Raw genomic sequence first — 42,154 nt, 5'->3', positions numbered from 1 at the left:
AGGGCCCGACGCCGAGGGCGACGCAATCAATACAGCCGAGGGCTACGCCGTTCCGTACGCCGTCGCGTCGAGGATTTCCACGGTCATGGCGCGGCCGTTGGGGAGGTTGTAGGTGGCCTTCTCGCCGACCTTCTTGCCGTTGATGGCGGCGCCGAGGGGCGACTTGGGCGAGTAGACGTCGATGGGGGCGCCGACCTCCTCGCGGGAGGCGAGCAGGAAGGTGACCTCCTCGTCGTCGCCCTCGAAGGAGATCGTGACGGTCATACCGGGGCCGACGACGCCATCGGTGCGCGGAGCTTCCCCGACGCGCGCGTTCTCCAGGATGCTCTGGAGTTGGAGGATCCGGCCCTCGATCTTGCCCTGTTCTTCCTTGGCCGCGTGGTAGCCGCCGTTCTCGCGCAGGTCGCCCTCCTCCCGCGCCGCCTCGATCTTCTGAGCGATCTCGATGCGGCCCGGGCCCGACAGGTGCTCCAGCTCAGCCTTGAGCCGGTCGTACGCCTCCTGCGTCAGCCAGGTGACGTTGTCAGCGCGGGTCTCGGTCACGGGTACTCCTCATCCACATGGTGCGATCCTCACCCGCCCACGCGGGTGGGTGTCACATCGACATGAAGTGCGGCCGGGTGAAACCTCTAGCCTATCCGGTGTGTGCGGGTAAAGGTTCCCTGAACTCGGCGTCCGCAATCCGCCAAACGTGGCTCGTCGTTCCCCCGGCGCATGGGCGGTTTCGGGTGGTCCAGCCCGGTCATGCCTTGCTCATGCCTTGCGGCAGTCATGGATCCGGGCGCCGGTGGCACGCCGCGGTGTCGTCAGCGTCTCTGTCTCCTTGACGCTGGACTTCCCTGCCGGGACGGAGACCTCCTTCTTCGCGAGGATCGCGAAGTCGGTGTCGTAGGCGTCCACCGTGCAGCGCACGTCGTCGCCCTTGGCCTTGGCCACCGTGAAGGTGATCTTCACCGAGGTGTCGGTGATGTCGTAGGCGATCGTCTGCGGGACGATCCCGGGGGTCTGTCCCGTGTGCGCGGCGAGGATCCCCATCCCGACCGCCATCAGCGCCGACAGCAGCCCGACGACCACCAGCCCGAACCGGCCGCCCCGCCGGGTCCCGGCGGGCGCCGCTGTTTTCGACACGCTCGTCGTCATGGCGGGGAATCTCCGTGCGGTGGGCGGACGTTGTCAGGGACAATTCTCGTCTGTGCCGGCGCGTGCCTCGAACCGGGGGCCGCAAAGTAAGTCCCGAGAGGAAGAACCGTGTCCGAGGTCATCGACGGTACGACGCTCGACCGGCAGTGCGGTGGCGATGGGCCGCTGCGGCTCATGGCGGTGCACGCCCATCCCGACGACGAGTCCAGCAAGGGCGCCGCCACGATGGCCAGGTACGTCGCGGAAGGCGTCGAGGTCCTCGTCGTCACCTGCACGGGCGGGGAGCGCGGCGACATCCTGAACCCGGCGATGGACCGCCCGGAGATCAAGGCGGACATCGGCAAGGTCCGCGAGGCGGAGATGGCGCGGGCCCGCGAGATCCTCGGCGTCGAGCAGCGCTGGCTCGGCTTCGTCGACTCCGGCTTCCCGGAGGGCGACCCGCCGCCGCCGCTGCCGGAGGGCTGCTTCGCGCTGGAGCCGCGGGAGACCGCGGCCGAGCCGCTGGTGCGCGCCGTCCGCGACTTCCGTCCGCATGTGATGCTCACCTACGACGAGAACGGCGGGTACCCCCACCCCGACCACGTGAAGTGCCACGAGGTGTCGGTCGAGGCGTTCGAGGCCGCGGGCGACCCGGAGCGCTACCCGGGCACGGGCGAGCCCTGGCAGCCGCTCAAGCTCTACTACCACATGACCTTCAACAAGGGACGCATCCTTGCCCTGCACGCCGCCATGGAGAAGGCCGGCCTGGAGTCGCCCTACGCCGACTGGCTGAAGCGCTTGGAGGAGGAAAAGCGCCCCAAGTGGGAGGTGACCACACGCGTCCCGTGCGCCGACCACTTCGAGACCAGGGACCGCGCCCTGCTCGCCCATGCCACCCAGATCGATCCCGACGGCTTCTGGTTCGTCGTCCCGATGGACGTCCAGCGCGAGGCATGGCCGACCGAGGACTACCATTTGGCCAGGTCCCTCGTCGATACCGAGGTGCCGGAGGACGACTTGTTCGCCGGTATCCGGGAGAAGGTGTGTCTGTGATGTCTCCGCTCATCGCCTTGCCGCTGAACGATGACACGGTCAGTCCCGGCTTCCTCGGTTTCGGGGTCTTCCTCGCCCTGCTGGCCGCGACGGTCTTCCTGATCCGCTCGATGAGCAAGCAGATGAAGAAGATCCAGGCGCCTCGCGAGGAGGACCTCAGGCAGCAGGAATGGGAACGCGCCCAGGCGAAGAAGAGCGGCGCGGCCACCGGGCCCGACGGCGACGACGCCTGACCGCCGGCCGGGCGCGGGCCCCGTGCCCGGCCGGTTCGATCCGGCCGCGTCCGGGGAGGACCCCGACGTGCGCGCGAACTTCGAGGACGCCTACCGGGAGCTCGACCCGGCGGCGGCCCGGCTGCTCCGGCTGCTGAGCCTGCCGCCCGGTGACGAGTTCGGGCCCGCGGCGGCCGGCGCCCTCGCGGGCGTCCCCGGGACCGAGGCCCGCGAACTGCTGGAGACGCTGACGGCACGCGGGCTCGTCACGGCGTCCGGCGACCGGTTCCGGCTCCCCGAAGCGGTGCGCGGCCACGCGCGGCGGCAGGCCGACCGTGCGGAGACCGAGGCGGAGCGGAACGCCGCGCTGCACCGCCTCCTCGACCACGCCCTCGCCTCCGCGACCGCGGGCGGCGAACCCCGGGGCCTGGCTCTGCTGGACCGCGAACGCTGGTCGGAGGCGGCCGAGGTGCTGGAGGAACGCCTCCGCGACACCGAAGCCGGCGGTGACCCGTACGAGATCCTGCCGGCCCGCCACGATCTCGCCCGCGCCCTGGTCAAGACGGACGAACTGGAGCGCGCCATCGAACTCCTCGGCCCGCTCCCGGGTGAGTTCGCCGCCCTCCCCGAACCGGACCAGCACAACCGCGCCCGCGCCCTGACCACCCTGGGCGAGGCGTACCTGCGCGCACACCGCCCCGTCGCGGCCGTCAACTTCTTCGGGCAGGCCCTGGAGATCCACCGGAAACGGGGCGCCGCCGGCGACCAGGCCGCCATGTTCGTCCGCATGGCCGACGCCGCCCGGCAGCGCGCCGACCGCGCCGCCGAATACGCCGCCCTGCTCCGCGCGATGGACCTGTGCGGCCCACCGCCCCCCGGCACGTGACCACTACACCTTGCGGTGGTCCCAGCTGACGATGCGGTCGGGTTCCATGACGATGAGGACGCGCTTGGCGAGAGCCTGCTCGATGCCCTCGGCGATGACCGGGTCGACGGGTTCGCCGATCTCGGGGACGGGGAGGCCCGCCATGCGGGAGCCGACGACCATGCCGACCTTGCTGCGGGGGCCGGGGTCCTCGACGATGAGGCCGCGGCCGTAGAGGGCGACGCCGCGCAGTTCGTTGTACTCGACGCCGTCCTCCACCAGGCAGGTCATGGTGGGGTTGCGGCGCAGGTTCACCACCTTCTGCGACGACTTGTAGGTGGTGAAGGCGATCTTGCCGTCGAGCAGCGCGTAGAACATCGCGACGAGGTGCGGTTCGCCGTCCTTGCCGATGGTGGCGACCTGGACCTTGAAGTTGTCGGCGAGATAGGACGCCACCTCGTCCGGCGTCATCTTGATCTTGTCGCGCTTGCTCCCGGCCAACGGGCTCTCCCTTGTTCGCCTGTATCGCGCACAGAATAACCAAGCGCTTGCCCGCCGCCTCACCCGACACCATGGAGGGATGTCGGTTCGCGAACTCGTTGTCCTCGGCTCCGCCAGCGCGGTGCCCACCAAGGCCCGCAACCACAACGGGTACCTGCTGCGCTGGGACGGCCACGGGGTGCTGTTCGACCCCGGCGAGGGGACGCAGCGGCAGATGGCGCACGCGGGGGTGTCGGCGAACGACGTGACGTGGATCTGCGTGACGCACTTCCACGGCGACCACTGCCTCGGCGTGCCCGGCATCGTCCAGCGCATCGCGCGTGACGGCGTCGAGCATCCGGTGGACGCGGCGTTCCCGGCGAGCGGCCGGCGGTACTGGGAGCGGCTGCGGCACGCGGCCGTCTTCCGGGACACCGGCGTGATCCGCGAGCGGCCCGTGTCCGGCGAGCGGATGCCGCTCGACACCGGCGACGCCCCGTTCCGGCTGGTCGCGCGGAGGCTGTCGCATCCGGTCGAGGCGTACGGGTACCGGCTGGAGGAGCCCGGCGGCCGGACGATGCTGCCCGCCGAACTCGCCGCCCGGGGCGTCCGGGGGCCGATGGTCCGGCGCCTCCAGGAGGAGGGCCGGGTGACCGCGCGGAACGGCCGCACGGTCACGCTTGAGGAGTGCAGCGTCCCCCGGCCCGGGCAGAAGGTCGCGTTCGTCATGGACACCCGGCTCTGCGACGGCGTCCGCGAACTGGCCGACGGGGTGGACATGCTCGTCATCGAGTCGACGTTCCTGCACGAGGACGCCGCGCTGGCCACCGAGTACGGCCATCTCACGGCGGCGCAGGCGGGCGCGGTCGCGGCTGAGGCGGGCGTCCGGCACCTGGTCCTCACGCACTTTTCCGAGCGGTACCGCGCCGAGGACGAGCACCGCTTCCTGGACGAGGCGTCCGCCGTGTTCAGGGGCCGCCTGTCCCTGGTCCACGACCTTGATCGGATTCCGCTGCCGCCGCGCCGCGCCGGCCGGGGAAGTGCAGCGGCGGCCCGATCGGGCAGGATCGGGACATGAACCGGCTCAAGGACGCGACCAGCCCGTACCTGCTCCAGCACGCCGGCAACCCGGTGGACTGGTGGGAGTGGAGTGACGAGGCGTTCGCCGAGGCCCGGCGGAGGGACGTCCCCGTCCTCCTTTCTGTTGGATATGCCGCTTGCCACTGGTGCCACGTGATGGCTCATCAGTGCTTCGAGGACGATGAGACCGCGCACGTCATGAACGAGCGGTTCGTGAACATCAAGGTGGACAGGGAAGAGCGGCCGGACATCGACGCCGTCTACATGGAGGCGACCCAGGCCATGACGGGCCAGGGCGGGTGGCCGATGACGGTGTTCATGACGCCGGAGGGGCTCCCGTTCTACTGCGGGACGTACTTCCCGCGAGCGCAGTTCCGGGCGCTGCTGCAGGCCGTGCACAAGGCGTGGACGGAGCAGCGCGACGAGGTGGTGGGGCAGGGGCGGCAGGTCGTCGCGGCGCTCACCTCGCGCGGGTCCGGCCTGGTCGGGACGCAGGTGCCCGGGGAGGAGGCGCTCGCGCACGCGGTGAAGGTGCTCGCCGGGTCCTACGACGCGGTGCGCGGCGGGTTCGGGGGCGCGCCCAAGTTCCCGCCGTCGATGGTGCTGGAGTTCCTGCTGCGGCACCACGCGCGGACGGGGAGCGAGGAGTCGCTCGCGATGGCGTCCCACACCCTGGAGGCGATGGCCAGGGGCGGGATGTACGACCAGATCGGCGGCGGGTTCGCGCGGTACTCGGTGGACGCGCAGTGGGTCGTCCCCCACTTCGAGAAGATGCTCTACGACAATGCGCTTCTGGCGCGGGTCTACGCGCACTGGTGGCGGCTCACCGGGACGCCGTTCGCCCGGCGCGTCGCACTGGAGACGTGCGACTGGATGCTGCGCGACCTGCGGACGGACGAGGGCGGTCTCGCCTCGGCCCTGGACGCCGACAGCGAGGGCGTCGAGGGCAAGTACTACGTGTGGACGCCGGAGCAACTGCGCGAGGTGCTCGGCGAGGAGGACGGCGCGTTCGCGGAGGGCCTCTTCGAGGTGACGGGGACGTTCGAGCACGGGACGTCCGTCCTGCAACTCCTGGGCGACCCGGCGGACACCGAACGGTACGAGCGCGTGCGGACGGCCCTGCTGTCGGCGCGTGCGCACAGGGTTCCGCCCGCGCGGGACGACAAGGTGGTGGCGGCGTGGAACGGGCTCGCCATCGCCGCGCTGGCCGAGTGCGGCGCCCTGTTCGACCGGCCCGACCTCGTCCGGGCGGCCGAGGAGGTGGCGCGGCTGCTGCTGGACGTGCACGAGCGTGACGGGCGGCTGACGCGGACGTCCAGGAACGGGACGGCGGGCGAGAACGCGGGCGTCCTGGAGGACTACGCCGACGTGGCCGAGGGCCTGATCGCCCTGCACGGGGTCACCGGCGACCCGCATCATGTGCGGATGGCCGGCGCGCTGCTGAACACCGTCCTCGAACGGTTCGCCGACGGCGGCGGCGGGTTCTACGACACGGCCGACGATGCGGAGCGGCTGTTCCGGCGCCCGCAGGACCCGACCGACAACGCGACGCCGTCCGGGCAGTTCGCGGCGGCGGGGGCGCTGCTGTCGTTCGCCGCCCTCACCGGCTCGGACTGGCATCGGCTGGCGGCCGAGGGGGCGCTCGCCCTGGCCGGGACGCTCGCCGACAGGCACGCGCGGTTCGCGGGCTGGGGGCTGGCGGTGGCGGAGGCGCACGCGGCGGGCCCGGTGGAGGTCGCGGTGATCGGTGATCCCGGCGACGAGCGCACCGGGGCGCTGCACCGGACGGCCCTCATGGCGGTCGTGCCGGGCGCGGTGGTGAGCGTCGGCGGCCCGGACGCGGAGGGCGTCCCGCTGCTGGAGGGACGCGGCCTGGTGAACGGCGCCCCCGCCGCGTACGTGTGCCGGGGGTTCGTGTGCCGGCTGCCGGTGACGACCCCTGCCGAACTGGCCCGCGAACTGCGGCGGCAATTGGACTGATGGTCCACTTTGTGACAACGTGACCTTGATCTCGTTCCCGTCTGGTGTTACCAATGAGTAGACGAGGCGGAACTGACCCGATGGGGTGCGGCGGACGAGGGTGCCGGATGGCGTGCCGGGTATCTGGACGGTGGCCGGCCATCTGAGTCATAGTCGAGTCCGGGGCACGGTCGGGAACCCGTGCAGGGCGACCTTTCGAGGAGTGTGGCAGTGGGAAAGCCGAACCGCCGGGTCCTACCGACGATCATCGGCGTTTCAGTGCTCACCACCCTCGCCGCCAACGGCGCCGTCCTCCTCGCGCATGGCGGCACCCCGGCGGACGGCCGGCCGGACGAGAAGCGCGCCCAGTACGTGGCCGCGTCCGGCAGCACCGGCCTGTCGCCGTCGGCGGTCGCGCCGCTCGGCAAGCGCCTCTCCCCGCACGTGCTGGTGGCGGCGCCGTCCACGCTGCCGGCGGACGTCGTCCAGAAGGTCCGCGGCGCCAGGGGCGTGCAGGGCGTCGAGATCGTGGACGCCGTGCAGGGCATGGTCGCGGGCAAGCGGGTCGGGTTGATGGGCGTGAACCCGTCCACGTTCCGCAACTACACCCCGAAGCCGACCGCCAAGTCGGACGCGCTCTGGCGCAACATCGCGTCCGGTGACGTCGCGATCTCCTTCACGATGGGCAGCGACGGCGGCGTCGCGCTCGGCAGCCAGGTGCCGGCCGGCGGCCGGCGGCACCAGTCGCAGCTGCGCGTCGGCGCGTACGCGACGATGGGCATCGGCGACGTCGACGCGGTGATCTCGCACGCCACCGCGCAGGCCCTCGGGATGCCGAGCGGCAACGCGATGCTGATCAGCGTCCCGAAGACGAAGCCGAAGGCGTTCATCAAGAGGCTGCGCAAGGTGCTGCCGAAGAACGTCAAGGCCGTCGCGGTGAACCCGGAGATCGACTTCCCGAAGACCGGGGACGTGCCGGCCGCCGGCGGCCGGGTGATGACGGCCAGGCAGGTGCGGACGGTGATCCGCGCGGCCTACACGCGGCTCGGCTGGCCGTACGTGTGGGGCGGCGAGTCCGAGGCCGAGGGCGGCTACGACTGCTCCGGCCTGATGCAGTACGCGTTCGGCAGGGCGGGCATCCGGCTGCCGCGCGTCGCCGCCGACCAGGCCCGCGCCGGCTGGGTCATTCCCTACAGCAAGGCCGAGCCGGGCGACATGCTCATCTGGGCCAACGACCCGACCGCCCCCGGCTACATCTCGCACATCGCCCTCTACCTGGGCGGCGGCAAGATGATCGCCGCGCCGCGCCGGGGCACGGTGGTGCAGGTCCAGGACGTCTACACCCGCAACATGCGCGGCGCCGTCCGCGTCAGCCCGGGGACCGCCGCCCGGGTCGCCGCCGCCATCGGCGGCTGACCGGCGCAGGCGGGCTTCCAGGGGGCACCCCCGGAAGTTCAGAGCGGGCAGCCGCGGCTGAGGAACTCCAGGTTGTGGTCGAGGAGGTCCGGGAGCTCCTCGTAGGTGACCTTGCCTTCCATCACCCGGTACATCGTGGCCTGCATGACGCCGAGGACGGCCCAGCTGAACGCCTCGACGTCCGGGTCGTCGGGCGCGCGGCCCGTCCGGTGCCCGATGACGTCGCTCAGCATCGTGAACGTGCCCTCGCGCATCGCCTCGAACACGTGGGCGCGCACGGCGGGAATGTTCGCGATGAGCCGCATCCGGGCCTTGACGACCTCCAGGTCGGACTCGAACACCTGGGGGAGGAGCTCGCGGAGCATGGTGCGGATCGCCTCGATCGGCGGCAGCTCGCGCGGCAGGCCGCGGGCGATCTCCGCCATGATCGGATCGTACTCGTCGGTGACCACGACGTCTTCCTTGGTGGGGAAGTAGCGGAAGAACGTGCTCGGCGAGATCTCCGCCGCCGCCGCGATCTGCTCCACCGTCGTCTCGTCGTACCCCTGCTCGGCGAAGAGCCGGAGGGCGTGGTCCTGGATCGCCCTCCGGGTCCTCAGCTTCTTGCGCTCCCGCAGCGGCAGCCGGGAGAGCTGCTCCTCCAGCCGGTCGATCGCATGCTCAGGGGACGGCGTTCTCATGAGCCGATTCTCCGACATCGGCGGCGGGGACCGCATCCCCGCGCCCCTGGCCGGGCATGAACAGCCACAGCAGGACGGCCACGGCGAGGGTGGCGGCCCCGCACGCGGCGAACACCGCGTCCATGCCGTGGACGTAGGCGGTGCGCGCGGACGCGAGCAGCCCGTCGTCGTGCAGCCGCCCGGCGACCTGGGCCGCGCCGCCGATGGAGCCGCGGGCCACGTCGGCCGCCGCGGTGGGCAGGTGCCCGGTGGAGACGCGGTCGCGGTAGACGGCGGCGAGGAGGCTGCCGAGGCCCGCGACGCCGAGCGTGCCGCCGGTCTGGCGGAGGGTCTGGACGAGCCCGGAGCCGCGTCCGGCCTCCTCGGGCGGGAGGGCGGCGAGCACGGCGTCCATCGCGGGGATGAGGGTGAGGCCGGCGCCGATCCCGATGACGACCAGCCATGGGGCGGTGGCGCCGTAGCCGTCGCCGGTGCCGGTGGACGCGGCCCAGCCGAGGCCGGCGGCGAGGACCAGCAGGCCCACCACGATGATCGGCTTGTGCCCGGCGCGGGCCGCGACCCGGTCGGTGGCGATCGCGCCCGCCAGCAGGCCGGCCAGCATGGGGGTGATCCTCAGCCCGGTGCCGAGGACGTCGCTGCCCTGGACGGCCTCCAGGTACTGCGGCAGGACGAACAGGAGCCCGCCCAGCACGAGGTTGGCGGCGACGGCGGCGATGACCGCCCACACGAACCCGCGGTTCTGGAACAGCCGCATGTTCAGCATCGGTTCCCCGGTCCGCCGCTCCGCGAGCACGAACCCGGTGAGCAGGAGCACGGCGAGGGCGAACGAGCCGAGTACGAGGGGGTCGGTCCAGCCGCGCACGGGTGCCTCGATCACCCCGTAGACGAGCGCGACGAGCCCGCCCATCGACAGAAGCGAGCCGGCCAGGTCGACGCGCGGGGCCGCGGGGTCCTTGGTCTCGGGCAGCAGGAGCGCGACCGCGCCGCCGCCGACCACCACGAACGGGACGTTGACCAGGAAGATCGAGCCCCACCAGAAGTGCTCCAGCAGCCAGCCGCCGAGCAGCGGGCCGAGCGGCAGCCCGAGCGCGGTGGCGGCCGACCAGATCGCCACGGCCCTGGTCCGCTCCTCCGGCGGGAAGATCGCCGGCAGCATCGACATGGACAGCGGCAGCACGATCGCCGCACCGAGCCCCATGAACGCGCGGGCGGCGATGACCTCGCCGGTGCCGCCCGCCAGCGCCCCGGCGAGCGAGGCGGCCCCGAAGATCCCGAGGCCGGCCAGCAGCAGCCGCTTGCGGCCGAGCCGGTCGCCGAGCAGCCCCGCGGGGAGCAGGACGGCCGCGAAGACGAGCAGGTAGGAGTCGACGATCCACTGCAGTTCGCTGGTGCCGGCGTGCAGGTCCTCCGACAGCGTGGTCAGCGCCACGTTGAGGATCGTCATGTCGAATCCGAGTGCCAGCATGCTGAGCGCCAGCGCGCCGAGCCCGAGCCAGCGGCGCGCGTGTCCCACCGACAAGGTATTCACCTCCAAATGAATCTGGCTATGAAATGAGAGTAACTCTCAAAAGGTTGTGAATGTCAATCCCGATGGGAGGGTGGCGCCACGACAGAGGAACGTTGTAATTTTGATTACATGAATACCGAAGCGGCGGAGGAGCTGCGCGGCTGGTTCGCCGGGCGGCTGCCCGGTGGGTGGTTCGAGGGCGCACCCGAGGTCGTCCTCGACCGCGAGGAGGTCAGCGTCATCGGCCGGCTGCCCGTGCCGCAGGCCGCCACGGGGGTGTCCGGTGCCGAACGGGCCGGGTTGATCGCCGGGCACGTCCAGCGCTTCCGCGAGGAGACCCGGGAGCGGCGCGTCGCCATCGCCCGCGAGGCCGAGCACCGCTTCGGGCACAAGGTCTCCTGGGGCGTCGAGTGCGGCGGCGAGCGGGAGATGTTCACCCAGCTGTCGGTGCCCGTCATGACCCGGCTGCGGCAGCCCGAGCGCCGCGTCCTGGACACGCTCGTGGACGCCGGCGTCGCGCGCAGCCGTAGCGACGCGCTCGCCTGGTGCGTCCGGCTGGTCGGCAAGAACACCGACGAGTGGCTGTCGGAACTGCGCACCGCCCTGCAGCATGTGGAACGCGCCCGCGCCGCCGGCCCCAGGGCCTGACCCCCCTTCACGACCAGGATCGACGCAGGCCTATGCGGGCCAAACGCCCCCTTTCGAACCGGCTCCCGCACTACCCTGGCTGCACCGCGACCGGCGGGAGAAGTGTCGCCGCCAGGCCATAATTGAGCGTCCTCCCGCCAGGGCCAGGTCGCTCGAAGGGAAGCCCATATGGGGGTTCGGCGTACGGGAAGGCCGCGTAGGGCGATGCCCCGCGGCGGGCGGAGCGAGGGCGCGCGCCGCCGTCCAGCCGAGGGCGGGCGGCTGGTGTCCGCCATCCGCCGCAGCGGTCCGTACGCGGCCGTACGCGACGTCGTCTACCGGCTGTACGAGCGCCGCGTCGAGGCCGACCTGCCGACCGACATCACCCCCCGGCATGTCGGCGTCATCCTGGACGGGAACCGGCGCTGGGCCAGGTCGATGGGGCTCGCCGACGTCAACTCCGGGCACCAGCGCGGCGCGGCGAAGATCTCCGAGCTGCTGCAGTGGAGCGCGGAGGCGGGCGTCGAGGTCGTCACGCTCTGGCTGCTGTCCACCGACAACCTGAACCGTCCCGCCGCCGAGCTGGATCCGCTGCTGGAGATCATCGAGAACACCGTCCGCAAGCTCGCCGCCGACGGCTGGCACGTCAAGCCCGTCGGCGCCCTCGACCTCCTGCCCGATAAGACCGCGCGCGTCCTGAAAGACGCGGCTGAGACCACATCCGGCGCTCCCGGCCTGATTGTGAACGTCGCGGTCGGGTATGGAGGTAGGCGTGAGATCGCTGATGCGGTGCGCTCACTGCTCATCGAGCAGGCGAGCCGTGGCACCAGCATCGAGGAACTCGCCGAGTCCCTCGACGTGGAGCACATCGCGGAGCATCTCTACACGCGCGGCCAGCCGGACCCGGACCTGGTCATCCGCACCTCGGGGGAGCAGCGTCTCTCCGGCTTCATGCTCTGGCAGAGCGCCCACTCGGAGTTCTACTTCTGCGAGGTCCACTGGCCGGACTTCCGCAAGGTGGACTTCCTCCGGGCCATGCGCTCCTACGCCGCGCGGCACCGGCGCTACGGCACCTGACCGTCCCCTGCGGACCACCGCCCCCTGGGCGGCTCTCTTCTGGGGGGACGATCCCCCAGGCTCCCCGCGGAAGGGCGTTCGGGACCTGGGCGCCACCGATAGGTTCCCCATAGTCAGGGAGATCGAGTGGCCACATCCTCCGCGCGCCGTCCCGGCACGTCCGGGAGCATGTCCGGGACGCCCGTTCCGGCCCGGCGCACGTACGTCCTCGACACCAGCGTCCTGCTCGCCGACCCGGGGGCGCTGACCCGGTTCGCCGAGCACGAGGTCGTACTCCCCATCGTCGTCATCTCCGAGCTGGAGGCCAAGCGGCACCACCCCGAGCTCGGGTACTTCGCCCGGCAGGCGCTGCGCACCCTGGACGACCTGCGGCTGCGGAACGGGCGGCTGGACGAGCCCGTGTCGGTCGAGGGGCCGAACGGGGACCAGGGCGGCACGCTCCGCGTCGAGCTGAACCACTCCGACCCGAGCGTCCTGCCGGCCGGGTTCCGGCTCGGTGACAACGACACCCGGATCCTGTCGGTGGCCGGCTGGCTGGCGCACGAGGGACGGGACGTCGTGCTCGTCTCCAAGGACCTGCCGATGCGGGTGAAGGCGTCCGCGGTGGGGCTCGCCGCCGAGGAGTACCGGGCGGAAATGGCCGTCGTGGAGTCCGGCTGGACCGGCATGCGCGAGCTGGAGGTGCCGGCCGGGGCCGTCGAGGAGCTGTACGAGTCGGGAAGCGCCGATCTGGAGGAGGCCAGGGACCTGCCCTGCCACACCGGGCTGCGGCTGCTGTCGGAGCGCGGCTCCGCGCTCGGCCGGACGCGGCCGGACAAGTCGGTGCGGCTGGTGCGCGGCGACCGCGAGGTGTTCGGGCTGCGCGGCCGGTCCGCGGAGCAGCGGATCGCGCTCGACCTGCTGATGGACGAGGACGTCGGCATCGTCTCGCTCGGCGGGCGGGCCGGCACGGGCAAGTCGGCGCTCGCGCTGTGCGCGGGGCTGGAGGCCGTCCTGGAGCGGCGCCGGCACCGCAAGGTCGTGGTGTTCCGCCCGCTGTACGCGGTCGGCGGCCAGGAGCTCGGCTACCTGCCCGGCTCGGAGAACGAGAAGATGTCGCCGTGGGCCCAGGCGGTCTACGACACGCTGTCGGCGGTGACGACGCCGGAGGTCATCGAGGAGGTCCTGGAACGCGGCATGCTGGAGGTCCTGCCGCTGACGCACATCCGGGGCCGGTCGCTGCACGACGCGTTCGTGATCGTGGACGAGGCGCAGTCGCTGGAGCGCGGCGTGCTGCTGACCGTCCTGTCGCGGATCGGCGCCGGGTCGCGGGTCGTGCTGACCCACGACGTGGCGCAGCGCGACAACCTGCGGGTGGGACGGCACGACGGCGTCGCGGCCGTGGTGGAACGGTTGAAAGGCCACCCGCTGTTCGCGCATGTGACGCTGACCAGGTCGGAACGCTCGCCGATCGCCGAACTGGTGACCGACATGCTCGGTGACGTGGGCGTGTAAGGCGACGGGCGGAGCATGCGAAACCCCGGCCGGGACCTGGCGGAACCGGCCGGGGTTTCGTGTCTCAGAACACGGGTGTTGTTCCCTACGGAATGTGATCATCAAACCTCGTAGCGTGGACTTGTGATTAAGGTCACATGAACGCGGCGAGTGGCGAAGAAGCCCAGCCTGGTCGGGGGTTTCGCCGGTCTTCCGGGGAGTTGACAACGGCCCCACCCGCCGCAATCATCCCGTTTCGGTTGCGAAGCAGCCCTCGGGCTCCGGCATTGTGTCTGCTCGTAAGCACCCCCGAGCGGTGCCAGGCCGGAGCGCGGCCCCCTGACGACGCGCGCCGGACACGGCGCCGGCCCGGGCCCGGAGCCGCCCGGCCTGCCGGCGGACCGCCGGGCCGGGGGTGGAAACAGCTCGTGCGCGTGTCCATGCGCGTGCGACCGTCGGAAGGACCGCCTTGTACGGAGACCGCCCCGGGTCCCCTAGGCGAGACGATCGACAGAACTTCGACCCCCCGGCCCCCGCCGTCGACGCGATGGCCGCCTTCGAGCCGCCGTCCCCGGCGCAGGCACCCGCGCCGCACGGGCAGGCCCCGCACGAGGACGACGTGCGGGTCGCCGGCACCGACCGCACCCAGGTGGGCGCCCCCGCCGGTGACACGCTCGGCTTCGGTGCCGTCCCGCCCGAGCCGCCGCACACCGGCGTCTCCGCCGGGGGGCCGCGCGATGAGATCGCGTCGGACCGGCGCGGGCCGCGCGCCCGCCAGGGCGGTTCCGGCAAGCGGGGCGGCACGCGGATCGCCGCGGTCGCCGCGGGCGCGGCCATCGTGCTCGGCGGCGGCGGCGCCGTCGCCGGGTTCGTGCTGACCGGCGGGTCCGGCGACGAGGGAACGACCGTCAAGCCGACCAAGCAGCTGGCGGAGGCGGCCGTGCCGAAGGCCGACCCCAGGGTTCTGGAGCAGCAGCGGCGCGAGCTGGCCCTCAAGCGCGCCTCCCGCGCGACCCGCGAGGACGACGGCAAGGGCCCGTCCCTGCGTCCCAAGGGCGCGCCGATCCCGACCAAGAAGCCGGAAAAGAAGAAGACCCCCACCGGCGGCGGTGGCGGCGGCGGCACGGTCAGCGACCCCGTCCCGGCGGGCGAGGCGCAGAAGATCGCGAAGGAGCTGATGCCGAGCTACGGGTTCACCGGCGACGGCCAGTTCGGCTGCCTGGTGAAGCTCTGGAACAAGGAGAGCGGCTGGAACACCCACGCCGCCAACCCGTCGTCCGGCGCGTACGGCATCCCGCAGGCCCTGCCCGGCTCCAAGATGTCGACGGCCGGCCCCGACTGGCAGAACAACGCCACCACGCAGATCAAGTGGGGCCTCGGCTACATCAAGAGCCGCTACGGCACGCCCTGCGGCGCCTGGTCGCACTCCGAGTCGGTGGGCTGGTACTGAGCCCGGCGCGTCCCGGCGTCCGGAGCGGGCGCCGGGACGCGCGCGGCCGTCAGCCGCGGGACGAACCGGTCATCCCCAGCACGTCGAGCGCCGCGTCGAGCTGCTCGACGGTCAGCCTCCCGTCGTCCACGTAACCGCGTTCGAGCACGACCTCGCGGATCGTCCTGCGTTCCCTGAGCGCCTGCTTGGCGACCTTCGCCGCCTCCTCATAGCCGATGTAGCGGTTCAGCGGCGTGACGATCGACGGCGAGGACTCGGCGTACTCGCGCATTCTGTCCACGTCGGCCTCGATGCCGTCCACGCAGCGGTCCGCGAGCAGCCGTGACACGTGCGCCAGCAGGGAGATCGACTCCAGTACGTTGCGGGCCAGCATCGGCAGCATCACGTTCAGCTCGAAACTGCCGGACGCGCCGCCGAACGCGACCGCCGCGTCGTTCCCGATGACCTGCGCGGCGACCTGCGTGACCGCCTCGGGGATCACCGGGTTCACCTTCCCCGGCATGATCGACGAGCCGGGCTGCAGGTCGGGCAGCCGGATCTCGGCGAGCCCGGCACGCGGGCCGGACCCCATCCAGCGCAGATCATTCGCGATCTTGTAGAGGCTCACCGCGATGGTGCGGAGCGCGCCGGACGCCTCGACCAGGCCGTCCCTCGCCCCCTGCGCCTCGAAGTGGTCGCGGGCCTCGGTCAGCGGCAGCCCGGTGACCCGTGCGATCTCCGCGATGACGCGGGCGGCGAAACCCTCCGGGGTGTTGATCCCGGTGCCGACCGCCGTCCCGCCGAGCGGCAGTTCCGCGAGCCGCGGCAGCACGGCCTCCAGCCGCTCCACGCCGTGCCCGACCTGCGCCGCGTACCCGCCGAACTCCTGGCCGAGCGTCACCGGCGTCGCGTCCATCAGGTGGGTGCGGCCCGCCTTCACCACGGCCGCGAACTCGGCGGCCTTGCGCGCGAGCGCCGCCTCCAGATGCCGCAGCGCGGGGATCAGCTCGTTCAGGACGGCCCCGGTCGCCGCGATATGGATGGAGGACGGGAACACGTCGTTGGACGACTGAGAGGCGTTCACGTGGTCGTTCGGGTGGACCGGACGGCCGAGCCGCTCCTGCGCCAGCGTCGCCACGACCTCGTTGGCGTTCATGTTGGACGACGTCCCGGACCCGGTCTGGAACACGTCGATGGGGAACTCGGCGTCCCACCGCCCGTCCGCGACCTCCCGGGCCGCCTCGGTGATCGCGGCGGCGAGGTCGGAGCCGAGCACGCCGAGTTCGGCGTTGACGACCGCCGCCGCGGCCTTGATCTGGCCGAGCGCGGCGATGTGCGCGGCCTCCAGCGTCCGTCCCGAGATCGGGAAGTTCTCCACCGCCCGCTGCGTCTGCGCGCGCCACTTGGCCGCCACCGGCACCCGGACCTCGCCCATGGAGTCGCGCTCGACCCGGAACTCCTGCTCGGACATGGAAGCCTCCCGCCTGGATCTTCGGCCGTCCTTCATGGCAGCCCGTCGGGCGGCTCCCGCATTCCCCGGGGTGGGCACTCTCACTCCTTGCCGGGGCTCATCCCTTGTTCAGCGTGTAGGTCTGCCGCTCGCCCGGCCTGCCGGGCGGTTTCTGCTGCCCGTTCACCCACACGTCGCAGGCGGACGTGTCGTAGATCACCGCGTTGAGGCGGGGCTGGTCGTACTGCCGCGCGTCGCCCATGTGCAGCGTCTCGTCGCTGAGCACGGTCATCGCGTCGCCCGGCACCGACACGAAGATCTTGCACGTGTCGGTGCGGGCCCGGACGACCAGGGTGCTGGTCGCGACGCCGGGCGGGGTGGCGGCCTGGGCGGAGCCCGGCGGGCTGGACGCCGTGGCCGTGGGGGACGGGCCGGGCTTCTCCCGCATCATGCCGACGATGAGCGCGGTGGCGCCGATCCCGCAGGACGCGGCGGTCGCGGCGACCAGCCCGATCACGATCATCAGCCGGTAGCGGGGGGTCGGCGGGCGGCGGCCGGACCGCGGCCCGGTGAGCGCCCGTTCGAGCCGGTCGACCGCACGGGCGTGGCTGAGCCGCCGGGTCGGGTTCTTCTCCAGCAGCCCGGTGATCACGGGCGCGAGCGCGCCCGCGTTCTGCGGGGGCGGGATCGACTCGTTCGCCAGCGCGGACAGCGTCGCCATCACGTTCTCGCGCTCGAACGGAGGACGTCCCTCCAGCGCGGCGTACAGCGTCGCGCCGAGCGACCACAGGTCGGACCGGGGGGTGGCCTTCTCGCCGGCGGCGACCTCGGGCGCCACGTACGCGGGCGAGCCCATGAAGTGGCCCGTCTTGGTCAGGCTCGCCGAACCCGAGGAGAACGCGAGGCCGAAGTCGGTGAGCACGACCCGGTCGCCGTCCAGCAGCACGTTGCTGGGCTTGAGGTCGCGGTGGACGATCCCGGCCTTGTGCGCGGTGTTGAGGGCGTCCAGCAGCGCGCGGCCGATGTGGGCGACGCGTTCGGGCGGCAGCGGACCCGAACGTTCGATGAGCTGTTCGAGGCTGGGCGCCTCGATCATTTCCATCACGATCCAGGGGCGGCCCTGCTCGATGACCACGTCGTACACCTCGACGATGGAGTGCGTGCGCAGCTGTGCGGGCGCGCGCGCCTCCCGCAGGGTACGGCGGTAGAAGACCACCCGGTCGTCCTCGGCGAGGTTCTCGGGGAGCCGCAGCTCCTTGATCGCCACGGCGCGATCGAGGAGCTCGTCATGCCCTCTCCAGACGGTACCGTTGGCACCCTGACCTATTTCCGAGACCAGCCGGTAGCGCGTCGCGAGAACGAGGCGCTCTGACTGAGACATGGCGGAAAAGATACCGGAGTGGCCGGGCGGTCATTGGGGAGACCTCAGCAGGAACCGAGTTTTCGGCTCAATACTGTGACCTACCGATGAGAAACCGCAGGGAGCGGGCGGCCGACGCCCCCTGCGCCAGGGCCGCCGGACGCCTGCTCCCGCCGAGGGTCAGCGCCTGCCGATGGACAGGACGGGGCCGGTGGTGTCGGCGAAGAAGTCCCCGCCCTTGTCGTCCACCACGATGAACGCGGGAAAGTCCTCGACCTCGATCTTCCAGACGGCCTCCATCCCCAGTTCGGGATATTCCAGGACCTCCACCTTCTTGATGCAGTCCTGGGCGAGGCGGGCGGCGGGGCCGCCGATCGAGCCGAGGTAGAACCCGCCGTGCTCCTTGCAGGCGTCGGTGACCTGCTTCGAGCGGTTGCCCTTCGCCAGCATGACGAGCGAGCCGCCGGCGGCCTGGAACTGCTCGACGTAGGAGTCCATCCGCCCGGCCGTGGTCGGGCCGAACGAGCCGGACGCGTACCCCTCCGGGGTCTTCGCCGGGCCCGCGTAGTAGACGGCGTGGTCGCGCATGTACCGGGGCATCGGCTCGCCCGCGTCCAGCCGCTCCTTGATCTTGGCGTGCGCGATGTCGCGGGCCACGACGAGCGGGCCGGTCAGCGACAGCCGCGTCTTCACCGGGTACTTGGTCAGCTCGGCGCGGATCTCGTCCATCGGGCGGTTGAGGTCGACCCGGACGACCTCGTCGTTCAGGTGCTCGTCGGTCGTGTCGGGCAGGTACCGCGCCGGGTCGGTCTCCAGCCGCTCCAGGAACACGCCCTCCGCGGTGATCTTGGCGAGGGCCTGCCGGTCGGCGCTGCACGACACCGCGATCGCCACCGGGCAGGACGCGCCGTGCCGCGGCAGCCGGATCACCCGCACGTCGTGGCAGAAGTACTTGCCGCCGAACTGCGCGCCGATGCCGAGCTTCTGCGTCAGCTCGAACACCTGGCGCTCCAGCTCCAGGTCGCGGAAGCCGTGCCCGAGCGGCGAACCCTCGGTCGGCATCGTGTCGAGGTAGTGGGCGGAGGCGTACTTGGCGGTCTTCAGCGCGTACTCGGCCGACGTCCCGCCCACCACGATCGCCAGGTGGTAGGGCGGGCACGCGGCGGTGCCGAGCGAGCGGATCTTCTCCTCCAGGAAGGACATCATCCGCTTCGGGTTCAGGACGGCCTTGGTCTCCTGGTACAGGAACGACTTGTTCGCGCTGCCGCCGCCCTTGGCCATGAACAGGAACTTGTAGGCGTCCCCTGGCGCGGCGTACAGCTCGATCTGCGCGGGCAGGTTGTTGCCGGTGTTCTTCTCGTCCCACATGGTGACCGGGGCCATCTGCGAGTAGCGCAGGTTCAGCTTCGTGTACGCGTCGTACACGCCGCGCGAGATGTGCTCCTCGTCCCTGCCGTCGGTGAGGACGTGCTGGCCGCGCTTGCCCATCACGATCGCGGTGCCGGTGTCCTGGCACATCGGCAGGACGCCGCCGGACGCGATGCCCGCGTTCTTCAGCAGGTCCAGGGCCACGAAGCGGTCGTTCGGGGATGCTTCGGGGTCGTCCAGGATGCGGCGGAGCTGAGCCAGGTGCGCGGGACGCAGCAGGTGCGCGACGTCGTGCATCGCGGTCTCGGTGAGCAGCCGCAGGGCCTCCGGCTCGACCCGCAGGAACGTCCGCCCGCCCGCTTCGAACGTGGACACGCCGTCGGAGGTCAGCAGCCGGTAGTCGGTCTCGTCCGGGCCGAGCGGGAGCAGGTCGGTGTAGGAGAATTCAGGCATCTCAGGCAGATCCTCGCGCGATTCCGATGGGGGCCGCCTCACAGGGTACGGGCTCGCCGTCCGGCCGCTCACCGGGTGGTGCGGCGGGCGTCCGGAGCCCGGCGACGACGCCCGCCGCGACCAGCGCCGCGCCCGCGAGATCGGCCGGTCCGGGGCGGTCGACGCCGAGCACGACCGTCGCGATCACCGCGCTGACCGGGATCAGGCCCGCGAACAGTCCCGCGCGGTCGGCGCCGAGCCGCCCGATGGCGTCGTACCAGAGCAGGAACGCGATCGTGGTGACGACCACCGACAGGTAGGCGAAACCCGCCAGTTCGGCGGCGGTCGGGGTGCGGAGCACCCCCGTGCCGTCCACGGCGACGCCGGCGGCCAGCAGCATGGGGGCGGCCAGCGCGGCGGAGTACGCGGAGACCCGCAGCGGGCCCAGCCCGGGCAGCAGCGGGACGGCCAGCAGTGAGAAGCACACCTCCCCGGCGAGCGCGCCGAGCGAGAACAGCAGACCGCGCACGCCGCCGTCGCCGAGCCCGTTGGCCAGCGCCGCGCCGGCCGCGACCACGCACGCGGACAGCACCGTCGCCGGGGCCGGGCGGCGTCCCTCCAGCAGCGGACCGGCCAGCGCGAGGACGATCGGGGCCGTCGCGATCACCGTGCCGATCGTGGCGGGGCTCGTGTCCCGGGTCGCCTCGACGACGCAGATGTTGAACGCGACCAGGCCCGTCGCCGCCAGCGCCGCCAGCAGGAGCCAGTCCCGGAGCGAGGCGTGCCGCGCCGGCCCGCCGCGCAGGCGGACCGCGGCCAGCAGGATGACCGCGGCGACCGCGTACCGGACCGCCTGGCCGCCGAGGACGGGATAGCCGGAGATGGCCGCCGACACGGCGGCCAGCGAGCCGACCAGGAACATCGCGGACCCGGCACCGGCCGTCCCGCGCCTGTGGGAAGCGTTCATGGACGGAACGCTAGGAGCCCATTGGTTTGCTCAACAGGGCCAATCAGTGTGCCAGATCATGGACCAAAGCGGTTCCCGTGACGCTCGCGCCACCTCCTGACGCTGAGTGTCATGTGACCGACCTTCACCTTCCCCTCGACCGGTCCACCGGCCGGCTGGCGGCACAGATCGCCGCCGGTTTCCGCGCGGCCGTCCGCTCGGGCCGGCTGACCGCCGGGACCCGGCTGCCATCGAGCCGCGATCTGGCCCGCGATCTTGACGTCTCCCGCGGCGTCGTCGTCACCGCCTACGAGCAGCTCACCGCCGAGGGCTTCCTGGTCGCCCGGCGCGGCGACGGTACCCGCGTCGCGCCGCTGGCCCGTCCCGACGAGGGGGCCGCGCCGCGTCCCGACGCGCCGCCGCGGCCGAGGGACCCAGAACCCCCGCCGCCCTACGACCTGACACCCGGCCGGCCCGACCTGTCGGCCTTCCCCCGGGAACGCTGGATCACCGCCGCCCGCGCCGCGCTGCGCACACTCGCGCACGACGCGCTCACCTACCCCGACCCCGCCGGCGTCCCGGAGCTGCGCGCCGAACTGGCCGGCTACCTCGGCCGGGTCCGCGCCGCGCACGCCGACCCCGACCGGGTCGTGATCATGAACGGGGTGGCGCACGGGCTGTCCGCGCTGCTGGCGCTGCTGCGCGCCGGCCGGCACACGGCGCTCGCGGTCGAGGACCCCACCAGCGTCCGGCAGTTGCCGATGCTGGCGTCCGCGGGCGTGCGGATCGTCCGGGTCCCGGTGGACGGCGAGGGCCTGGACGTCGCGGCGCTCGCCCGGTCCGAGGCGTGCGCCGTGCTGGTCACGCCCGCGCACCAGTACCCGACCGGCGTCGTGCTGTCCCCGGCCCGCCGCGCCGCGCTGATCGCCTGGGCGCGGGAGGTGGACGGCCTGATCCTGGAGGACGACTACGACGCGGAGTTCCGCTACGACCGCGACCCCGTCGGCTGCCTGCAGGGCGTCGACCCGGACCGGGTCGTCCTGCTCGGCTCGGTGAGCAAGTCCCTCGCCCCCGCGCTCCGCCTCGGCTGGGCCGTCGCGCCGCCGTCCATCGCCCGGCGGCTGCGCGAGCACCGCGCCAACAGCGACCTGGGCGCGCCCGTCCTGGAGCAGTACGCGCTGACCGAGTTCCTCCGCGGCGGCGGGTACGACCGGCACCTGCGCACGATGCGGCGCCGGTACCGGGGCCGGCGGGACGCCCTCGCCGAGGCGCTGGAGGCCCACCTGCCCGACGCGACGGTTCGCGGCGTGTCGGCGGGCATCCACCTCTATGTGGAACTGCCGGCCGGATGTGACGAGGACGAGGTCGTGGCCCGTGCCGCGCAGGAGGGGGTCGCGGTCACCGGCGCCCGGACCATGTGGTCGGCCGAACGCGCCGGTGACGCCCCGCCCGCGCTCGTCCTCGGCTACGCCGGGTTGTCGGAGACCCGCCTGGTCAAGGCCGCGGAACTACTGGGCCGCGCGGTTACCCACGGTGCTGAGGGGTAAGACCGACATCCCCCGGTGTAGGAGGTATGTATGAGTCTGGATGAGGCCGCGCGGCAGCTGAAGATGGCCGGCCACGACGCGCAGGTGGCCTTCGACTGCATCGGCCTGGGCGACCTCGAAAGGGCACAGGAGCACGCGGTCACCCTGCGGGCGGCGGCCGACGCCGCCGAGGTCGCGCTCAGCCGCGCGTTGGAGGACCTGACGCCGGAGCAGGCCCAGGCCGAAGGCGAGAAGGCCATCCGTTCCCTCGAAGACGCCTGACCGGCTTCAGGGCGCCCCCGGACGCGCCGACGCGGCCGGGGGCCGGCACGGTCAGGCCATGGGGCGTTCCATGGCGGGGGCGTCCGGGCGGGCGCCCGCCACGGGGGCCGGGGCGAACCCCTTCGCGGTGATGAAGACGATCAGGATCAGGACCGTCGGGACGGTGAACGCGATGCGCAGGCCGTGGCCGGCGCTGAGCGGGGCGATGGCGCCGACGACGGCGGCGCCCAGGACGAACCCGACATAGTTGAAGATGTTCACGCGGGACACCGCCACGCCGAGGCCCGTGGGGTCGACGCGTCCGGCGGCGGAGAAGGACACCGGGGCGATCACGCTGAGACCGAGCCCGGCCAGCGCGAACGCGGCGATGGCGAAGGGCGCGGACGGCGCCGCGACGACTCCGACCATGCCGGCGATGCCGACCAGGCCGCCGAGCCGCACGACGCGCACGGCGCCGGAGCGCCGGACGGCGAAGTCCGCGACGCCCCGGCTGATCACCATCGTGATCTGGTAGGCGACGTAGCCGAGCGGCGCCACCCAGTCGCTCGCGGAGAGCTCGTCGTCCAGGTACTTGGCGCCGTAGCTGGAGATGGCCGCGTCGGCGAGGTAGGCGACGGCCATCGCGGTGCCGACGATGAGGATCGGACGCCACGGGACGCTGCGCCCGGCGGCCTTCAGCTCCTCGGCGGTCGGCCCGTCGCCCTCCTCCGCGCGGCGGTACAGGCGGGGGCCGGTGGTGAGGGACGCGGCGATCCCCACGGCCGCGGCGATCGCGAACCCGGTGAACAGCGACAGGTCGAGCCGGTTGGTCAGGGCCGCCCAGAGCCCGCCGAGGATGCCCGCGACGCTCCACACCGCGTAGAAGCCGGTGATCAGGCTGATCCCGTACCGGCGCTCGACGGCGACCGCCTGGGCGTTCATCGACGCGTCCACCGCGCCGACGAACAGGCCGAACAGCGCGACCGCCGTGTACAGCGCGACGTCTTCCGCGATCGCCGGGGGCCTGGGGAGCGTCCCCCCGAACGACAGGTCGCCGGTGAGGCCGATCAGCGCGATCGTGACGGCCACCGCCGGCTGCGACACCCGCAGCACCGGACCGCTGCCGAGCCGCTGGAACAGGGCGCCGGACACGACGCTGCCCACCCCGGCGACCAGCGGCACCATCAGCAGCACCAGTGAGAGCGTCGCGTCGCTCAGATGATGCGCCTTCTGTATCTGCGGTACCTGTGTCACCAGCGAGGCGAAGCAGAGCCCCTGGACGGCGAACGCGGTGTACGCGGAGATCCGGGCCTGCCGGTCCCGTGCGGTGATGCCCTGGCTCATGGGCCCGACCCCTCTGCGCTACGCAATGTGAAGAAGATTCGCGTCAGCGTAGGGACAGGGGGACCGGTCGGTCAATCGTCCCGGGGCGGTCAGTCGATGAGACGCCTGCGCATACCGCGGACGGCGATGAGCCACATCAGCGCGGCGAACGCGACCAGGCCCGCCAGATGGCCGAGGTCGGCCAGCGGGCGCAGGCCGAACACCGCGTCCCGGACCAGCTCCACGCAGTGGTAGAGCGGGTTCAGGTACGAGACGTTCCGGGCCCAGTCCGGCAGCGCCCCGACCGGGAAGAACGTCCCGGCGATCAGGAACAGCGGCGTCACCACACCGGTGATCACATAGTCGAACGAGTTGATCGACGGCACCACCGAGGACGTCCACATCCCGAAGAGGCCGAAGCCGAGCGCGGTGAAGAACGTCACGAACGGCACCAGCAGCATCCCGAACGAGGGGTCGAGGCCGAAGAACAGCGCCACAACGATCGGCGTGCACGAGTACACCGCCGATTTGGCCGCGATCCACAGCGCCTCGGCCGTCACCAGTTCGTGGACGTCCACGGGCGCCGCCAGCATCCCGTCGTAGGTGTGCTGGAACACGCGCCTGATGTAGCCGTTGAACATGCCCGGGAACACCGAGGTGAACAGGGCCGCCGTCCCGACGACGCCGGTCGCGACGAAGTCCAGGTACCGGTAGTGGCCGATCATCGCGACCATCGAGCCGAACCCGTAGCCGAACGCGAGCAGGAAGAACGTCGGCTCCACGATCGAGGCGAACGACTGCGACTTCCAGTACCTCTTGTAGAGGGCCAGCTCGTGCCGCCAGACGCCGCGCACCGGCGCCATCTCGAAGCGGCGCAGGCGCGGCGCCCGCTCCGCAGGGACGGCCTCCGCCCGAACGGTCATTCCACACGCTCCCCGGTCAGCACCACGAACACGTCCTCCAGGCTGGCGGCGCGGCGCACGCCGCCGGGGCCCAGCTCGTCCTCCAGCGACGGGGGGATCGTCTCCGCCTTCAGCACCGACACCGACGGGCCGGTGCGGCGCGTCGGGAGCCCCGCCGCCTTCGCCAGCCGCTCCACCTCCGTCAGCCGGTCGGGCGGCCCGTGGTGCTCGACGACCCGGGCGCCCGCGTACTCGGCGACGAGGTCCGCCGGCGAGCCGCGGGCGATGACCCTGCCGTGCGACATGAGCGCGCACTCGTCCGCCAGCCGCTCGGCCTCCTCGATGTAGTGCGTGGACATCAGCACCGTCGTGCCCCCGGCCCGCAGCCCGTCGATCAGCCCCCACAACTCCGCCCGCACCTGCGGGTCGAGGCCCACGGTCGGCTCGTCCAGCAGGACGAGCGCGGGCCGGTGCACCAGCCCACGCGCGATCAGCAGCCGGCGCCGCATGCCGCCGGACAGGTCGTCCACCTTCGTCCGCTGCCGCTCGGTCAGGTGCGCGATCGCCAGCGCGTCGTCCACCGCCTTGCGCCGTGCCTTGCGCGGCACCCGGTACAGGTACGCGAACACCTCCAGGTTCTCGCGCGCGGTCAGCTCTTCGTCGAGGTTGTCCTGCTGCGGGACGACGCCCATCGCGGCTCGCGCGCGTTTGGACTCCCTCGGGACGCTGAAACCGAGGACGTGAATGCTGCCCTCGTCGGCGATCGCCTGCGCGGTCAGCATCTTCATCGTCGTCGACTTCCCGGCGCCGTTCGGGCCCAGCAGCCCCAGGCAGACCCCGGCCGGGACTTCGAGGTTCAGCCCGTCCACGGCGGTGAAGCCGCCGAACCGCTTCACCACGCCGCGAAGGCTGATCGCCGCCGCGCCCGCCGCGTCCTGGACATCGGTGATCCGGGCCCGTTGCAAGGTCATGACCTCACACTAGGAAACCCGGGGAGCGAATCCCCAACGGTTTTCCGGCGGGCCCGTCCTGACCTCGGGCTACTCTCTAGACGTGGACGTCCCCCATCGCCCCGCCGCCGAGAAGGTCACCCGCGTGCGCGACCTGCGCGCCTCCGACGCCGACCGGGAACGCGTCGTCGCCGTGCTCGGCGAGGCGCTCGCCGATGGGCGGCTCACCATGGAGGAGCACTCCGAGCGCACCGCCCGCGCCTACGCCGCCCGCACCCTGGGCGAGCTCACCGGCCTCACCGGCGACCTCAGCCCCGAGGAGGCGCAGCCCATCCTGGTGGACGACCGGCCGGTCTCGGTCTTCTTCGGCCGCACCCGCCGGGAGGGACGCTGGGTCGTCCCGGTGAAGCTGCAACTCCTCGCCCTGTTCGGAACGGTCGAACTGGACCTGCGCGAGGCCGTGCTGCAGCGTCGGCACATCGTGGTCGACTCGCTGGTGCTCGGCGGCCGGATCCGGCTCCTCGTCCCCGAGGGCGTCCGCGTGCACGTCACCGGCCGCACCATCCTCAGCACCCGCGACCTGCGGGCCCGTCCCGTCCAGGACGGGCCCACGGTCGAGGTCGGCGGCATGATGATCTTCGGCTCGGTGCGCGCCCGGGCGCCGAAGCGGTCGCTGCGCACCCGCGTCCGGAACCGGCTCGGCCGCGGCGGCTAGACCGCCGTGTCGAAGTTGATCGCGCTGTAGGCGCGGAGCTTGCTCAGCTGGTGCTCGCTGGAGATCGTCCGGATCGTCCCGCTGCGCGAGCGCATGACCAGCGAGTGCGTGACCGCGGTCCCCTTGCTGTAGCGGACGCCGTCCACCAGTTCCCCGTCGGTGATCCCGGTGGCGGCGAAGAACACGTCGTCGGACGTGACCAGGTCGTCGGTCGTCAGCACCCGGCCCAGATCGTGACCGGCGTCGAGCGCCTTGCGCTTCTCCTCGGCGTCCTGCGGCCACAGCCGGCCCTGGATCACCCCGCCCATCGCCTTGATCGCGCACGCCGCGATGATGCCCTCCGGGGTGCCGCCGATGCCGAGCAGCAGGTCGACGCCGGTGCCCGGCCGGGACGCCATGATCGCGCCGGCGACGTCGCCGTCCATGATGAACTTGATCCGCGCGCCCGCCTCCCGGACCTCCTTGACGATGCCCTCGTGCCGCGGACGGTCCAGGATGCACACGGTCACGTCGTGCGGCGAGGAGCCCTTCGCGCGGGCGATCGCGCGGATGTTGTCGGCGATCGGACGCTCGATGTCGACGGCGTCGGCCGCCTCCGGGCCGGTCACCAGCTTCTCCATGTAGAACACCGCGGACGGGTCGAACATCGACCCGCGCGGCGCCACCGACAGCACCGCGATCGCGTTGTTCATGCCGAGCGCGGTCAGCCGCGTCCCGTCCACCGGGTCGACCGCGACGTCGCACTCGGCCCCCGACCCGTCCCCGACCTCCTCGCCGTTGAACAGCATCGGCGCATGGTCCTTCTCGCCCTCGCCGATCACGACGACGCCCCGCATGGACACCGTGTTGATCAGCTGGCGCATGGCGTTCACGGCGGCCCCGTCGGCGCCGTTCTTGTCCCCCCGGCCGACCCAGCGGGCCGCGGCCATCGCGGCGGCCTCGGTCACCCGGACCAGCTCCATCGCGAGGTTGCGGTCCGGTGCGGCCGGCTCGGTGGTGAGCGGCGAGGAAACGGCGGTCTCATCGGACATGACGGGGCGGCCCCTTCGTTCGGTGGTGCCTAGAATTCTCCGTGGACCGGACTGCGGGCCACAAATTGGACCAGACCAGCCGCGGCACGGATCGTACCGGCACCCGTGGTACCAGTCCCGCGCGGCACCGGGATTTGACGGTCACGCGGACAAGGGATCGTTTCCCCATGGGAGAGGGCGTAATCTCAGGCGTCATGAGCAGCGACATCGACGTCTCCTCCGACGAGGTGGCACCGAACGGGGGCGCGCGGTCCGCCGAACCCCCCGCGCGGACCTCCGACCGCGGTGCCGCCACGCGCGGCGCCCTGCTGGCCGCCGCCCGGGACGTCTTCTGTGAGGCCGGGTTCGCCCAGGCCGCGGTGACCGACATCGTCGCCAAGGCGGGTGCCAGCGTCGGCAGCCTCTACCACCACTTCAACGGCAAGGCGGACCTGTACCTGACGCTGTTCGAGGACTTCCAGGGCCGGCAGCAGGAACGCACCCGGGAGGCGATCAACGCCGTCCGGGAGGCGGGCGAGACCGACCCCATGCGGCAGTTCATCGCCGGCGCGGGCGCCTACCTGAGCGGCTGCCTCGACGAGCGGGACGTGGCCCGGCTGTTCATCTCCGGCGACGGCCCGCCCGGGTTCGACCGCGTGATGCGGCAGCGGCTCAACAAGTGGGCGCGCCGCAACGCCGCCCTGTTCCACACCGCCGACGGCGGCGTGGACGAGGCCCTCGTCACCGTGCTGACCGGCGCGATGGCCGGTGCCGTGTCCGAGATCTCACTGCTGGACGACGAGGACGCCGCCCGCCGGCTCGCCGACGAGATCATGGCCATCGTCGGCACGATCCGCAACCCCCGTACGGAGCAGAGCTGACCGTGGGGGATGCTGGAGGGGTGACGGAGAAGACCCCTTCCGCCGAGGAGACCGCGTCCGCCGAGGAGACCGCGGATGGCCGGGACGCCCCGCGCGAGGACACGCCGGCGGAGCCGGACGCGCCGGCGGCGCGGCCGACGATCGAGGTCAGCCCCGCCGTGCACAAGCGGCTGACGACGGGGCTCGGCGGCTTCACCCTGGCGATGGCCGCGTGCCTGCTGCTGGTGCTCGCGATCTACCTCGTGTCGCCGCGCGGTGGCAAGGAGGTCCTGCGGACCATCGACTACAGCTCGCAGCTGCGGGCGATGCGCGGCGACGCGCCCTACACCGTGTACGCGCCCGAGGGGCTGCCCGGCACGTGGCGGCCGAACAGTTCCCGGGTGACCGGCCTGAACTCCGGCGGCAGGGAGCCCGTCGCCTGGCACCTCGGGTTCGTGACACCGGCCGACGAGTACGCGGCGCTGGAGCAGAGCGACGAGAAGGCGTCCGAGTACGTCCCGCGCATGACGAACAGCAGCAATCCGATCGGGACGCAGCAGGTGAACGGCGTCACCTGGACGAAGTACCACCGCAAGGACAAGAAGGCGAACTCCCTCGCCCGCACCCTGCCGGACGGCCTGAGCATCGTGGTGACCGGCACCGCGTCCTACGAGGAACTCGCGATCCTGGCGGCGTCGCTCAAGCCGCAGAGCAAGGGCGGCGCGACGCCGGCCACCTCGGCATCGCCCACGCCCGCCGCTTCCTGAGCCTCAGAACGGGGCGGCCTGAGCCTCAGAACGGGGCGCCGTCGCCGTCGCCGGGACGGTCGAGGGCGGCGGCCAGCCGCGCGCGGGCCCCCTCCAGCCACTCCTCGCAGATCTCGGCGAGCCTCTCGCCCCGCTCCCACAGGCCGAGGGACTCCTCCAGCGTCAGCCCGCCGGCCTCCAACCGCTTGACGACCTCGGTCAGCTCATCCCGCGCCTGCTCGTACGACGGCTTTTCCGCCGTCCCCTTCTCATCCGCCACCTGCCTACCCTCTCACTCCGGGGGACGCCCCCAGGCTCCCTGCGAAAACCAAGGCTCACTCCCGCTCGGTCACGGTCACGCCGAGCCGGCCGCCGGCCAGCCGGACGTGGAGGCGCTCCCCGTCCTCGACCGCCCCGGCTCCCCGCACCACCGTCCCGTCCGCCCGCTGGACGATCGCGTACCCACGTTCCAGCGTCGCCGCGGGGGACAGGGCCAGCAGCCGGGCACGGGTGTGCGACAGCTCGTCCCCGGCCCGGTCCAGCGCGCCGGACAGGCACCGCCGCGTCCGCTCCCGGAGCGCCGCGACCTGCTCGGACTGCCGCTCGATCTCCCGCACCGGGTCGGCCAGCGCGGGCCGCGACCGCACCGCCCGCAGCCACGCCAGCTCCCGCTCCAGGCCGCCCGCCAGGCAGCGCCGGCCCCGGTCGCGCAGCTGCCGGACGAGCTGCAACTGCTCCCGCACGTCCGGGACGGTCCTCTTCGCGGCGTCGGTCGGGGTGGACGCCCGCACGTCCGCGACCAGGTCGAGGAGCGGGCCGTCCTGCTCGTGCCCGATCGCGCTGACCACCGGGGTGCGGGCCGCGGCGACCGCGCGGACGAGCGCCTCGTCGCTGAACGGCAGCAGGTCTTCCATCGCGCCCCCGCCCCGCGCGATGATGATCACATCAATCTCGGGATCGGCGTCCAGCGTCCGCAACGCCTGCATGACCTCGCCGACCGCGTACGAGCCCTGCACCGCGGTGTTCTCCACCCGGAACGCGACCGCGGGCCAGCGCCGCCGGGCGTTCTGCAGGACGTCGTGCTCGGCGTCGGAGTCGCGCCCGCAGATCAGCCCGATCTTCCCCGGCAGGAACGGCAGCGGACGCTTGCGCTCGGGCCGGAACAGCCCCTCCGCCGCGAGCACCTGCTTCAGCCGCTCCAGCCGGGCCAGCAGCTCGCCGACGCCGACCGGCCGGATCTCCAGGACGCTCAGCGAGAACGTCCCGCGGTTGATCCAGAAGTCGGGCTTGGCGTGGACCACGACACGGGCACCGTCGATCACCGCCGGGCCGGCCGCCTCGAACACGGCGCGCGGCCCGACGACCCGCACCGACATGTTCGCCACCGGGTCACGGAGCGTCATGTAGACCGTCCCGCCACGCGCGTTCAGGTCGGTGATCTGGCCCTCCACCCAGATCCGGCCGAGCCTGCCGATCCAGCCGCTCACCGCCTGCAGGACCGTCCGCACCGGAACCGGGGATTCGGCCGTGGTCTCCATCGCCATGCAGGAACACTACTGACTACGACCCCGAGGAGAACGACCGTGACCGCATCCGAACGCGAGCTCGCCGAACAGCTCAACCTGCGCCTGCGTCACGTCGTGCTGATGCTGCGGCAGGTGAGCGCCGACCAGCCGATCACCAGCCGGCAGCTGTCGGTGCTCGGCTCGCTGGAGCACGGCCCGCGCCGGATGACCGAGCTGGCCGCCGAGCAGGGCGTCCGGCTGCCGACCATGACCGCGCAGATCAACCGGCTCGAACGGGACGGGCTCGTCGCGCGCGGCAGGGACGGCACCGACGCCCGCGTCGTCACCGCCCGGATCACCGGGCCCGGCCGCGACCGGCTGGCCGCCGGGCGGGAGCGCCGGCTCGCCTTCCTCGCCGAACGGCTCGCGGGCCTGACCGAGGAGGAGCGTGCGACGGTCGCCGCCGCGCTGCCCGCCCTCGACAAGCTGTGGGGTAGGCCCTGACATGGACGAGTTCCCCCGGAGATGGAAAAGGACATGGAAAAGCCCCCGGCTCCGGGCCGGGGGCTTTTCTTCGTGGTCGGCCGAGGTCAGCCGAGGCCGTTGAGCTTGGCGATGCGGCGCTCGTACATGCGGATGACGTCCTCACGGGCGGCGTGCTTGCGCTCGTACTCGCGCAGAAGCTTCACCTGTTCGACGGACAGGCCGCGCAGGCGCGCGCGCAGTTGCGGCATTGTGGCGGTGTCGTAGTTCGGCACCGGCAGGTCCTCCGCGATGTGCGCGGCCTCCGCCGGGGCGGCCGGCTTGGTCTCCGGCTTCGGCTCGAACGCCTTCTCGTCCTTGGCCACCGCTTCCCTGGTGATCTCGTCCGTGGCCTCCGTCAACTCGGGCTCGGCGGGCGTCTTGGGCTCCACCTCCGCGGGCTGCTCGGGCTCCGGCTCGGCGGCCTCGGGCTCGGCGGCCTCGGGCTCGGTGGGCTTCGCGGGCTCGGTGGGCTTCGCGGGCTCGGCCGGTTCCGGGGCGGGGGCGGGCTCGGCCTGCGGTGCGGGCTCCGGCCTCGGCTCCGTCGGCTCCGGCTTCGGGGCGGGCTCGGCGACCGGCCCGGCCTCGTCCTCCGGCCTGGCGTGCCGGCGGCCCAGCGCGCCCGGCTTCGCGGGCCTCGGCGGCGGCCCCGGACGGGCGTGCTTCGGCGTGTGCCGTGGTTCGGTGGCGGGCTTGCCGACCGAGATCTCCGAATCGGTGGCGCGCGTGGCGGCCGGCCGCGCGGGCCGGGTGCGGTGCACCGGCTCGGGCTCCTCGCCGTGGCCCCGCCCGGCCACCCGTCCGATGACCTTCCCGGCCGTGTGCTGGACGTCGGCGCGCAGCCGTTCGACCACCGGCTTCACGCCGCCGCCCTCGGTGATCTCCTTGTAGTCCCTGGTCACCCGGTCGCTGATCAGCAGCGCCCGGCCGACACCGAACATGGCCAACCGGACGGCGTGCAGCGGGAGATCGCGAATCTGCTCGCCCACCGTGTCCTTGACCTGCTCCTTGAGGCGGCGCGGCGATTTCGTCATCGGCTCTTCCTCTTCCTGCCTCGTCTCGTCGAACCTCACTCTGCCCCATGAGTGCGAGAATGGTCACCCCGAGTTAATGGATTTCTGTCCAAAGACACCGTGGAGTGAGTCACAGCCGGGTCACTCGTACGATAGGGCCATGACCGCCAACAGCCAGCGCCGTGTCCTGCTCGCCAAACCGCGTGGTTACTGCGCGGGCGTCGACCGGGCCGTGCAGACGGTCGAGATCGCCCTGGAGAAGTACGGGGCCCCGATCTACGTCCGCAAGCAGATCGTGCACAACGTCCACGTCGTCAAGACGCTGCAGGAACGCGGCGCGATCTTCGTGGACGAGACCGAGGAGGTCCCCGAGGGGGCGATCGTGGTGTTCTCCGCGCACGGTGTCGCGCCCGCCGTGCACGAGGAGGCCGACGGCCTGAACCTGCGCACCATCGACGCGACGTGCCCGCTGGTCACCAAGGTCCACAAGGAGGCCGTGCGGTTCGCCGCGCAGGACTACGACATCCTGCTCATCGGCCACGAGGGGCACGAGGAGGTCATCGGCACCACCGGCGAGGCCCCCGACCACATCCACCTCGTGGACGGCCCCGACGACGTCGCGGGCGTCCAGGTCCGCGACCCCGAGAAGGTCGCGTGGCTGTCCCAGACCACGCTGTCGGTCGACGAGACCATCGCCACCGTCGAGAAGCTCCGCGAGCGGTTCCCCCAGCTGATGGACCCGCCGTCCGACGACATCTGCTACGCCACCCAGAACCGGCAGACCGCCGTGAAGGAGATGGCGGCCCGGGCACAGCTCGTCATCGTCGTCGGGTCCACGAACTCGTCCAACTCCGTGCGGCTCGTCGAGGTCGCCAAGGACCACGGCGCCGACGACGCCTACCTCGTCGACTACGCCGAGCACATCGATCCGGCCTGGCTGGAGGGCGTCACCACGGTCGGCGTCACCAGCGGCGCGTCCGTCCCGGACGAACTGGTCCAGGAGGTGCTCGCCTGGCTGGCCGAGCGCGGCTTCGGCGAGGTGGAGGAGATCGAGTCCGTCCCCGAGCACATGCGCTTCGCCCTCCCGAAGGACCTCCGCAAGGACCTCCGCATCACGCCCGTCTAGGGCGCTTACCGGACGTGACGGCCGAGGTCGCCGAGGCTTTCGGCGATGATGCCGGTCAGCAGCCGGGCGTACCGGCCGTCGGGGTCGAGATCGGGATCGAAGATGCAGACCTCGGCCCCGGCCGCATCGGCCGCCAGCCCGCCGAGCAGCGCGGTGAGCTGCCGGGGATCGAGTCCGCCCGGGTCGGGACTGTCCACGGCGGGCATGAACGCCGGGTCGAGGACGTCCACGTCCACGTGGAGCCAGTAGCCGTCGAGGCCGTCGGCGGCGACGATCCCGCGGATGGCGTCGAGCGCGCCGGCGGGGTCGCCGATCCACCGGCTCGCCGGGACGACCATGGCCAGGACCCGTTCCGCCTCGGCGAGCGCCTCGTCGTCCTGCCGGCAGCCGACGTGCACGACATGCTCGGGGGCGAAGTAGGGAGCCAGTCCCTCGATGTCGGACAGCGCGGGCAGGTGCAGCCCGACGGCGGCGGCGAGGTCCTCCCCGGCGACGCTCGCGTACCGGCTGGAGTTGCCGGGGTGGCGGAAGTCCGTGTGACCGTCGATGTGGACGAGGCCGTACCGGCCCCTGCGGGCGAGCGCGAGTCCGGCGCCGAGCAGCACGCTGCAGTCGCCGCCGAGGACGAGCGGCGCGCGCCGCCGTTCGAGGAGCGCGCCGAGCCGGGCGGCCAGCCGCATCGTGTGGTCGATGAGGGCGTCCTGGTTGCGGACCCGCCCCGAGCCGGTGGCCAGGTCGTCGACGTATCTGCCCGCGAGGACGACGCCCTCGTCCCGGGCGCCCCGCGCGAGCAGCCGCGAATGCAGCCCTGCCTCGCGCAGCGCTTCGGGCGCCTTCGCGCACCCGGGGACGCTGGTCTCCTGCGGCGGCCGCAGGCCGAGATTCGTCGGGGCGGCGAGAACGGAGATCATCGCTGGGCCTCCAGGTGCGTGCGCGGGCGGGGTGCGGCGGATTCCGGTCTTCCGAGGTCGCGGAGGAAGCCGCGGAGCGCCTCGCCGATCTCGTCCGGGGAGTCCTCCTGCAGATAGTGGACGCCCTCGACGGTCACCTCGCGCTGGTTGGGGAAGGTGCGGGCGAACTCCGCGGCCCGGCCGACGAGCAGGGCACCGGGGTCGGCCGCGATGAACAGTTTGGGCACGGGCGCCGTGGAGAGCCAGCGGCCGTAGGACTCGACGATCTCGGCCACGTCCCGCGGCGTCCCGTCGATCGGGAGTTCGCGAGCGAAGGCCAGCGTGGGAAGGCGCGACCCGGGGGTGCGGAACGGGGCGCGGTAGGCGTCCATCTCCTCCTCGGTCAGGGAGCGCAGGACACTGCGGGGCAGGACCGTCTCGACGAAGAAGTTCTCCTCCAGCACCAGCTTCTCGCCCCGCTCCGAACGCATGGCGCGGAACAGGTCGTCCCGTCCGGGCGGGAAGTCCGTCCACAGGCGCGGCTGGACGATGGCCTCCATGTAAGCGATCGCCTTGACCCGGCCGGGGTTGCGCGCGGCCCAGTGGAAGCCGAGCGCCGATCCCCAGTCGTGCAGGACGAGGGTGACGTCCGAGGTCAGGCCCATGGCGTCGAACCAGGCGTCGAGATGGCGGGCGTGGTCGGCGAAGCGGTACGCCGGCGCCGGGCCCGAGCGCCCCATGCCGACGAGGTCGGGGGCGAGGCACCGGCCGAGGTCCGACACGTGGGGGATGACGTTCCGCCACAGGTAGGACGAGGTCGGGTTGCCGTGCAGGAAGACGATGGGATCGCCGGTGCCGGATTCGGAGTGGTGGATCGTGGTTCCGAGTACGGAGGTCAGGGGCATGGCTCTCCCGGTCATCGGAGGACCGTCGTGAAGACGACGTCCTTGAAGTGCTGAAGGGGTTCGGGGCTGCGTTCGACCTTCATGCGCAGGATCGCGCCCTGCCAGGAGGCCAGCAGGAAGTCGGCCAGTTCCTCGGGGGGAACGGTGAGGGTGATCCGTCCCTGCGCCGCGGCCTGTTCGAGGCAGCGGGCGAACGGCGGCCGCCACTCCGCGAAGATCCCGGCGAGCCGCGTCCGGATGGCCTCGCTGTGCTCGGCCGACTCCAGGCTCATGTTGCCGATCAGGCAGCCGTGCTGCCAGCCCCGGGCCTCCAGCCGGTCACTGATCGCGTCGAAGTAGCCGCGTAGCCGCTCGATCGGGTCGCCCCCGGTGTCGAGCGTCTCGGCGACGAGCGACCGCACGCTCCCGAAGTAGCGGTCGAGGATCTCCAACCCGAACGCCTCCTTGGAGGCGAAGTGGTTGGTGAACGATCCCTGGGGCACCGACGCCGCGGAGGTGATCTCTCGGACGCCGGCGGCCGAGAATCCGCGCCGCCGGACCACTTCGAGACCCTCCCGCAAGATCTGTTCCTTGTTCGATGGTCTGGGCACCGGTTCAATATGTACGAACGTATTAAGCCTGTCAAGCGGATGGACGGTTTTCGCGCGCCCTGCGCGGGGGTCCGGGTCAGTCCACCTCGCCGTGATGGAGCCGGTGGCGCTCCTGCGTCGTGCCGGGGGACTCGTCCCACCGGACGGGGTTCTCGTTCTCCTCCTTCTCGAAGAGACGCACCCCGACGAGCTTGTCCCGCAGGTCGCGGACGTTCTTCATGAGGCCCCGCGCCAGGCAGATCACCAGGACCAGCAGTGTCGCGAAGAACAGCCACGGCGCGGTGGCCGCCAGCGCGGTCAGGACGCCGACCGTGAGAGCGCGCACCAGCGAGCCGTGGCCGAGCGCGGTCGTGAACACGACCAGGACCGTGGCGACGAAGAACACCAGCGGCGGGCTGACGACGAGCGTGAGCAGGTCAGCGGGACGGGTGGCGAACGCGGCGAGCACGCAGCCGATCGCGAACCCGGCGCCCGCGAGCAGCGGCACCCCGAACCAGTGCGACAGCAGCCCGCACAGCAGCCCGGCGGCGAACATGACGACGATGCCGCCGCGCCCGGTCAGCGTGATCGGGCCCGCGCCGGCGGCCGAGCGCGATCGCGGAGCGGCGGCGCCGCGCTGACGTCCCACTGAACCCCCCGGAGCCGGCGGGGCGCCGCTGGACGCGCCGCGTGCCGTCGATGAAGTCATCGCCACCTCTTCCCTGTGGGGGGCCGGCCCCCCACACCCCCCGGTTCGCCTCGCTCGTGAGTGATGCGCCGGTCGGTCTGGTCGGGGATGGCCTGCGGGTCGAAACCTATCGCTTCCGAGGCCGCGTCGGGCTCCGCTGGCTCGTCGTCGGGGCGGTGGCCGTCCGCGGTCAGTTCGGCCGCAGAGAGCGCGCGGGGGCTTTCCTCCACCGGACGGGGGCCGTCCAAATCCTCATCGACCACGCCCAGGTCGTTCAGCTTGCGCGCGCTGACGAGCACGCGTGTTTCGAGCGATCCGACCGTCCGGTTGTAGGACTTGATGGCGCCGGTCAGCGCGCGCCCCAGCTCGTCGACGTGCTGACCCATCGTGCCGAGCCGCTCGTACAGTTCCTTGCCCAGCTCGAAGACCGCGCGGGCGTTCTGCGAGAGGGCGGCCTGCTGCCAGGCGTAGGACGCGGTCCGCAGCATCGTGATGAGGGTCGTCGGCGTGGCGATGTGCACCCGGCGCCGCATCGCGTACTCCAGCAGCCCTGGGTCGCGGTCAAGCGCGGGCGCGAGAAACGCCTCGCCGGGGATGAACAGGACAACGAACTCCGGTGCGGGGCTGAACGCCTGCCAGTACGACTTGGCCGCCAGACGTTCGACATGGTCGCGCAGATGACGGGCGTGCGCGTCCAGGCGCACCGGATCGCCGCTCTCAGCGGCCTGTAGGTACGCGGCAAGGGAGACCTTGGAATCGACCACGATGCTCTTGCCGCCGGCCAGCCGCACGACCATGTCGGGACGGACCGTGCCGTCCACCGTGACGGAGCTCGCCTGCTCGTCGAAATCGCAGTGATGCGTCATTCCGGCCAGCTCGACGACCCGGCGGAGCTGGAGCTCGCCCCACCGCCCCCTGGCCTCGGGCCGTTGCAGTGCCCGGACCAGCGACTGGGTCTCGCGGCGCAGCTGATCGGAGCTCTGCCGGACGAAGTCGACCTGCTTGGCCAGCATCGCGTGCGACTCCCGGCGGCCCGTCTCGACCTCGCGGAGCTGCTCCTCCACCTTGGCGAGCGTCTCCTTGAGCGGTGCGACCAGGTGCTCGACGGCCTGCTGGCGGCGCTGCAGCTCGCCCGCCGCCTGCACGCCCGCCGCCTTGAGGCGCGCGTCCGCCAGCTCCAGGAACCGCTGATTGCTGGCGTCCAGCGCCTTCGCGGACAGGTTCTCGAAGTGCTCGGCCATCCGCTCCTCGGCGTAGGCGAGCTTCTCCTCCGCCGCCCGCGCCCGCGCGATCAGCGCGCCCTGCCGGCCCGTCGCGAGCGCGTACCCGGCGACGGCGCCGAAGACGGCACCGACGAGCAGGCCGGCGAACAGCGCGAGGTCCATCCGTTCATCGTGGCAGCGCGGCGGCGAAGCGCGACCGCGACGCGCCGGTATGGCCCGGACGCCCCATTCCGGACATTCGGCGGTCCGACGGAGGTTCCAGACAGCCCGAGGGGTCCGCGGGCGCCCATAAACTTGACGGCCGTGAGCCTCTCCATCGGAATCGTCGGGCTGCCCAACGTCGGCAAGTCCACCCTGTTCAACGCGCTGACCAAGAACGACGCGCTGGCCGCCAACTACCCGTTCGCGACCATCGAGCCCAACGTCGGGGTGGTCGGGGTGCCCGACCGGCGCCTGCACACGCTCGCGGAGATCTTCGGCTCGCAGAAGATCCTCCCCGCGACGATGGAATTCCTCGACATCGCGGGCCTCGTCAAGGGCGCGTCCGAGGGGCAGGGGCTCGGCAACAAGTTCCTCGCCAACATCCGGGAGACCAACGCGATCTGCCAGGTGATCCGCGCGTTCGAGGACCCGGACGTCACGCACGTTGACGGCGATGTCGCCCCGGCGCGCGACATCGAGACGATCAACACCGAGCTGATCCTGGCCGACCTCCAGACGATCGAGAAGGCGCTGCCGCGTCTCGACAAGGAGGCCCGCACAAAGAAGGACAAGGACAAGCTCGCCGTCGTCGACGCCGTCAACGCCGCGCAGAAGCTCCTGAACGACGGCGTCACGCTCTTCGCGGGCGCGGACCAGGCCGGCATCGACCTGACGCTCCTGCGCGAGCTGCACCTGCTCACCGCCAAGCCGTTCCTCTACGTCTTCAACCTCGACGAGAGCGAGCTGACCAACGAGGCTCTGCGCGCGCGCCTGCGCGACCTGGTCGCTCCCGCCGAGGCGATCTTCCTGGACGCCAAGATCGAGGCGGAGCTGATCGAGCTGCCGGACGACGAGGCGCTCGAACTGCTGCAGAGCATGGGCCAGGAGGAGTCGGGCCTGTCGCAGCTCGTCCGGATCGGCTTCGACACCCTCGGCCTGCAGACGTACCTGACGGCCGGTCCCAAGGAGGCGCGGGCCTGGACGATCCGCAAGGGCGCCACCGCGCCGGAGGCCGCCGGCGTCATCCACACCGACTTCCAGCGCGGCTTCATCAAGGCCGAGATCGTCTCGTTCGACGATCTGGTGGAGGCCGGCTCCATGGCGGCCGCCCGGACCGCCGGCAAGGTCCGCATGGAGGGCAAGGAGTACGTGATGCAGGACGGCGACGTCGTGGAGTTCCGCTTCAACGTCTGACCCCCGGCGTGACCTGTGTGATTTTGGCAACAGCGGGTCTCTGTGCGGCGCGCGAGGCCGCTGAGCTGGGTGTTTTGTCGTGAGATGTCGCGAACACGACAGTTTGTCGGTTTCTTTCGGGAGCGGAGGGCGGCCGTCGCCGTCACCCGGTAACGAAGCAACCGCCGGGTCGCGTCGCTTGTCCGGATCCTGGACCTGCGCACTCTTCGGAGCCTTGGATAGGGGATCGTCACCGTTTGGCAATCTTTCCCGTTCCTGCCGAGGTGGATTGCATTATCCACAGCCGCGTGCCGGGGCTGTGATTCGCTGCGATGCGCTGGAACAATTGACGCCCGTGGTTACCCTGGGCCCGAGGTGGGTTCAGAAAACCACCGGAACATGACCAGGCACACAGGAGCGCGCCGACCGGGGGCGAGGCGCGAGCGGAGGCAGGATGGCTCGCAGGTCGGCCGTGGGACGCGGCCGTGACACCGCCGTAGTCGACGAGACGGCGGCGCCCGGCGGGGCGCTCGCGTCGTCCGTCGACCCGTCGTGGGACCTGCCCGAGCACGACGGGCGCCGCGGCCGGTCCGGCCGCGGCGGCTCGCGGAACGGCGGCTCGCGCGGCGGCGGTCGCTGGGGCGGATCCGGCGGACGCTGGTGGGTGTGGGTCGGGCGCGCCGTGCTGTGGGCGCTGATCATCGTCATCCTCGTCAACGGCGTCCGCGCCCCGTTCGAGCGCTTCACCGCCGACGACCCCTCCGGCGGCGCGGCGACCGCGTCCAGGCCGCCGAAGAACGCCGGATTCCCCAGCAGTGCCGCGGGCGCGTTCGCCCTCCAGTTCGCCAACGTCTATCTCAACTTCGACCAGAAGGCCGCCCCCGCCCGCGAGGCGCAATTGCGCACCTTCCTGCCCGACGGCGCCGACGCCCAATTCGGCTGGAACGGTGTCGGGAGGATGCAGGTGCAGTCCGTCCAGGTCGCCGGAGTGGACGCCCGCGACGCGAACAACGCGACCGTGACGCTGCTCGCCCGCACCGCCGACCGGTGGCTGCGGCTCGCCGTTCCCGTGTACGCCGACAAGAGCGGCTCCCTGGTCGTGTCAGCCCGTCCCGCCCTGCTTCCCCCGCCGGCCAAGGCGCAGCTTCCCCAGGACGGCGTCCAAGACCGCGACAGCGCGCTCGAAAACGAGCTCCAGCCCTTCCTCGGCACCTTCTTCCAGGAGTACGCGACCGGCAATCAGGCGGCCCTGTCCCGCTTCTCCGACGGGACGACCATCGCCGGTCTCGCCAATTCCGTCACGTTCGTGCAGGTCAAGGAGGTCATAGCGCCGAAGGGTCCCGAGGGCGGGCGCACCGTCACCGCGACGGTGGTGTGGCAGCCCGCCGGGGGCGGCGGCGGTGAGCTGGAGCAGACCTACCAGCTCGCGATGGTCAAGAAGGGCACGACCTGGCTCGTGCGCAGCATTCGCGGCACCACGGAACCGAACGCGTCATGAGAGGCCGCGAATTGAACAACCCAACCCCCGAATCAGCCGACCAAGGAAGGTAGTCAGTCGATGCTGCATCACCTCATGGCGTCGATTCCGCACGAAATCCTGGCGGCGCCCGACGACGAACTCAAGACCGACCAGCTCGCCGACTGGCTCCGCCAGATATTCGGTCCGCTGTTCCTCGTGATCGTCTCCATTGTGGCGATCTTCTTCCTGTTCACCCGCGAGATCACGCGTTTCGTCCAATTCATCGTGCTGGCGATCGGAATCGGAGTGGTCTTCTACGTGCCCAACATCATCGAGACCACGGCCAAGGCGATAGCCAAGGCCCTCGGCGTGGACGTCTCCTGACCCGAGGGAGGCACGGCGCTCGCAGTTAGGGGAGCAGGGGCGTGGATCTACCCACGTACACGAACATCTGGCGCATCGAGAAGCGGCTCTACAAGCTGTACGACCTGCGGCTGCCCATGCCGCTGCCGCTGGTCCAGATCGGCGTGTTCCTGGGCGTGTTCGTGCCCTGGATCCTGCTGCTCAGGCTCATCGGCGTCCCGTTCGAGTCGCCGTGGCACGTCCTGTACATCGTCCCGCCCGGCGTCCTGACCTGGCTGGCGACGCGCCCGGTGATCGAGGGCAAGCGCCTCACCGAACTGCTGCTCTCGCAGAGCCGCTACCTCGCCGAGCCGCGCACCTGGTGCCGCCTCACCCCGATCCGCGAACCCCGCGAAGTGGTGATCGTCGCCCGGGTCTGGCGCCGCGCCGAGGCCCCCGTCCCGGTCGCCGCGGGGGAGCGGGCCGCGATCAAGTCCCGGCGCAAGCGCGGGCAAGAGGCCGAACCGACCCCCCTTCCGGCCCGCATGCCCCGCCCCTCGGCCGCCGCGGCACCCCCGCACCTGGACGAGTACGCCGCGGCCGCCGACCCCACCGCGGCCGCCGACCCCGTCGCGGTGCCCGAACCCGTCGCGCCCCGCAAACCCTGGCGCCGTACCAGCCGCGACATCTCCCACGAGGACGATGTCCTCCCGATCCCGGCCGCCGACCTGGAACATCCCCCGGCGACCCCCTTGCTGGAGACACCGGCGCCCGGCTCCGGCAAGCGTGCCCTCGCCTCCGGCGTCCGCCGCCCCGGCGCCCCGGCCGAGATCTGGCGGGCCGCCCCGCCCACCCCTCCCGACATCCGCAGAACCGCGGAGGAAATAGCGAACGGCCCCCGGCCCGTCACCGACGCGGGCACACCGGCCGCCGCCCGTGAGACGGCGCCTTCGGCGCCGTCCACCGCGGCCGACCCCGGCGCCCCGGGGCGGGGGGGCGCACAGCGCCCGCAGACGCCCGGGGAGCAGCCCGGCACCCAGGTGGCCGGCCCCGCATCGGCCGGGGACACCGGGCGGGCGCGGCCGGGTGAGCCGCATCCGCCCGAGCCGCCGCACGCTGCGCCGCGGCCGCCGGGAGCCGCGGGCGATCCGGCCGATGCCCGCGTGGCCGGTCCTGCGGCTGCGGGCCCGGCGCCGCAGGGTGCGGAGTCCGAGCGTGCGCCTGCGGGTGAGGCCCGGCAGGACGTCGCGCAGCGGTGGCCCGGACCTCCGGGCGTGCCGTTCCAAGGCCGGATTCCCGGGCGCGCGCATCCGAGCGGGCAGCAGGGTGCTGCGTCGGAGCCGCGTACACCCGCTGACGCTCCGGTCGCCGGGCGTGAGGCCGCGACCGAAGTGCCCGGTGGGGCACGGCAGGACGTGCCGCGGCGGCAGACGGGGGCGCCCAGTGAGCCCGTCCAGGGGCGGGTGCCCGAGCGTGCGGCCGATGGCCGGGGTAACGGGGAGGCCGGAGACAAGAAGGTCGCCGGGGCGAGGACCCCGGCGCCGCCTCCGTGGGTGCGGCCGCCCGTGACGCGGCCCGATGTCCCCATGGTGCCCGGGGCCTTCGGGACCCAGCCGCCCCAGCCGCCCGCACCGCGGCGGGAGCCGCCCAAGCCCTGGTCGGAAGGGCTGGCCAGGCCGCGGCCCGCGGCCGACGAGCCCGTCCGGCCCGCC

42 protein-coding genes are annotated in these 42,154 nt (G+C 72.1%); 21 read left to right on the top strand and 21 right to left on the bottom strand.

Annotated features, from left to right (window positions below):
* Window positions 1-42: 42 nt before the first annotated feature.
* Together greA and AF1_RS15965 are read right to left on the bottom strand one after the other, a co-directional pair.
* Entirely contained in the window at window positions 43-543 is a 501-nt protein-coding gene (greA, locus tag AF1_RS15970) for a transcription elongation factor GreA (protein WP_067798978.1), read from the bottom strand.
* 210 nt (window positions 544-753) lie between these two features.
* On the bottom strand, window positions 754-1,140 hold the full coding sequence (locus AF1_RS15965) for a DUF4307 domain-containing protein (protein WP_067798975.1): 387 nt from the start codon (window positions 1,138-1,140) through the stop codon (window positions 754-756).
* A 174-nt stretch (window positions 1,141-1,314) separates the two neighbouring features.
* On the opposite strand from AF1_RS15965, the gene mca reads away from it, so the two are divergent.
* From mca to AF1_RS15950, 3 genes are all read left to right on the top strand, one after another.
* Window positions 1,315-2,172, top strand: a complete 858-nt coding sequence (gene mca, locus AF1_RS15960) for a mycothiol conjugate amidase Mca (RefSeq protein WP_067799008.1) — start codon at window positions 1,315-1,317, stop codon at window positions 2,170-2,172.
* On the top strand, window positions 2,172-2,405 hold the full coding sequence (locus AF1_RS15955) for a hypothetical protein (protein ID WP_067799005.1): 234 nt from the start codon (window positions 2,172-2,174) through the stop codon (window positions 2,403-2,405). Before mca ends, AF1_RS15955 begins: the two co-directional genes overlap by 1 nt.
* 67 nt (window positions 2,406-2,472) lie before the next feature.
* The gene (locus AF1_RS15950) at window positions 2,473-3,270 is read left to right on the top strand and encodes a tetratricopeptide repeat protein (RefSeq protein WP_157419206.1); all 798 of its coding nucleotides are present in this window, start codon (window positions 2,473-2,475) and stop codon (window positions 3,268-3,270) included.
* Window positions 3,271-3,273: 3 nt separating this feature from the next.
* On the opposite strand, the gene AF1_RS15945 is transcribed toward AF1_RS15950, so the two are convergent.
* The gene (locus AF1_RS15945; RefSeq protein ID WP_131732638.1) at window positions 3,274-3,750 is read right to left on the bottom strand and encodes a pyridoxamine 5'-phosphate oxidase family protein; all 477 of its coding nucleotides are present in this window, start codon (window positions 3,748-3,750) and stop codon (window positions 3,274-3,276) included.
* A 79-nt stretch (window positions 3,751-3,829) separates the two neighbouring features.
* Between AF1_RS15945 and AF1_RS15940 the strand changes: the two genes are divergently transcribed.
* The 3 genes from AF1_RS15940 to AF1_RS15930 all read left to right on the top strand — a co-directional run bounded on the left by AF1_RS15940 (window position 3,830) and on the right by AF1_RS15930 (window position 8,184).
* Window positions 3,830-4,807, top strand: a complete 978-nt coding sequence (locus AF1_RS15940) for a ribonuclease Z (RefSeq protein WP_067798970.1) — start codon at window positions 3,830-3,832, stop codon at window positions 4,805-4,807.
* Window positions 4,804-6,789, top strand: a complete 1,986-nt coding sequence (locus tag AF1_RS15935) for a thioredoxin domain-containing protein (RefSeq protein ID WP_067798967.1) — start codon at window positions 4,804-4,806, stop codon at window positions 6,787-6,789. Before AF1_RS15940 ends, AF1_RS15935 begins: the two co-directional genes overlap by 4 nt.
* Window positions 6,790-6,999: 210 nt before the next feature.
* The gene (locus tag AF1_RS15930; RefSeq protein ID WP_067798964.1) at window positions 7,000-8,184 is read left to right on the top strand and encodes a C40 family peptidase; all 1,185 of its coding nucleotides are present in this window, start codon (window positions 7,000-7,002) and stop codon (window positions 8,182-8,184) included.
* Between the two features lie 38 nt (window positions 8,185-8,222).
* Here the strand turns inward: AF1_RS15930 and AF1_RS15925 are convergent, their stop codons facing one another.
* Window positions 8,223-8,864: an acyl-CoA-like ligand-binding transcription factor gene (locus AF1_RS15925; protein WP_067798961.1), complete on the bottom strand. Its 642-nt coding sequence runs from the start codon at window positions 8,862-8,864 to the stop codon at window positions 8,223-8,225.
* On the bottom strand, window positions 8,845-10,377 hold the full coding sequence (locus tag AF1_RS15920; protein WP_067798957.1) for an MFS transporter: 1,533 nt from the start codon (window positions 10,375-10,377) through the stop codon (window positions 8,845-8,847). The genes AF1_RS15925 and AF1_RS15920 overlap by 20 nt, the downstream gene beginning before the upstream one ends.
* 123 nt (window positions 10,378-10,500) lie before the next feature.
* On the opposite strand from AF1_RS15920, the gene AF1_RS15915 reads away from it, so the two are divergent.
* The 4 genes from AF1_RS15915 (at window position 10,501) to AF1_RS35870 (ending at window position 14,998) form a co-directional block, all read left to right on the top strand.
* On the top strand, window positions 10,501-11,019 hold the full coding sequence (locus AF1_RS15915) for a hypothetical protein (RefSeq protein WP_067798954.1): 519 nt from the start codon (window positions 10,501-10,503) through the stop codon (window positions 11,017-11,019).
* A gap of 204 nt (window positions 11,020-11,223) precedes the next feature.
* Window positions 11,224-12,075 (top strand): isoprenyl transferase, encoded by an 852-nt coding sequence (locus AF1_RS15910; RefSeq protein WP_084262985.1) that lies wholly within the window; start codon window positions 11,224-11,226, stop codon window positions 12,073-12,075.
* A gap of 168 nt (window positions 12,076-12,243) precedes the next feature.
* On the top strand, window positions 12,244-13,569 hold the full coding sequence (locus AF1_RS15905) for a PhoH family protein (protein ID WP_067798951.1): 1,326 nt from the start codon (window positions 12,244-12,246) through the stop codon (window positions 13,567-13,569).
* 526 nt (window positions 13,570-14,095) lie between these two features.
* A complete protein-coding gene (locus AF1_RS35870; protein WP_067798948.1) occupies window positions 14,096-14,998 on the top strand; it encodes an aggregation-promoting factor C-terminal-like domain-containing protein in 903 nt (300 codons plus the stop codon).
* 49 nt (window positions 14,999-15,047) lie between these two features.
* Here the strand turns inward: AF1_RS35870 and AF1_RS15895 are convergent, their stop codons facing one another.
* From AF1_RS15895 to AF1_RS15880, 4 genes are all read right to left on the bottom strand, one after another.
* Window positions 15,048-16,448, bottom strand: coding sequence for a class II fumarate hydratase (locus tag AF1_RS15895; RefSeq protein WP_067798946.1), 1,401 nt, complete (start codon window positions 16,446-16,448; stop codon window positions 15,048-15,050).
* 97 nt (window positions 16,449-16,545) lie between these two features.
* Window positions 16,546-17,808 (bottom strand): serine/threonine-protein kinase, encoded by a 1,263-nt coding sequence (locus AF1_RS35710; protein WP_084262984.1) that lies wholly within the window; start codon window positions 17,806-17,808, stop codon window positions 16,546-16,548.
* 159 nt (window positions 17,809-17,967) lie between these two features.
* Window positions 17,968-19,608 carry a fumarate hydratase gene (locus AF1_RS15885; RefSeq protein ID WP_067798942.1) on the bottom strand — a complete coding sequence of 547 codons (1,641 nt, stop codon included), beginning with the start codon at window positions 19,606-19,608 and terminating at the stop codon, window positions 17,968-17,970.
* A 1-nt stretch (window position 19,609) separates the two neighbouring features.
* Window positions 19,610-20,554, bottom strand: a complete 945-nt coding sequence (locus AF1_RS15880; protein WP_067798941.1) for a DMT family transporter — start codon at window positions 20,552-20,554, stop codon at window positions 19,610-19,612.
* Window positions 20,555-20,667: 113 nt separating this feature from the next.
* Here AF1_RS15880 and pdxR point away from each other — a divergent pair, with 113 nt between their 5' ends.
* Window positions 20,668-22,080 carry a MocR-like pyridoxine biosynthesis transcription factor PdxR gene (pdxR, locus tag AF1_RS15875; protein WP_067798940.1) on the top strand — a complete coding sequence of 471 codons (1,413 nt, stop codon included), beginning with the start codon at window positions 20,668-20,670 and terminating at the stop codon, window positions 22,078-22,080.
* A gap of 30 nt (window positions 22,081-22,110) precedes the next feature.
* Window positions 22,111-22,341, top strand: a complete 231-nt coding sequence (locus AF1_RS15870; protein WP_067798938.1) for a hypothetical protein — start codon at window positions 22,111-22,113, stop codon at window positions 22,339-22,341.
* 51 nt (window positions 22,342-22,392) lie between these two features.
* Here AF1_RS15870 and AF1_RS15865 read toward each other — a convergent pair whose 3' ends face one another.
* The 3 genes from AF1_RS15865 to AF1_RS15855 form a co-directional block, all read right to left on the bottom strand.
* Entirely contained in the window at window positions 22,393-23,664 is a 1,272-nt protein-coding gene (locus AF1_RS15865; RefSeq protein ID WP_067798936.1) for an MFS transporter, read from the bottom strand.
* Between the two features lie 89 nt (window positions 23,665-23,753).
* Window positions 23,754-24,566 carry an ABC transporter permease gene (locus tag AF1_RS15860; protein ID WP_067798933.1) on the bottom strand — a complete coding sequence of 271 codons (813 nt, stop codon included), beginning with the start codon at window positions 24,564-24,566 and terminating at the stop codon, window positions 23,754-23,756.
* Window positions 24,563-25,516, bottom strand: coding sequence for an ABC transporter ATP-binding protein (locus tag AF1_RS15855; RefSeq protein ID WP_174548857.1), 954 nt, complete (start codon window positions 25,514-25,516; stop codon window positions 24,563-24,565). The genes AF1_RS15860 and AF1_RS15855 overlap by 4 nt, the downstream gene beginning before the upstream one ends.
* 82 nt (window positions 25,517-25,598) lie before the next feature.
* Here AF1_RS15855 and AF1_RS15850 point away from each other — a divergent pair, with 82 nt between their 5' ends.
* The gene (locus AF1_RS15850; protein WP_131732640.1) at window positions 25,599-26,210 is read left to right on the top strand and encodes a DUF1707 SHOCT-like domain-containing protein; all 612 of its coding nucleotides are present in this window, start codon (window positions 25,599-25,601) and stop codon (window positions 26,208-26,210) included.
* On the opposite strand, the gene glpX is transcribed toward AF1_RS15850, so the two are convergent.
* Entirely contained in the window at window positions 26,207-27,241 is a 1,035-nt protein-coding gene (glpX, locus tag AF1_RS15845) for a class II fructose-bisphosphatase (protein WP_067798930.1), read from the bottom strand. The two genes, AF1_RS15850 and glpX, sit on opposite strands and share 4 nt — an antisense overlap.
* 194 nt (window positions 27,242-27,435) lie before the next feature.
* Here glpX and AF1_RS15840 point away from each other — a divergent pair, with 194 nt between their 5' ends.
* The gene (locus AF1_RS15840; protein ID WP_084262981.1) at window positions 27,436-28,101 is read left to right on the top strand and encodes a TetR/AcrR family transcriptional regulator; all 666 of its coding nucleotides are present in this window, start codon (window positions 27,436-27,438) and stop codon (window positions 28,099-28,101) included.
* Between the two features lie 20 nt (window positions 28,102-28,121).
* A complete protein-coding gene (locus tag AF1_RS15835; protein ID WP_067798926.1) occupies window positions 28,122-28,847 on the top strand; it encodes a DUF4245 domain-containing protein in 726 nt (241 codons plus the stop codon).
* Between the two features lie 25 nt (window positions 28,848-28,872).
* On the opposite strand, the gene AF1_RS15830 is transcribed toward AF1_RS15835, so the two are convergent.
* Together AF1_RS15830 and xseA are read right to left on the bottom strand one after the other, a co-directional pair.
* Window positions 28,873-29,106: an exodeoxyribonuclease VII small subunit gene (locus AF1_RS15830; protein ID WP_067798923.1), complete on the bottom strand. Its 234-nt coding sequence runs from the start codon at window positions 29,104-29,106 to the stop codon at window positions 28,873-28,875.
* A gap of 55 nt (window positions 29,107-29,161) precedes the next feature.
* Window positions 29,162-30,370 carry an exodeoxyribonuclease VII large subunit gene (gene xseA / locus AF1_RS15825; RefSeq protein ID WP_067798920.1) on the bottom strand — a complete coding sequence of 403 codons (1,209 nt, stop codon included), beginning with the start codon at window positions 30,368-30,370 and terminating at the stop codon, window positions 29,162-29,164.
* A gap of 39 nt (window positions 30,371-30,409) precedes the next feature.
* Here xseA and AF1_RS15820 point away from each other — a divergent pair, with 39 nt between their 5' ends.
* Window positions 30,410-30,835, top strand: a complete 426-nt coding sequence (locus AF1_RS15820; RefSeq protein WP_242608818.1) for a MarR family winged helix-turn-helix transcriptional regulator — start codon at window positions 30,410-30,412, stop codon at window positions 30,833-30,835.
* 86 nt (window positions 30,836-30,921) lie between these two features.
* On the opposite strand, the gene AF1_RS15815 is transcribed toward AF1_RS15820, so the two are convergent.
* Window positions 30,922-31,887 carry a hypothetical protein gene (locus AF1_RS15815; protein ID WP_067798917.1) on the bottom strand — a complete coding sequence of 322 codons (966 nt, stop codon included), beginning with the start codon at window positions 31,885-31,887 and terminating at the stop codon, window positions 30,922-30,924.
* A gap of 139 nt (window positions 31,888-32,026) precedes the next feature.
* Here AF1_RS15815 and AF1_RS15810 point away from each other — a divergent pair, with 139 nt between their 5' ends.
* The gene (locus AF1_RS15810) at window positions 32,027-32,992 is read left to right on the top strand and encodes a 4-hydroxy-3-methylbut-2-enyl diphosphate reductase (protein ID WP_067798904.1); all 966 of its coding nucleotides are present in this window, start codon (window positions 32,027-32,029) and stop codon (window positions 32,990-32,992) included.
* A gap of 5 nt (window positions 32,993-32,997) precedes the next feature.
* On the opposite strand, the gene AF1_RS15805 is transcribed toward AF1_RS15810, so the two are convergent.
* The 5 genes from AF1_RS15805 to rmuC form a co-directional block, all read right to left on the bottom strand.
* Entirely contained in the window at window positions 32,998-33,903 is a 906-nt protein-coding gene (locus AF1_RS15805) for an arginase family protein (RefSeq protein ID WP_084262980.1), read from the bottom strand.
* Window positions 33,900-34,787, bottom strand: a complete 888-nt coding sequence (locus AF1_RS15800) for a haloalkane dehalogenase (RefSeq protein ID WP_067798901.1) — start codon at window positions 34,785-34,787, stop codon at window positions 33,900-33,902. The genes AF1_RS15805 and AF1_RS15800 overlap by 4 nt, the downstream gene beginning before the upstream one ends.
* An 11-nt stretch (window positions 34,788-34,798) precedes the next feature.
* Window positions 34,799-35,347 (bottom strand): TetR/AcrR family transcriptional regulator, encoded by a 549-nt coding sequence (locus AF1_RS15795; protein WP_207394049.1) that lies wholly within the window; start codon window positions 35,345-35,347, stop codon window positions 34,799-34,801.
* A gap of 106 nt (window positions 35,348-35,453) precedes the next feature.
* Entirely contained in the window at window positions 35,454-36,005 is a 552-nt protein-coding gene (locus AF1_RS15790) for a DUF6542 domain-containing protein (RefSeq protein WP_067798894.1), read from the bottom strand.
* A gap of 56 nt (window positions 36,006-36,061) precedes the next feature.
* Window positions 36,062-37,429, bottom strand: a complete 1,368-nt coding sequence (rmuC, locus tag AF1_RS15785; protein WP_084262979.1) for a DNA recombination protein RmuC — start codon at window positions 37,427-37,429, stop codon at window positions 36,062-36,064.
* Between the two features lie 141 nt (window positions 37,430-37,570).
* Here rmuC and ychF point away from each other — a divergent pair, with 141 nt between their 5' ends.
* The 4 genes from ychF to AF1_RS36815 all read left to right on the top strand — a co-directional run.
* On the top strand, window positions 37,571-38,662 hold the full coding sequence (gene ychF, locus AF1_RS15780; protein ID WP_067798891.1) for a redox-regulated ATPase YchF: 1,092 nt from the start codon (window positions 37,571-37,573) through the stop codon (window positions 38,660-38,662).
* A 433-nt stretch (window positions 38,663-39,095) separates the two neighbouring features.
* On the top strand, window positions 39,096-40,139 hold the full coding sequence (locus tag AF1_RS15775) for a conjugal transfer protein (protein WP_067798889.1): 1,044 nt from the start codon (window positions 39,096-39,098) through the stop codon (window positions 40,137-40,139).
* A gap of 60 nt (window positions 40,140-40,199) precedes the next feature.
* A complete protein-coding gene (locus AF1_RS15770) occupies window positions 40,200-40,484 on the top strand; it encodes a hypothetical protein (RefSeq protein WP_067798886.1) in 285 nt (94 codons plus the stop codon).
* Between the two features lie 41 nt (window positions 40,485-40,525).
* A partial coding sequence (locus tag AF1_RS36815; RefSeq protein ID WP_303621241.1) for a TcpE family conjugal transfer membrane protein occupies window positions 40,526-42,154 on the top strand: 1,629 nt, incomplete at its 3' end.

Origin of the sequence: Actinomadura formosensis NBRC 14204 (assembly GCF_001552155.1) — a bacterium.
GTDB classification, from domain to species: domain Bacteria; phylum Actinomycetota; class Actinomycetes; order Streptosporangiales; family Streptosporangiaceae; genus Spirillospora; species Spirillospora formosensis.
The sequence above is the reverse complement of the archived record's forward strand: the minus strand, read 5'-3'. Positions and strand labels throughout refer to the sequence as shown.

Bases quoted from the DNA above. Each gene is read 5' to 3' on its own strand.
- AF1_RS15965 (WP_067798975.1), bottom strand. From the start codon at position 1,140: ATGACGACGAGCGTGTCGAAAACAGCGGCGCCCGCCGGGACCCGGCGG.
- mca (WP_067799008.1), top strand. From the start codon at position 1,315: ATGGCGGTGCACGCCCATCCCGACGACGAGTCCAGCAAGGGCGCCGCC.
- AF1_RS15955 (WP_067799005.1), top strand. From the start codon at position 2,172: ATGTCTCCGCTCATCGCCTTGCCGCTGAACGATGACACGGTCAGTCCC.
- AF1_RS15940 (WP_067798970.1), top strand. From the start codon at position 3,830: ATGTCGGTTCGCGAACTCGTTGTCCTCGGCTCCGCCAGCGCGGTGCCC.
- AF1_RS15935 (WP_067798967.1), top strand. From the start codon at position 4,804: ATGAACCGGCTCAAGGACGCGACCAGCCCGTACCTGCTCCAGCACGCC.
- AF1_RS15925 (WP_067798961.1), bottom strand. From the start codon at position 8,864: ATGAGAACGCCGTCCCCTGAGCATGCGATCGACCGGCTGGAGGAGCAG.
- AF1_RS15915 (WP_067798954.1), top strand. From the start codon at position 10,501: ATGAATACCGAAGCGGCGGAGGAGCTGCGCGGCTGGTTCGCCGGGCGG.
- AF1_RS15910 (WP_084262985.1), top strand. From the start codon at position 11,224: ATGCCCCGCGGCGGGCGGAGCGAGGGCGCGCGCCGCCGTCCAGCCGAG.
- AF1_RS15905 (WP_067798951.1), top strand. From the start codon at position 12,244: ATGTCCGGGACGCCCGTTCCGGCCCGGCGCACGTACGTCCTCGACACC.
- AF1_RS35870 (WP_067798948.1), top strand. From the start codon at position 14,096: ATGGCCGCCTTCGAGCCGCCGTCCCCGGCGCAGGCACCCGCGCCGCAC.
- AF1_RS15895 (WP_067798946.1), bottom strand. From the start codon at position 16,448: ATGTCCGAGCAGGAGTTCCGGGTCGAGCGCGACTCCATGGGCGAGGTC.
- AF1_RS35710 (WP_084262984.1), bottom strand. From the start codon at position 17,808: ATGTCTCAGTCAGAGCGCCTCGTTCTCGCGACGCGCTACCGGCTGGTC.
- AF1_RS15885 (WP_067798942.1), bottom strand. From the start codon at position 19,608: ATGCCTGAATTCTCCTACACCGACCTGCTCCCGCTCGGCCCGGACGAG.
- AF1_RS15880 (WP_067798941.1), bottom strand. From the start codon at position 20,554: ATGAACGCTTCCCACAGGCGCGGGACGGCCGGTGCCGGGTCCGCGATG.
- AF1_RS15870 (WP_067798938.1), top strand. From the start codon at position 22,111: ATGAGTCTGGATGAGGCCGCGCGGCAGCTGAAGATGGCCGGCCACGAC.
- AF1_RS15865 (WP_067798936.1), bottom strand. From the start codon at position 23,664: ATGAGCCAGGGCATCACCGCACGGGACCGGCAGGCCCGGATCTCCGCG.
- AF1_RS15860 (WP_067798933.1), bottom strand. From the start codon at position 24,566: ATGACCGTTCGGGCGGAGGCCGTCCCTGCGGAGCGGGCGCCGCGCCTG.
- AF1_RS15855 (WP_174548857.1), bottom strand. From the start codon at position 25,516: ATGACCTTGCAACGGGCCCGGATCACCGATGTCCAGGACGCGGCGGGC.
- glpX (WP_067798930.1), bottom strand. From the start codon at position 27,241: ATGTCCGATGAGACCGCCGTTTCCTCGCCGCTCACCACCGAGCCGGCC.
- AF1_RS15840 (WP_084262981.1), top strand. From the start codon at position 27,436: ATGAGCAGCGACATCGACGTCTCCTCCGACGAGGTGGCACCGAACGGG.
- xseA (WP_067798920.1), bottom strand. From the start codon at position 30,370: ATGGCGATGGAGACCACGGCCGAATCCCCGGTTCCGGTGCGGACGGTC.
- AF1_RS15815 (WP_067798917.1), bottom strand. From the start codon at position 31,887: ATGACGAAATCGCCGCGCCGCCTCAAGGAGCAGGTCAAGGACACGGTG.
- AF1_RS15810 (WP_067798904.1), top strand. From the start codon at position 32,027: ATGACCGCCAACAGCCAGCGCCGTGTCCTGCTCGCCAAACCGCGTGGT.
- AF1_RS15805 (WP_084262980.1), bottom strand. From the start codon at position 33,903: ATGATCTCCGTTCTCGCCGCCCCGACGAATCTCGGCCTGCGGCCGCCG.
- AF1_RS15800 (WP_067798901.1), bottom strand. From the start codon at position 34,787: ATGCCCCTGACCTCCGTACTCGGAACCACGATCCACCACTCCGAATCC.
- rmuC (WP_084262979.1), bottom strand. From the start codon at position 37,429: ATGGACCTCGCGCTGTTCGCCGGCCTGCTCGTCGGTGCCGTCTTCGGC.
- AF1_RS15775 (WP_067798889.1), top strand. From the start codon at position 39,096: ATGGCTCGCAGGTCGGCCGTGGGACGCGGCCGTGACACCGCCGTAGTC.
- AF1_RS15770 (WP_067798886.1), top strand. From the start codon at position 40,200: ATGCTGCATCACCTCATGGCGTCGATTCCGCACGAAATCCTGGCGGCG.